The organism is Rubritalea marina DSM 17716 (assembly GCF_000378105.1).
In the GTDB taxonomy this organism is placed as follows: domain Bacteria; phylum Verrucomicrobiota; class Verrucomicrobiia; order Verrucomicrobiales; family Akkermansiaceae; genus Rubritalea; species Rubritalea marina.
In genome coordinates this window covers 1-57,671 of sequence record NZ_KB899258.1, presented here as the reverse complement: position 1 = coordinate 57,671, position 57,671 = coordinate 1, and the positions used below count along the sequence as shown (strand labels likewise).

Annotated in this window: 53 protein-coding genes, 1 tRNA gene and 1 rRNA gene (1 of these 55 running past the window's edge); 21 read left to right on the top strand and 34 right to left on the bottom strand. The window is 50.0% G+C overall.

Features of this window, described 5'->3' with window-relative positions; all coding sequences use genetic code 11:
* From F454_RS0110205 to F454_RS0110190, 4 genes are all read left to right on the top strand, one after another.
* Window positions 1–486: the end of a beta-ketoacyl synthase N-terminal-like domain-containing protein gene (locus F454_RS0110205; RefSeq protein WP_018970561.1), read on the top strand. It extends 666 nt beyond the left edge of the window; 486 of the gene's 1,152 nt are visible here — the last part of the coding sequence; the start codon falls outside the window, past its left edge; it ends in the stop codon at window positions 484–486.
* A gap of 11 nt (window positions 487–497) precedes the next feature.
* A complete protein-coding gene (locus tag F454_RS0110200) occupies window positions 498–956 on the top strand; it encodes a L,D-transpeptidase (RefSeq protein ID WP_018970560.1) in 459 nt (152 codons plus the stop codon).
* Window positions 957–1,005: 49 nt separating this feature from the next.
* Window positions 1,006–1,638 carry an HAD-IB family phosphatase gene (locus F454_RS0110195; protein WP_018970559.1) on the top strand — a complete coding sequence of 211 codons (633 nt, stop codon included), beginning with the start codon at window positions 1,006–1,008 and terminating at the stop codon, window positions 1,636–1,638.
* 103 nt (window positions 1,639–1,741) lie between these two features.
* Window positions 1,742–2,029, top strand: coding sequence for a hypothetical protein (locus F454_RS0110190; RefSeq protein ID WP_018970558.1), 288 nt, complete (start codon window positions 1,742–1,744; stop codon window positions 2,027–2,029).
* Window positions 2,030–2,040: 11 nt separating this feature from the next.
* Here the strand turns inward: F454_RS0110190 and F454_RS0110185 are convergent, their stop codons facing one another.
* A complete protein-coding gene (locus F454_RS0110185; protein WP_018970557.1) occupies window positions 2,041–2,805 on the bottom strand; it encodes a hypothetical protein in 765 nt (254 codons plus the stop codon).
* Between the two features lie 449 nt (window positions 2,806–3,254).
* Between F454_RS0110185 and F454_RS0110175 the strand changes: the two genes are divergently transcribed.
* Both F454_RS0110175 and F454_RS0110170 read left to right on the top strand, forming a co-directional pair.
* The gene (locus tag F454_RS0110175) at window positions 3,255–5,885 is read left to right on the top strand and encodes a DUF1592 domain-containing protein (protein WP_018970555.1); all 2,631 of its coding nucleotides are present in this window, start codon (window positions 3,255–3,257) and stop codon (window positions 5,883–5,885) included.
* Window positions 5,886–5,908: 23 nt separating this feature from the next.
* The gene (locus F454_RS0110170) at window positions 5,909–7,186 is read left to right on the top strand and encodes a DUF1552 domain-containing protein (protein WP_018970554.1); all 1,278 of its coding nucleotides are present in this window, start codon (window positions 5,909–5,911) and stop codon (window positions 7,184–7,186) included.
* Window positions 7,187–7,244: 58 nt separating this feature from the next.
* On the opposite strand, the gene F454_RS0110165 is transcribed toward F454_RS0110170, so the two are convergent.
* Window positions 7,245–8,090 (bottom strand): sirohydrochlorin chelatase, encoded by an 846-nt coding sequence (locus tag F454_RS0110165; RefSeq protein ID WP_026292841.1) that lies wholly within the window; start codon window positions 8,088–8,090, stop codon window positions 7,245–7,247.
* Window positions 8,091–8,212: 122 nt separating this feature from the next.
* Between F454_RS0110165 and F454_RS0110160 the strand changes: the two genes are divergently transcribed.
* Window positions 8,213–8,302, top strand: a tRNA-Ser gene (locus F454_RS0110160).
* A gap of 333 nt (window positions 8,303–8,635) precedes the next feature.
* Here the strand turns inward: F454_RS0110160 and F454_RS0110155 are convergent.
* From F454_RS0110155 to F454_RS0110145, 3 genes are all read right to left on the bottom strand, one after another.
* Window positions 8,636–9,466: a sulfite exporter TauE/SafE family protein gene (locus F454_RS0110155; RefSeq protein ID WP_018970552.1), complete on the bottom strand. Its 831-nt coding sequence runs from the start codon at window positions 9,464–9,466 to the stop codon at window positions 8,636–8,638.
* A 74-nt stretch (window positions 9,467–9,540) separates the two neighbouring features.
* Window positions 9,541–10,581, bottom strand: a complete 1,041-nt coding sequence (locus tag F454_RS0110150) for a methionine synthase (RefSeq protein ID WP_018970551.1) — start codon at window positions 10,579–10,581, stop codon at window positions 9,541–9,543.
* A 17-nt stretch (window positions 10,582–10,598) separates the two neighbouring features.
* Window positions 10,599–11,624, bottom strand: coding sequence for a DUF1852 domain-containing protein (locus F454_RS0110145; protein WP_051083298.1), 1,026 nt, complete (start codon window positions 11,622–11,624; stop codon window positions 10,599–10,601).
* Between the two features lie 82 nt (window positions 11,625–11,706).
* Between F454_RS0110145 and F454_RS0110140 the strand changes: the two genes are divergently transcribed.
* Together F454_RS0110140 and F454_RS15835 are read left to right on the top strand one after the other, a co-directional pair.
* Window positions 11,707–12,600, top strand: coding sequence for a LysR family transcriptional regulator (locus F454_RS0110140; RefSeq protein ID WP_018970549.1), 894 nt, complete (start codon window positions 11,707–11,709; stop codon window positions 12,598–12,600).
* Between the two features lie 87 nt (window positions 12,601–12,687).
* On the top strand, window positions 12,688–13,578 hold the full coding sequence (locus F454_RS15835) for a LysR family transcriptional regulator (RefSeq protein ID WP_018970548.1): 891 nt from the start codon (window positions 12,688–12,690) through the stop codon (window positions 13,576–13,578).
* A gap of 166 nt (window positions 13,579–13,744) precedes the next feature.
* Here the strand turns inward: F454_RS15835 and F454_RS0110130 are convergent, their stop codons facing one another.
* Complete coding sequence (locus tag F454_RS0110130) at window positions 13,745–15,547, bottom strand: hypothetical protein (protein WP_156817241.1); 1,803 nt, start codon at window positions 15,545–15,547, stop codon at window positions 13,745–13,747.
* A gap of 1,372 nt (window positions 15,548–16,919) precedes the next feature.
* Between F454_RS0110130 and F454_RS0110120 the strand changes: the two genes are divergently transcribed.
* The 6 genes from F454_RS0110120 to F454_RS0110095 all read left to right on the top strand — a co-directional run bounded on the left by F454_RS0110120 (window position 16,920) and on the right by F454_RS0110095 (window position 22,810).
* Window positions 16,920–17,375 carry a superoxide dismutase [Ni] gene (locus F454_RS0110120; protein WP_018970545.1) on the top strand — a complete coding sequence of 152 codons (456 nt, stop codon included), beginning with the start codon at window positions 16,920–16,922 and terminating at the stop codon, window positions 17,373–17,375.
* A gap of 125 nt (window positions 17,376–17,500) precedes the next feature.
* Window positions 17,501–18,691 carry a cation:proton antiporter domain-containing protein gene (locus F454_RS0110115; protein WP_018970544.1) on the top strand — a complete coding sequence of 397 codons (1,191 nt, stop codon included), beginning with the start codon at window positions 17,501–17,503 and terminating at the stop codon, window positions 18,689–18,691.
* A gap of 70 nt (window positions 18,692–18,761) precedes the next feature.
* Entirely contained in the window at window positions 18,762–20,615 is a 1,854-nt protein-coding gene (locus F454_RS0110110; protein ID WP_018970543.1) for a phosphoenolpyruvate carboxykinase (GTP), read from the top strand.
* An 82-nt stretch (window positions 20,616–20,697) separates the two neighbouring features.
* Window positions 20,698–21,654, top strand: a complete 957-nt coding sequence (locus tag F454_RS14870; RefSeq protein WP_018970542.1) for a L,D-transpeptidase family protein — start codon at window positions 20,698–20,700, stop codon at window positions 21,652–21,654.
* Between the two features lie 7 nt (window positions 21,655–21,661).
* Entirely contained in the window at window positions 21,662–22,123 is a 462-nt protein-coding gene (locus F454_RS0110100) for a cupin domain-containing protein (RefSeq protein WP_018970541.1), read from the top strand.
* 6 nt (window positions 22,124–22,129) lie between these two features.
* On the top strand, window positions 22,130–22,810 hold the full coding sequence (locus tag F454_RS0110095) for a DUF2293 domain-containing protein (RefSeq protein ID WP_018970540.1): 681 nt from the start codon (window positions 22,130–22,132) through the stop codon (window positions 22,808–22,810).
* A gap of 3 nt (window positions 22,811–22,813) precedes the next feature.
* On the opposite strand, the gene F454_RS0110090 is transcribed toward F454_RS0110095, so the two are convergent.
* The 10 genes from F454_RS0110090 to rplE form a co-directional block, all read right to left on the bottom strand.
* Window positions 22,814–25,009 (bottom strand): peptidoglycan D,D-transpeptidase FtsI family protein, encoded by a 2,196-nt coding sequence (locus F454_RS0110090; protein WP_083912959.1) that lies wholly within the window; start codon window positions 25,007–25,009, stop codon window positions 22,814–22,816.
* A gap of 45 nt (window positions 25,010–25,054) precedes the next feature.
* A complete protein-coding gene (gene map, locus F454_RS0110085; protein ID WP_018970538.1) occupies window positions 25,055–25,867 on the bottom strand; it encodes a type I methionyl aminopeptidase in 813 nt (270 codons plus the stop codon).
* 104 nt (window positions 25,868–25,971) lie between these two features.
* On the bottom strand, window positions 25,972–26,601 hold the full coding sequence (locus F454_RS0110080; RefSeq protein ID WP_026292839.1) for an adenylate kinase family protein: 630 nt from the start codon (window positions 26,599–26,601) through the stop codon (window positions 25,972–25,974).
* Window positions 26,602–26,671: 70 nt separating this feature from the next.
* Window positions 26,672–28,174 carry a preprotein translocase subunit SecY gene (gene secY / locus F454_RS0110075; RefSeq protein ID WP_018970536.1) on the bottom strand — a complete coding sequence of 501 codons (1,503 nt, stop codon included), beginning with the start codon at window positions 28,172–28,174 and terminating at the stop codon, window positions 26,672–26,674.
* A 110-nt stretch (window positions 28,175–28,284) separates the two neighbouring features.
* Window positions 28,285–28,725 carry a 50S ribosomal protein L15 gene (gene rplO / locus F454_RS0110070; RefSeq protein ID WP_018970535.1) on the bottom strand — a complete coding sequence of 147 codons (441 nt, stop codon included), beginning with the start codon at window positions 28,723–28,725 and terminating at the stop codon, window positions 28,285–28,287.
* A 66-nt stretch (window positions 28,726–28,791) separates the two neighbouring features.
* Complete coding sequence (rpsE, locus tag F454_RS0110065; RefSeq protein WP_018970534.1) at window positions 28,792–29,475, bottom strand: 30S ribosomal protein S5; 684 nt, start codon at window positions 29,473–29,475, stop codon at window positions 28,792–28,794.
* 12 nt (window positions 29,476–29,487) lie between these two features.
* Complete coding sequence (rplR, locus tag F454_RS0110060) at window positions 29,488–29,844, bottom strand: 50S ribosomal protein L18 (RefSeq protein WP_018970533.1); 357 nt, start codon at window positions 29,842–29,844, stop codon at window positions 29,488–29,490.
* 39 nt (window positions 29,845–29,883) lie between these two features.
* On the bottom strand, window positions 29,884–30,423 hold the full coding sequence (rplF, locus tag F454_RS0110055) for a 50S ribosomal protein L6 (protein WP_018970532.1): 540 nt from the start codon (window positions 30,421–30,423) through the stop codon (window positions 29,884–29,886).
* Window positions 30,424–30,447: 24 nt separating this feature from the next.
* Window positions 30,448–30,849, bottom strand: a complete 402-nt coding sequence (rpsH, locus tag F454_RS0110050; protein ID WP_018970531.1) for a 30S ribosomal protein S8 — start codon at window positions 30,847–30,849, stop codon at window positions 30,448–30,450.
* A 36-nt stretch (window positions 30,850–30,885) separates the two neighbouring features.
* Window positions 30,886–31,458 (bottom strand): 50S ribosomal protein L5, encoded by a 573-nt coding sequence (gene rplE, locus F454_RS0110045; RefSeq protein ID WP_026292838.1) that lies wholly within the window; start codon window positions 31,456–31,458, stop codon window positions 30,886–30,888.
* A gap of 268 nt (window positions 31,459–31,726) precedes the next feature.
* On the opposite strand from rplE, the gene modA reads away from it, so the two are divergent.
* The 3 genes from modA to F454_RS0110030 all read left to right on the top strand — a co-directional run bounded on the left by modA (window position 31,727) and on the right by F454_RS0110030 (window position 34,044).
* Window positions 31,727–32,473, top strand: coding sequence for a molybdate ABC transporter substrate-binding protein (gene modA / locus F454_RS0110040; RefSeq protein WP_018970529.1), 747 nt, complete (start codon window positions 31,727–31,729; stop codon window positions 32,471–32,473).
* A gap of 103 nt (window positions 32,474–32,576) precedes the next feature.
* Complete coding sequence (locus tag F454_RS0110035) at window positions 32,577–33,404, top strand: ABC transporter permease (RefSeq protein WP_018970528.1); 828 nt, start codon at window positions 32,577–32,579, stop codon at window positions 33,402–33,404.
* Window position 33,405: 1 nt separating this feature from the next.
* Window positions 33,406–34,044 (top strand): ATP-binding cassette domain-containing protein, encoded by a 639-nt coding sequence (locus F454_RS0110030; RefSeq protein ID WP_018970527.1) that lies wholly within the window; start codon window positions 33,406–33,408, stop codon window positions 34,042–34,044.
* Here F454_RS0110030 and F454_RS0110025 read toward each other — a convergent pair.
* Window positions 34,027–34,431 (bottom strand): DoxX family membrane protein, encoded by a 405-nt coding sequence (locus F454_RS0110025; RefSeq protein ID WP_018970526.1) that lies wholly within the window; start codon window positions 34,429–34,431, stop codon window positions 34,027–34,029. The genes F454_RS0110030 and F454_RS0110025 overlap by 18 nt on opposite strands.
* A gap of 235 nt (window positions 34,432–34,666) precedes the next feature.
* On the opposite strand from F454_RS0110025, the gene F454_RS0110020 reads away from it, so the two are divergent.
* Window positions 34,667–36,043, top strand: a complete 1,377-nt coding sequence (locus tag F454_RS0110020; RefSeq protein WP_018970525.1) for an O-antigen ligase family protein — start codon at window positions 34,667–34,669, stop codon at window positions 36,041–36,043.
* A gap of 73 nt (window positions 36,044–36,116) precedes the next feature.
* Here F454_RS0110020 and F454_RS0110015 read toward each other — a convergent pair whose 3' ends face one another.
* From F454_RS0110015 to F454_RS0109945, 15 genes are all read right to left on the bottom strand, one after another.
* Entirely contained in the window at window positions 36,117–37,244 is a 1,128-nt protein-coding gene (locus tag F454_RS0110015; protein ID WP_018970524.1) for a polysaccharide biosynthesis/export family protein, read from the bottom strand.
* Window positions 37,245–37,248: 4 nt separating this feature from the next.
* Window positions 37,249–38,331 (bottom strand): polysaccharide biosynthesis/export family protein, encoded by a 1,083-nt coding sequence (locus F454_RS0110010; protein WP_018970523.1) that lies wholly within the window; start codon window positions 38,329–38,331, stop codon window positions 37,249–37,251.
* Window positions 38,328–40,244 carry a GumC family protein gene (locus F454_RS0110005; protein ID WP_018970522.1) on the bottom strand — a complete coding sequence of 639 codons (1,917 nt, stop codon included), beginning with the start codon at window positions 40,242–40,244 and terminating at the stop codon, window positions 38,328–38,330. The genes F454_RS0110010 and F454_RS0110005 overlap by 4 nt, the downstream gene beginning before the upstream one ends.
* A 159-nt stretch (window positions 40,245–40,403) precedes the next feature.
* Window positions 40,404–41,276, bottom strand: coding sequence for a glycosyltransferase (locus tag F454_RS0110000; RefSeq protein WP_338049217.1), 873 nt, complete (start codon window positions 41,274–41,276; stop codon window positions 40,404–40,406).
* 260 nt (window positions 41,277–41,536) lie between these two features.
* The gene (locus F454_RS0109995) at window positions 41,537–42,763 is read right to left on the bottom strand and encodes a glycosyltransferase family 4 protein (RefSeq protein WP_018970520.1); all 1,227 of its coding nucleotides are present in this window, start codon (window positions 42,761–42,763) and stop codon (window positions 41,537–41,539) included.
* Complete coding sequence (locus F454_RS14865; RefSeq protein WP_018970519.1) at window positions 42,760–43,644, bottom strand: glycosyltransferase family 2 protein; 885 nt, start codon at window positions 43,642–43,644, stop codon at window positions 42,760–42,762. Before F454_RS14865 ends, F454_RS0109995 begins: the two co-directional genes overlap by 4 nt.
* A 1-nt stretch (window position 43,645) precedes the next feature.
* Complete coding sequence (locus tag F454_RS15830; RefSeq protein WP_018970518.1) at window positions 43,646–44,848, bottom strand: glycosyltransferase family 4 protein; 1,203 nt, start codon at window positions 44,846–44,848, stop codon at window positions 43,646–43,648.
* Complete coding sequence (locus F454_RS0109980) at window positions 44,845–45,369, bottom strand: serine O-acetyltransferase (protein WP_018970517.1); 525 nt, start codon at window positions 45,367–45,369, stop codon at window positions 44,845–44,847. The genes F454_RS15830 and F454_RS0109980 overlap by 4 nt, the downstream gene beginning before the upstream one ends.
* A gap of 5 nt (window positions 45,370–45,374) precedes the next feature.
* Window positions 45,375–46,511, bottom strand: a complete 1,137-nt coding sequence (locus F454_RS0109975) for a hypothetical protein (RefSeq protein WP_018970516.1) — start codon at window positions 46,509–46,511, stop codon at window positions 45,375–45,377.
* 1 nt (window position 46,512) lies between these two features.
* Window positions 46,513–47,775, bottom strand: a complete 1,263-nt coding sequence (locus tag F454_RS0109970; RefSeq protein ID WP_018970515.1) for a glycosyltransferase family 4 protein — start codon at window positions 47,773–47,775, stop codon at window positions 46,513–46,515.
* The gene (locus F454_RS14860; RefSeq protein ID WP_051083297.1) at window positions 47,772–48,932 is read right to left on the bottom strand and encodes an alkaline phosphatase family protein; all 1,161 of its coding nucleotides are present in this window, start codon (window positions 48,930–48,932) and stop codon (window positions 47,772–47,774) included. The genes F454_RS0109970 and F454_RS14860 overlap by 4 nt, the downstream gene beginning before the upstream one ends.
* Window positions 48,929–49,300 (bottom strand): response regulator, encoded by a 372-nt coding sequence (locus F454_RS0109960; RefSeq protein ID WP_018970513.1) that lies wholly within the window; start codon window positions 49,298–49,300, stop codon window positions 48,929–48,931. Before F454_RS0109960 ends, F454_RS14860 begins: the two co-directional genes overlap by 4 nt.
* Before the next feature lie 62 nt (window positions 49,301–49,362).
* A complete protein-coding gene (locus tag F454_RS0109955; RefSeq protein ID WP_018970512.1) occupies window positions 49,363–51,030 on the bottom strand; it encodes a SpoIIE family protein phosphatase in 1,668 nt (555 codons plus the stop codon).
* A gap of 18 nt (window positions 51,031–51,048) precedes the next feature.
* Entirely contained in the window at window positions 51,049–52,584 is a 1,536-nt protein-coding gene (locus tag F454_RS15825) for an STAS domain-containing protein (RefSeq protein WP_018970511.1), read from the bottom strand.
* A complete protein-coding gene (locus F454_RS0109945) occupies window positions 52,581–53,339 on the bottom strand; it encodes a sugar transferase (protein WP_026292836.1) in 759 nt (252 codons plus the stop codon). Before F454_RS0109945 ends, F454_RS15825 begins: the two co-directional genes overlap by 4 nt.
* 311 nt (window positions 53,340–53,650) lie before the next feature.
* On the opposite strand from F454_RS0109945, the gene F454_RS15820 reads away from it, so the two are divergent.
* Together F454_RS15820 and F454_RS14850 are read left to right on the top strand one after the other, a co-directional pair.
* Window positions 53,651–54,655, top strand: a complete 1,005-nt coding sequence (locus F454_RS15820; RefSeq protein WP_169334363.1) for a WecB/TagA/CpsF family glycosyltransferase — start codon at window positions 53,651–53,653, stop codon at window positions 54,653–54,655.
* Window positions 54,652–55,797, top strand: a complete 1,146-nt coding sequence (locus F454_RS14850) for a glycosyltransferase family 4 protein (RefSeq protein WP_018970508.1) — start codon at window positions 54,652–54,654, stop codon at window positions 55,795–55,797. Before F454_RS15820 ends, F454_RS14850 begins: the two co-directional genes overlap by 4 nt.
* A gap of 6 nt (window positions 55,798–55,803) precedes the next feature.
* On the opposite strand, the gene F454_RS0109930 is transcribed toward F454_RS14850, so the two are convergent.
* Together F454_RS0109930 and rrf are read right to left on the bottom strand one after the other, a co-directional pair.
* Window positions 55,804–57,303: a lipopolysaccharide biosynthesis protein gene (locus F454_RS0109930; protein ID WP_083912957.1), complete on the bottom strand. Its 1,500-nt coding sequence runs from the start codon at window positions 57,301–57,303 to the stop codon at window positions 55,804–55,806.
* Between the two features lie 121 nt (window positions 57,304–57,424).
* A 5S ribosomal RNA gene (rrf, locus tag F454_RS0109925) occupies window positions 57,425–57,540 on the bottom strand.
* Between the last annotated feature and the right edge of the window lie 131 nt (window positions 57,541–57,671).

Here is a 57,671-nt window from a genome sequence, read left to right as displayed (position 1 = left end):
AGTAACATCCCTGACACCCAGGCTCCGAGTATTGACGGGTTTTGGTGCAATTCAGATGCAGATTCTCCCATCGGCATGCCCAACGACGGCGCGGGGCTACGCCAGCTACTTGTCGAAGCCAGCAACGCGCTGGGAGGCGCGGACACGATCAGGGCAATCTGCCCGCATGCATCGGGCACGCGACTGCACTCGCTAGCCGAGGAGCGCGCACTCATCGACGCCCTTCAGCCCACATCTCCCATCTCACTTCACCCGCTCAAACCCTTTACCGGACATACAGTGGGGGCTAGCGGCGCCCTAGACACAGCAATACTCGCGCACCACCTCAGAGAGCAACAGCTGCCGCCAAACCTCCCACTCAGCCCCCCCCCCGCTCCTTTCACGCTCCCCACCACCCCGAGCCCAGCCACTGGCAGCATCCTCAAGATCGCCGTTGGCATGGGGGGGCACAACTCCGTCATTGCCCTACGCCCACCAGCTCAATAAACTCCCACAGCATGCCAGCTCGCATCTTCATTTCAGTCCACAAGCAACGCCTACGCCATTACGATGAGCGTGATGAGCTACTCGGCGAATACCCCATCTCCACCGCAGAAAATGGAGTGGGCTTTGAAGAGGGCTCATACCGCACACCCATCGGGCGCTTCCAAATAGCCGAGATGATCGGGCAAGGCGCAGCCCCGATGACAATCTTCAAAGGCCGCAAGCCAATAGGCACACACGACCCCGCACAGCCCAGCAGCGAAGACCTCATCACCTCACGCATCATCTGGCTCGACGGCATCCAAGAAATGAACGCCAACACCAAGCAACGCTACATTTACATCCATGGCACCAACCATGAGTCCCGCATCGGCCAGCCTTGCTCCATGGGCTGCGTCCGCATGCTCAACCAGGACATCATCGAACTCTATGACGCTTTGGCTCCAGACACTTTGATCATGATCACCCCATGATCGTTCAAAGCAGCTCAACCACCACTCAAACATACCACACCGACCCACTATGAAACTCATCATCTTTGACTGTGACTCCACCCTATCCTCAATCGAGGGTATCGATGAACTCGCACGCGCCAAGGGCCCAGAAGTCTTCGCTGAAGTAGAAGCATTGACCAATGCGGCCATGAATGGCGAAGTCCCGCTCGATCAGGTCTTCGCCCGCCGTCTCGACATCATTCGCCCAGACCAAGCGACCTGCAGCACCATCGGCCAACTCTACATCGACACGGTCGAACCCACCGCAGTGAGCACACTGAACACACTGCGCGAAAAAGGCTGGACGATCGCTATCTTATCCGGTGGGTTCAAGCGCCTCATCGAACCCCTCGCCGAGTTCCTCGGAATCGAGCGCATCGAAGCCGTCCCCCTAGAACTCGACTCCGAAGGCAAGTACCTACGCTTCGACAACAGCTACCCAACCACCTACAACGGAGGCAAGCCCGAGATCATCCAGCAACTCAAGCAAGAATTCTCTCCCGACACGGTGGTGATGGTCGGCGATGGAGTGTCCGATCTCGAAACAAAACCAGAAGTCGATTGCTTCATCGGCTACGGTGGATACACCCCGCGCCCGAAAGTCCAAGAAGGCTCAGACCACTTCATCTACAAGCTAGACGAATTGCTAGCACTCGTCTAAGCACGCCTCCAACGGTAGTGCCCTCATTCTATTAACGCACACTCCCACTACCACCATCCAACTCGACCCACAGCACATTCACCTTTTTCGAGGTCACCGCAGTTTGCTCAGCACCAGCGAGCAAGCCGCTTGGCGTAACCTCGAAGTCCAGCGTATGATCGCGCAGTGTGAGTTCCCCGCTGTGCGCGAGTTGTTCCAGACTCGCTGGATCGATCGCAGCCCAGAGATAGAAGCCCTCCTAAGCAGTGGTCCTGAACACTTCTTCAACACCACCTGCCAACGCCTAGAAAGCCAACTCAACCGCTGCCCGGCATGCGGCACACTCTGCCGCACAGCGCGTGCTAGACAATGCCCATCATGCCCCCACACTTGGTTTGATTCCGCCCGATAACGCGCGGACCATCACTCGCCAGAGCGAGTCGTGTGGATGTCAATTTCACCAAACAAGGTACCGAAAGGCACCTTCTCCCCAAAGGGGTGAAAAATATCGATAAGGATGTGTTTGGCGCGACACATCGGAGCTGGTGAGGTACTGCGCACACTTGACACCACCTGTGGGGATTCCGGCGATGGTGCTTGAGTCTGTACCGTCGTCAGCAAGCTCCATCCATTTGCCAACAACTCAGCATCGGACGCCACGGCATCACCAGAGGCTGGAGCCACCGGCGCGTCAGAATAATAGACCTTGAAGAACTGATTTGCTCGGATGTTGTCGTGCCACGTGTAGGTATTGATTTTAAACAGCGGCTGCACGGAATCCAATGAAATCAACACCCGATTAGGCCTCCCATCATTTGGTTGATTATCAAAGTAAATCGCACGTTCATAATCCTGCACTCCCGTCTTTTTATCGAGCCCATCACTGGTGGGCACAAGGCCATCAAAGAGTACCTGTACTTTGTCTTTCAGAGCCAGAGCTTTCGCGCCCTGCACCAAATTGGTGGTAGGAATGCTTACCGTCGCATGCCCCATGGATCGATCAGCATAGTCGTTCGAGCTAGGCCCCTTCACCCGTTGGAACATCCAGCCAGCATGACCCGGCGTGTTGTGCTCGTACACCACGGTTACCGAGCCCGGAGCACCCAGCAATACCGGACTTAAAAAAAGACTGAGACCGAGGGTGAGTGGCTTGAATCGCATGCTGAATTGCTTGAATTTAATGGGCATATTGTTCTCTAGAAGATCGCTGTAGCTAGGGATCAAATTTCATTCGTTTCTGCTGGCTACAACACATCAAAACCCTCCGATCTCCTAAACTACACCTAAACACAGCCCCTCAGCTTGGGGAATCATCATTTCTTAGGAAGGCTCAGAACCCCTCTACCCCATGAGTGGTCAATCACCCAAGCAAACAAGTCCCATGCAGCACCCCAAAGCAAAGCCTCACACCAAGCACAAAACCAACATCTTCAAAAAGATACACAAAGCAGGACCCCCACAACAACTCATCGCGTGGACTTTCAACTCGCTCGGCCAATCTGTGACTAGGCACTATTCCCCAAATGCTTCTGTAAATTTTATTCTAGCCAGCCCGATGAAACATATCATACAGGTACTTCGTATATACAACGCTGATACCCCCAGTATTAGCGACCCGATTTCTTCGACCTACCTATATGAGTAAACTCATCGCCATCATTCTGTTTTGTATCATGCTGCCATTTGCTATTGGCTACAAAGCGCCCGAGCTAAGCGAAGCTCTCGAATACGACCTAGAGACCATCGCAGAGCATGAACAAGTGGTCGCTGTCCGCTCCACCGTCTACCAAAGACTGCGCCTCATCGAAAAAGATCACAAAAAAGTGATCAAGTACAAGCCACGAATCGAAGAAGCCGACATCAAGACCGCCAGGGTCTTCATGGATCGCTACTGCATCGACTGCCATGGCCCAGACAAACAAAAAGGCCAAGTGCGCTTGGATACCATCGACTGGTCCATCGCCGACAATGACACCGCTCAACGCTGGCAAGATGTGCTAGACCAACTCCACAGTGGAGACATGCCGCCCTGGGATGAAGACCAACCGAGCGAGCCCGAGCTCGTGAAGATGCTCGACACCCTTAGCATCCACATTGAGGACGCTCGTATCCAACTGGCCAACCACAAGGGTGAGATCAAGATGCGCCGCCTCAACCAACGCGAATACAACAATAGCGTCAAGGCCCTCCTTGGCTTCGTGCCACCGCGCGACATGGTCCCAGAGGACATCGAATCGGAAAACTTCGACACCGTAGGGAACGACCAATTCTTCACCTCCAATGACTTCGAGGACTACCTCGAGGCCGGCAAATTCACCGCCAAGCAAGCGCTGGAATGGCTTCCAAAACCACACCAAGAAGCGAAAGCGACACGCCAAGATAAAGCCGAGGAAAAGCTCAAAAGATACCTAGAGATCGTGAAAAAAGGCGATGCCCAGATGGCGATGAAAAAGAAAGGCAAAAGCTGGAAAGAAATGGGCTTCAAAGACGCAGGTGATGCCTCCATCCTCTTCAGCCAGTTCCTCTGGCGTGTCGACCTACCTCGCCGCTACACCGAGCTTCCTCAAGCCAAGGATGGCATCTATCTCACCGGCCTCAGCAATGGCTTTGACGCCCACATTGCACGACACATCGACCCACGTGGCAACTACAAGCTTCGCGTCCACGGCGGCTACGTAGGCAACCCACCGGAGAACCGTAAGGTCTTCCGAGTCCAGCACACATTCAAGGACGTCATTGGCACCTACAAATTCACCCAACCCTCCACCGACCCGCAGACCATCGAGGTCGACATCCCATTGATGCCAGGTCAAAGACACCGCCACGCCATCGACGTGCGCCACGACTACGTGGGCGGCAGTCACCAGCGCAACATGAAGGCCGGCAAAGGTGAGGCACCGTTACTGGGAGACGATCCTTGGGCCTCCATGTGGATTGATTGGATGGAAATCGATGGCCCATACTACAACAAAGAGCAATCTTTGCTCGAAAACCTCATGTTCCCAGATGGCCGTGGTCCCGGAATAAAAGCCAAGAGGATCACTGACCGCGAACTCATCGAGACCTTCGCTTACCATGCCTTCCGCCGCCAGAAACCAAACCCAGAATACATCGAGCAGCTCTACCAATACGCCCGCGAGATTCAACTGAAGGGCGCGAGCTACAACGACGCCATGGCTGACGCGCTTAGCATCATTCTCAGCTCACCGAAGTTCCTCTACATCGTCGAACCGAGTGATGCTCCAACTGGCCAGCAGAAGCTCAACAACCGCGAGCTCGCCATCCGCCTTTCGTACTTCCTCTGGAGCTCCCCCCCAGATGATGAACTCTACGAAGCGAATCTCCAAGACCCTGAGGTCTTCTCAGCACAGCTTGACCGCATGATCCAAGACCCACGCGTCAATGCATTCCGAGACGGATTCATCACCCAATGGGCCGACCTCTTTAGGTTCGATGCCATCACCATCGACCAAAATAAATACCAAGGCTACAGCCAAGGCCTTCGCTATGCTGCAAAAGAAGAAGTAAAACAATTCTTCGGCACCCTCATCCAAGAGAACCTACCAGCCAAAAACTTCATCCACTCAGATTTCGTGGTCGTCGATCACACACTGGCCAACCACTACGGCATCGAAGATGTCGAGCAGATCAACCAAGCCTTCACCAAGGTCAAGCTCCCAGAAGACTCACCGCGTGGAGGCCTCACCACACAAGCCGCCTTCCTCATGCTGGGCTCGAATGGTGAACGTTCTTCCCCCGTCATCCGAGGCGCCTTCCTCCAAGAAAAATTACTCCACGACAAACCACTCCCACCACCACCAAACGTCCCAGAGCTCGGCACCCAGACCAACGAACCACTCACCAACCGCCAGTTGGTTAAACTGCACCAACGCCAAAAAGTTTGCTCTTCCTGCCACAAACAAATGGACGCCATCGGCTACGGGTTGGAAAACTTTGACGCCATCGGCGGATGGAGAGACTTCGAATTCGTCAAAGGCAAAGAATTGCCAGTCGACCCAACGAGCTCCCTACCAGACGGATCCAAATTCACCAACATCCACGAGCTCAAAGACTTGCTCCTCGAGAAAGATGATCTTGTCGCTCGCGAACTCGTCGTATCGATGCTATCGTACGCCCTCGGCCGCACCGTACAATTCTCAGACCAAAATGAGGTTGACGCTATTATGGAACAACTCAAAGCCGATGACTACCCGATCGGCAGCATGATCAAAGAAGTCGCACTCAGCCAGCTCTTCAAACGCAAATAATTCACGCCCAACACACAAAAACCATGGAAGAAATCATCACCAACTCGACCACGCGACGTTCCTTTTTGCGCACGGGCGGCGCAGTGCTCGCCTTGCCATTTATGGAAACCGTTGCTGGCCCCATCAGCTCGACCCCAAAAGCACCCAAGCGCGTCGTCTTTCTCGGCGGTGGTTTCGGCTTCACCAAACAAACCTTCTACCCAAAACGAGCCGGTCGTTTCTCTGAAATCGGCCTCACCCAGGGCCTCGCTCCCCTCAAGCGCCACATCAACGACTTCACCATGGTGTCCAACCTCACCAACGTGGGAGCCACCAACCCACACGGGGGCAGTGCCGTCTACCTCACAGGCGCCGCAAATGCACCATCTGTCGACCAATTGATTGCAGAAGAACTCTGTAAAGACACACGCTACAACTCTCTCGTACTCTCGGCTAAGGAACCCGATGGCAGCCAAAATTCAGGCCACGGCGGCGGACTCTCGCTGTCATACGATGTTCGAGGCAATACCATGCCAGGCATCGAAAAACCGATCGAGCTCTACCAAACACTCTTCCGCACCGCCGATGACTCACGAGAAGCACTCGATGCCCGACTCAAGAAAAAGCAATCAGTACTCGATATCGTGCGCGTCAATGGTAGCAAAATCAAACGTACCCTCTCCAGCGGTGATCAAGAAAAGCTCGATGAATACTTCACTGGCATTCGCCAAGTAGAAAAGAAACTCGAGCGCCAAGCCAAATGGGCTGACATCCCCAAATCAGAAGCGCCCTTCGGTCTCCCCAACCCTGGGCTCACTGGAGAAGACGAGATTCACATCATGTATGACATGATCATCGTGGCACTCCAGACCGACGCCACCCGTGTCGTGTCCTACCGCCAGCCAGTCTGCTCAGTACTTGCCGGGATGGGAATCTCACTCAAAGCGCACGCCCTCAGTCACTACGGATTCTCCAAACCTCGCACCCTCGCATCCGAGGAACGCGATCAGAAATGCTCCCAGCTCTTTGCCCACTTCCTCGATCGCCTCAAGGAAGCCAAAGACGTCGACGGCAGCAGCCTCTTCGACAACACGATCGTTAGCTACGGCACCAACCTACGTTCTGGCCACGAATTGCGGAACTTGCCAGCCATCCTCTCCGGTGGTGGTGCAAAGCAAATCCAACACGGCAACCACATCGTGCTACCCAAGCAAGACACACCGCTCTCCAATTACTGGCTCACCATCATGCAACAAGCCGGCATCCATACCGACACTTTCAGCAACAGCACTGGAAACATTCCAGAATTGCTCAGCACCTAGTCGCTGCCGCCACATGCTCAACCATTCAAACAAAGCCGCGTGAACACACGCGGCTTTTTCATGCCTGCGTCGCACACCCTTGGGCACGCCGCGCCAGAAGCTCACAAAACGGCTCAAACGCATCGCCCAAAAGCCCCGACATCTGAGCATCCAGGCTAGGCCACTTCTTCTGCGCTTCCCCACAGATTTCCGCCACATCGCCCCCCTCACCAGCGTGGCGCCCTGGGCCAGCAAACAACATCGAAACCATCACCTTGCCAGCAAAGCCATCTGTCCCAAGCAAGTTCTCTAGCAGAGGTTCGTTAAAATCATATTCCGCGCCCTCACGGCGCTCCATCGAGCACGCCTTCAAAACACGCACCTGATCACCTAGGATCTCCCCCACCTGATCAGCCACCAGCTCCCTAATCGTATTCACCGCCTTCGCTGGCGTACCGTGATCGCAAAGCGCCACTGCGAAGCCCTCCTGCCAACCGAGCTCAGCCGCTTTATCCAAGACAAGCTGCGCCATCATCTCGGCCACAGCCGGATCCTTTTCGTGCACCAGACAAGGCAGAACATCCACCTCCAGCTCCGCCCACCCTTCCGCACGCAAGTCTTCGACCCGCTTCGGCAAATAATCCACGAGCGCACTACTTGGCCCAAAAAATTGAGGTAAAATCGTGAAACGATGCACTCCCAAGTCGCGCTGAGCACGCATGAATGGCACCAGGGTCTGAGCCTTCTCCCCGCCCAGCATCGCCGGATCCACCTTGCTCGAGTGCAATAAGGAAACTGGGTGGACCTGAGTCCCCAGCAATTCCGAAACTCGCCCAGCCACGCGCCTCAATTGCAAACTCGCCTCAGGCCTCAAGGAGCCGTTATCCATCAAAACCAAACAAGATCCATCCGCTAACATGCTCATGTTTTAGGGAGCGCAGACCATGCGGTCAAAAGCCTTTTGATTTTTTACAAAAAAAGCATTGCACCAAGGCGGTTCTGCCAGTAGCTTCCGCCCACCTCGAAAGAGGTGACCACAGGATATCAGGACAGGTGCCAGAGTGGTCGAATGGGCTCGCCTGGAAAGCGTGTGTGCGCGAAAGCGTACCGAGGGTTCGAATCCCTCCCTGTCCGCCATCTTGAACAAAAAACGACTCCAGCTTGCTGGGGTCTTTTTTGTTTAATAGGTAGATCTGGTACGATTACGTCCCCTCCTTGAGCAACGCGAAATCCAATGAGGGTTCGACTGCATAGAGTTCTGAGGCGAAGCCCAGAACGGTAGAAATCCTGGCTGCTTCAGCAGCCCATTCCGCAGAGCCTGCAGTGCGCCATGCGAACAAAGGATCATCCCTCCGCGTGTGAGCTCCCTCCGGGCTAGACTGCAACGTGACTCATCGGACGGATAAGGATAGTCGACCCTACCTGCGCACCGATTTGACTTATCTCGCACGTGAGTTGTCTTTAGGAAACTCAGAGAAACACCTGAGCGAGCATCCTCACCCCAGTGATCAAGAGCACCACAGCAAAGACTCGCTTCAGTTTGGTAGCGTCCAACTTCTGAGCAATGGCCACTCCCACCGGAGCAAAGAGCACCGTGAGGGGCATGATGCACAATAGGCCCACGACATTGACTAAACCGTAGGTGCCAGCCGGCGCATCGCTCGGCGTCACGCCGAACAACATCATCGTCAGTGCCCCAGGCAGGGAAATGATCAAACCAATAGCCGCCGCTGTGCCGACTGCCCGATGTGCAGGGTAATGGCACATCGTGAGCATCGGTACTGAAAGAGTGCCGCCACCAATGCCTACCATCGAGCTAAAAAATCCAATGGTGCTTGCCATGGTCGCCTGGCCAAAAGCGCCAGGTAATTCCTGAAATAATGCCGCCTTGCCAGTTCGGAATAACAGGTTCAATGCGGATAGACTAGCGATCACTCCGAACATGACGGTGAGCCAGGTACCGTCAACACGGGTCACTAGCCAACTACCGATCACCACACCAACAAAAATCCATAAGGCCCAGCGCTTCAATAGCACCACATCCACATTGCCCTTGCGCCTGTGTGAGCGGATCGAGCTAATCGATGTGGGCACAATCGTTGCGAGTGAAGTGGCCGTTGCCACGAGCATCGCAGACTCCGCTGAGACTCCTAGGCTTTGAAAAAGAAAGAATAAGACCGGCACGATCACGATACCTCCGCCCACGCCCAATAACCCAGCGAGCGTGCCGGCAAACACACCGGTCGCTGCTAGCCCCAGCAAAGTCGTTAGATTGCTGCTGATGATTTCAATGATTCCCATGGGTACTCGATCTTCTTGAGGTAGCTGCCATCGCAGGCCTCTCTTATAATCGCCCAGTCGTGTTAGGCAAATGCTTAACCGACACATTGGGCCGTAAGCTCAGCCCTCACGATAGACGCACCGGCACTCAGTGCCTCCATCTTCCCTCGAGCCACCTCGCGCGAGAGCGGCGTCATCCCACAATTGGTCGATGGGTAGAGCTTGTCCGCGTCCACATACTGAAGTGCTTGACGCAGAGTGGCGGCCACTTCTTCTGGGGTTTCAATTTGCTTTGTGGCCACATCGATCGCTCCCACCATCACCTTTTTACCTCGGATCAACTCGATCAATTCCATCGGCACGTGCGAGTGATGACACTCGAGTGACACGATATCGATGTTCGATGCCTGGATCGCAGGAAATATCTCCTCGTACTGCCGCCACTCCGAGCCCAAGGTCTTCTTCCAATCAGTGTTCGCCTTAATTCCGTAGCCATAACAAATGTGCACCGCCGTCTCACATTGGAGCCCTTGAATCGCACGCTCAAGGCAAGCAATCCCCCATTCCTGCACTTCCTCAAAGAACACATTGAATGCGGGCTCATCAAATTGGATGATATCCACTCCCACTGCTTCTAACTCTTTTGCTTCATCATTCAGTAACTTGGCAAACTCCCAAGCGAGCTTCTCCCGGCTCTGGTAATGCGCATCGTACAGCGTGTCCACCATCGTCATCGGCCCGGGCAAGGCCCACTTGATCGCTTGGTCGGTTTGCTGACGCAAAAATTTAGCATCTTCAACAAAGACAGAACGCGGTCGGCTCACTGGCCCCACCACGGTCGGCACACTAGCGTCGTAGCGGTTGCGAATCTTCACCGTCTCACGTATCTCAAAATCCACACCATCGAGATGCTCGATGAAGGTGGTCACGAAGTGCTGACGGGTTTGCTCGCCATCGCCGACGATATCGATTCCAGCGAGACTTTGCTCCTGCAGTGAGATGCGAAGAGCATCTTTCTTACCGTCGACCAATTGCTGATCCTCGAGCTTCCAGGGTGACCATAGCGTCTCGGGCTCGGCGATCCACGATGGTTTTGGCAGACTTCCTGCGGTCGATGTTGGTAGTAGAGTGTTCATAATATTGCTAGTTTAGATTAGACGGCGCAGCGCTGTGACCATTGCTGCAGGATGGATTGATAGGGTTTGATAAAGTTCTCCTCGGCGAAGGCTCCTTGCCTCACCGCCAGCTGGCTTCGTTCCTCTCGGTCGTACACAATCTGAGTGAGGGAATGATCGCCGTTTTTTAGGTTTGGCTGGTAGATATTCCCCGCCACCGCATTGGCATTGTAAATCTCGGGGCGGTAGATCTTCTGGAAGGTCTCCATCGTGCTGATAGTAGCGATGAGTTCGAGGTTACTGTAGTCGCTCAGCAGGTCTCCGAAGTAATAAAATGCTAGAGGAGCTACGCTATTGGGCGGCATGAAGTAGCGCACCGCAAAGCCCATTTTCTTGAAGTATTGCTCAGTGAGTGAGGGCTCGTTCGGCTGGTACTCTACCCCTAATACTGGATGCTGGTTTTCGGTACGTTGGTAGACTTTGTTATCCGAGACACTAAGGCAGATCACGGGAGCCTTGCTAAAGTTCTCCTTGTAGGTGCTAGAGCCCAAGAAGTCCCTGAAGAGCTTACCGTGCAAGTCGCCAAAATCATCGGGTACACTGAATTGCTTCGCTCCTTCATTATGCTCACGCAGTCGGATACTAAAGTCGTAATCACGGACGTAAGAGGAAAAATTGTTCCCAACTATCCCATCGATATCCTGATTGTTTTTGTGATCATGGACCTTGGTCTTCAGAATCTCAATGGATGGGAAGGTCTCACCCTTGCCCTCGATGTCGACGTCCACTGAGATGATGTCGAGCTCAAGCGAGTAGCGGTCGCCTTTCGGGTTATCCCAGCAGGCGAGAGCATTGAAACGGCTATCAACCATGCGCAGCGCATTACGCAAGTTCTCCTGGCGGCTCTCACCGCGCGCAAGGTTGGCAAAGTTGGTGGTGACGCGCGTGCTGTCTGCTGGCTTATAGTTTTCATCAAAGCGGATACGCTTGATGCTGTAGCTGAATGCCTGCTCTGACTCTGGACTCACCACTATTCTCTGGGATACGATCTCTTTTGTTTTCATGCGGCGCAGCATATCAAGATTGATCTATGAATAAAAATGGTCATTAATCATGAGTCCATGAGCTAAGCTCATCGAAGAACACATGAACTATCTCGAACGCATCCATTTGGAAATCATTCTAGCAGTCGAAACCGAGGGCAGCATGACCGCCGCGGCAGAGTCGCTGCACCTCAGTCAATCGGCCTTGAGCCACAGCATGAGCAAGCTTGAGGATCAACTCGGGGTGAAACTCTGGCAGCGCAAAGGGAGACAGCTGATCCCGACACAAGCTGGACAACATCTGCTCAACACAGCGAGACGCTTGATCCCTCAGTTTGTCCGCACCGAACACCAACTCATCCAGTTCAGTAAAGGAGAGCGCGGTGTCCTTAAAATCGGCATGGAATGCCACCCCTGCTACCAATGGCTTCAGCGCGTCACCAACCCCTACCTCCAAGACTGGCCCTCAGTAGACTTAGACATCATCCAGAAATTTCAATTCGCAGGGATCGAGGCACTCCTCGCCCACGAAATCGACATCATCGTCACCCCGGATCCAGTACTCAAGCCTGAGCTCACTTTCATCCCTTGCTTTGACTACGAACAAGTTCTCGTGGTTTGCGGCGATCATCCATTCAAAGGCAGCCCCTTCGTGAGCCCAGAAGATCTAGCCGAGGAAACCTTATTCACTTACCCAGTTTGCTCAGACCGGCTCGACATTTTTTCGCATTTCCTCACCCCACTAGGCAGGACGGTAAAGCACCAAAAACTCATCGAAACCACCGAAATCATGATCCAAATGGTAGCCTGCGGCCGCGGTGTCACAGCACTCCCACGTTGGCTAGTCAATGAGTACAGCGAGCGCTACGACATCTTCCCCATCAAGCTAGGAAAAGATGGCCTGCACAAACAAATCCACCTCGGCATCCGACAGGAAGATGCTCAGGTAGACTACATCCAAGCCTTCCTTGAAAAAGCTCAGACGACAGGCAGCTAAACCAAGAAACTCTCATTCCCCCAAGGTCTTTCTGGCTCCAGGTGTTTCGAGATTGTGTTCCACGCACCACAGAATAACGTACTAACAATGAACCTGCATCACCTAGAGCTTTTCTATTATGTAGCGAAATATGAAGGCATCACCTCAGCTGTAGGAAAAATGCCATACAGCGTGCAGCAACCAGCCATCTCAAGTCAGCTTCAAACCTTGGAGAAAGAACTGAGTGTGAAACTCTTCAACAGACGTCCTTTTCAGCTAACTACTGAAGGGGAAAAACTCTACGACTATATCTATCCATTCTTCTCAAGATTGGGGGAGCTCAAAGACTATCTATCTGGAGAAGGGGGCAATCATCTACGTATCGCAGCATCAGATGGGATCATTAGACATCATTTACCCTCTATTCTTGATAACTTCAGATCTATAAAACCTGATCTAAAACTCACTCTGGATGAAGTAGACTCCACTGAAATCGCTCAGCTTCTTTGTGATGAAATGATCGATGTGGCTATTAGTGTGTTACTAGACGAATATCCAAGAGGAACTCAGGTCATCAAACTCATCACCCTCCCTATGGCTCTACTCGTCCCGAAAGAATGGAAGTTGGGTTCTCTCAATGATCTGTTTGACGAACATTTATGGAATAAGCACAAAGTCGGAAATCGACCATTGGTATCGGGGCAGGCAAACGAACTGCTGGTCCAAAAATTTAATCACGAACTCAGTAAGCGAAACCTAGTGTGGCCACCCTCTCTTCAACTTTCTACTCAAGAATTCATTCGCTCCTATGTAGAGCGTGGATTCGGAGCCGGCCTAACAGTGGTTACTCCAGGTGTTCCCATTCCAGAAGGTTACAAATACTTTATCTTGGAGGATTTCCCAGCACTCGAGATCGGAATCTTGCACCGCAAAAACCTTAAGCCTATCGGCAACGATTTCATCCAGATTGTTGAGATGGTAACCCAGCAGCTTCTTTAAGTTCGCTGAACGATCTTGGAATCATCCTGCATGTGCAGGTGCCCATCCTCTGAGGGCCAATAAACACCGCCTGATTAGTTCATTGCAAAATCGATCACTCACACAGAATTATTGGTGAAATCAATAAGTACGCCGTCGGGATTACCATCCCGACGGCTTTCTTTATCTAGTTGAGATCAGCCTCGCTGTATTGGCGAGTGTCAGCATATCCTAACAAGCCTATGTGCTCGGTATTCCGTTGGTATGGTTTGTTATTGGTATGCTTGTAGGGGTCATAGGTTGGAATATAATCCCCGTCATACTGAATCAAGAACACTGGTTTGTAGTGAGCATTCACTGGGCGGTCTCGGAGCTCTAAGTGAACGGGCGCATTCCCTGATAGGGTGGGCATGCCCCCTGCAGCCGAACGCCGCCACGCATACAGCGGCCCATTGCTGAATGATGAAACGACCTCCACAGTCGTCTTCTCCTCGAGATCATACTGGGCAATCGCTTGCTTCACCTCTGCCACTGTACCAAAAACGTAATAGTACCGTGCGAAGAGGGAGCTTCCTTCATCCACATTCTGATAGCGGATGACTTCAGTCACATTATAGTTGCGCCACTCCGTTTCAGGCGCAGAAGCATCGCCTCCTGCAGTGCCAAATCGTAGCACATCACCTCGATGGCTGGCGAAGTTTTTAGCTCCGAATACCAAAGCCATCGCCTCTGCATTGTCGTTTCTGTCTGCCGCGTACAACAGCCACCCACCCGTATTAAGAGGGCCAACAGTTGACGCTGCATTGGTAAAACCAGGCATACTCTCAAAGAACTCACCAGTCACGGAGCCATCTGCATTCTTGTCTCCTAACATCACTTCTGGATAGGTACTCAATCGCACGCCACCCCAAGGAATATTGAAGAAGTCCAAGCGATCCGCTCCGAAGTTGTGAGCCAAATGGCTTACTTCGAGAACCCCATCAGCAACGACGCGGTACTTGGTGTACACAATCGACTCTGACTTGTGCATCGTTAGCCCAGTGGTTTTATCCAAGTGACCCTGCTGTACCCAATTTGCCATGACATAGGTGTTAGAATCAATCCTTCCAGCCATCAGTACCGGGGAGTAGAACGGCTGCTCCATGTGATCGATATAATGGTAGGTTCCCGCTTGGTGGATGAAATACTTCTCTCCACTTTGGTAGTGCTTATTGATATTCTGCTGAACCAACTGGAACACTTCGTCGATCCAAGGAGCCATTTTCTTGTACCCCTCCCCTCGGTTCTGCGGTGGAATCGCTTCTTCCCCTGAGGCGGTACGTATGGAGTAGATTTGGCCACCTTCACCAATCCCAACTCGGAACCCCGCTTCTGACGATTGACTCGATGCATGATCAATGACCGTGTATGCCACGTCGGCTTCATCGTGCAGCGTGGATTCATCAAACGCTGTCTCTGGTAGATCGCGGTAACTTGTCCAAGGGGATCTCGATAGCTCGACGCTATCAGATTCGAACAAACCTGAAATGTCCACGCTCCCTTGAGCTGCCAAAGGGGCTTGCCCATAAGTCGGCATGATTTCAAGGAACGCTTGGGGGTACTCCAACACCTCGGTGAGGTTCAAAAGCCAACTATTGCCCTCTTTACTGAAGGTGGCTTGCAAACCGGGAAATGTTCCAGTCACTTGAGCATCTCCGATGTGGGTCAGATTACTCGACTTGAATAACTCGAATGTTCCTGGCCCTCCAGCATAGGCGCTACCGTCTACCTCGAGCTTGGCATGTGACAAGGTCATCCATTGGTTCGTCATGATTGGGCTCACCCCGTCTTGATCAAAGATAAAGCGGAAGGTTGCCGCCTCACTCGGGGAGTTCACATTCAGTCGATCCATAGTGATCGTAGCGGCATCACCGATGATGCTAATCACTGGCGAGTTCGTGCACTTGACCTGCCCTCCAGACATGTCCACCACGCCTCCCTGAATAGTCATGGTCTTGGTTCCTAGCCAGAGGAGATCATAGGGCGAGGTACCTTGCGCCCGAAACGTGCCACCAGAAACGGAAAATTCACCCTCACCCATAGTGACGTCACCATTTCCAGGCAATCTAGTGAGTAGCCCTCCAGAAACCTGTAACCGCGACTTGGGACTGAAGAGATGGAAGACATCAGCGCTCAGTGACCCTCCTCCTTGGATGGTTAGCTGCGCACGGTGTGTCGTTCTTTTTCCTAGCCGTACCTCACCGGCCTGCTGAGCGATAACACTATTTACTGACACTTCCGGATGAGGCTTGAGCAATGCCGTCTGGCTTACTGTTGGCAGCATATTTCTAGACCAGTTTGAGACAGTGTCCCAGTAACCAGAATCTCGATAAACATTGTTCTCAGCTGCTAGTGTTGGCGCCAACAAGCAAATACCAACTGGCACGAGCTGAAGCCTAGGTCGAAACCAATTTGTTACAACCTTGTAACGTTCGATGTTTGAGGAGACTTTCACTCCTCTGCGGGGTGTTTCATTTATCATATTTTATATTATTTCATAACAAACCTGAAATATAAATTATCAGGATAGCGAATGGAGCAACAATATGCTTACTACATGACTCTTCAACCTATCAAGAATATTTGAACCACTCGAAAATAATGATACATCGTCAAATTATTATCATATTAAATCAAAACAAAACCCAAGTAATGAAGATTTTCATCAAATCAATTTATATCATTCATTTTCAGTGAATAACACGGGAAATGCCCGATTACACAAGAGTTGCAGATCATATCAATTCAGACTTAACAAAGATATATTTTGTTAGTTTTCATCAATCACTATCTACCACCTACTCAGCGAGGAATCCGAACTCTCAAGATGAACTAAGACAAGTGATTGATTAGATAAGCTAACAATGAAACTAACAAACGCACTCACTGCATTTAAACTCCCTACAGATTTGAATGGCATCGTCCTCAATTTAGATCAAGCACTTGGCTATTTTTCACCACCAAGCCGATCACTCCGTGGCGCTCAAGAGATTCAACAACTAGAGGTTCTCACATCCTTCCTTATGAGGAATTTCACCGGCCAGCCCCCCCTGAATTTCTAGCCGAACAAGAACAAAGAAACGGCTTTGAATGAGCTCATGCACTCGGTCGGCCTATCAAAAGCAGCACACAAACCGGAGAGCTGCATGTAAGCTAGGCTCATACGCTCTTGGCAATTTACTTTATTTAGCTGATAGAATCCATTGAGTCTATTAGCCGCTATGATACTTCTTATTACAGAAATATGGTGGCATTGAGGAAATCTCTGACTATGCTAGGGACTGCCTTCCGGCAAAAACCTAACAATAAAACCAACTAGTCCGATGAAACACCTCTATTCCGGCGCCGCCGCGCTCGCACTCACCTTCGCTCTCTTTTCCCCTCAGGCAGCCATGGCTCACTGCCAGGTTCCTTGCGGAATCTACGCCGATGATAATGTCTTCGAAGATCTAAAAAAGGATCACGAGACGATTCTCAAAGCAATGACTGAGATCGAGAAGCTGTCCGCGGATCCAGCCAAGAACATCCACCAAATCACGCGCTGGGTCGCCAATAAAGAATCACACGCTCAATCGATCCAAGATACGGTAGGCCAGTACTTCCTCGCTCAGCGAGTCAAGCTCGGTGAAGAGAACAAAGGAAGCTACTTGCAGAAGCTCGAACTGCTACATGAGGTGATCGTCTACGCTATGAAATGTAAGCAGAAACTTGACGTGGAAAACGCAGACAAGCTACTGGCATCAATCGAAGCGTTCGAGAAGCTGTATAAAGCAAAGTAAAGCCCACGTTCTAACCATTCCACCAAGTGCTCACCTTGACCGGTGAGCACTTTTTTATTGATGGCCTATCCATAAGCCTACAGTTAAGACTCGATCTTACGAGCCTCGCGCCCTAAGAATAGGGTATGTATCTGGGCTTCACCTTGGTAGCGTTATGCGCCCTCTTCTACTGCCTATTTGCCAAACGTATGAGCTCATGGCCAGTCTCCAGTGCGATGATTTTCATCCTCGCAGGAGTGGTGTTCGGCCCCCAAGGTCTGGGTGTTCTCGAGCTTGAACACGCCAGTGCCGAGGTTCGTATCCTCGCCGACCTCACCTTGGCTCTGTTGCTCTTTGCTGATGCCTCTAGCATCAAGGCTAAAACGCTCGCGCGGGTGAAGTATTTGGCCATACGCATGCTTCTCATTGGCCTACCTCTGTCGATTTTCTGTGGCTATCTGCTGGCTCGCTTCATGTTCCCAGAGCTCGGCATGTGGGATTGCGCCCTATTAGCCACTGCATTGGCTGCGACAGATGCCGCCCTCGGGAAGCCTGTGGTCACAAACCCAAGCGTATCAGAACCCTTGCGTACCACAGTCAATCTCGAAAGTGGTCTCAATGACGGGCTCTGCGTCCCGCTCCTTTTGCTATTCATCGCGCTAAGCAAAGAACTGATGATGGATGAAGCTTCTGACTTAGCAATGGGCTTGTTCCTATCAGAAATTGGCATTGGAGCTGTACTAGGCGTACTGATTACTTGGCTTGGCAGCAAAGCGGTGCGATTGGCCACTGAGAAACAATGGGCTTCCATCAAATGGGTACCGATGTCGATCAGCGTGATTGCCCTCCTTTGCTTTCTAATCACCCAGAATTTACATGGCAGCGGCTATATTGCCTCCTTTGTTGGGGGCCTCACCTTCTCTCTGGTAAACAAGAATATAGATCACGATTTAGTCGATGATACGGAGACCTCTGGAGAACTGTTAGGGATGCTCACTTGGATACTCTTTGGCACATTACTCTACCATACTGTGAGTCTCGATCCATCGTGGAAGGACTGGGCCTATGGCATCCTCAGCCTCACCGTTGTACGCATGCTACCCACCCTCCTTGTTCTCACCGGTACTGGTTTAAATTTACCGAGCAAGGTATTCCTCGCATGGTTTGGGCCACGGGGGCTCGCCAGTGTGGCATTCGCCTTCATCATCATCAATAGCCAGATCCCCAATGCTGCAGAAATCGTACCAGTTATCTGTTGCACCATCGTCCTCAGTGTGGCTCTACACGGCATCAGCGCGCTCCCGTATATCAAAAGATTTGCACACTCGTTAGGCTAACAAAACAATTTCGCAAAGATATGTTAGTTTAGTTTGCGGAGGAGTACTTTTCGTGTTCATATGCTAGGTGATGAATACGGATTTACCCACCCGCCACAAAGCCCTGACTAAATGGGTCAAGAAGATGATCAACTTATGCGAGCCGAAAGATGTACATTGGTGCGACGGCTCCCAAGAAGAATGGGATCAACTCACACAGGAACTCGTAGATAAAGGAACCCTCATTCAACTCAACCCAGAGAAGAGGCCCAACAGCTTCCTAGCGCGCTCGGCCCCATCTGACGTGGCCCGCGTGGAAGAAAGAACCTTTATAGCGACCAAGCACAAGGATGAGGCAGGGCCTACCAACAATTGGTGTGAAGAAGGTGAAATGAAGAAGCAAATCCTCGAGCTCTTCCAGGGCTCCATGAAAGGTCGCACCATGTATGTCATTCCATTCTGCATGGGGCCTTTAGAGTCACCTCTCGCGAAGATTGGTGTGCAAGTCACAGACTCAGCTTACGCAGTGCTCAACATGCGCATCATGGCTCATATGGGCTCTCATGTGCTGGAGCGATTGGAGAAAGAAGCTTTCGGTGAAATCGAATCTCGTCGCACCAAACCAGGCTTTTTCATCCCATGCCTCCACTCAGTAGGCGCCCCACTCGAAGATGGGCAGGAAGACGTGCCGTGGCCGTGCAATGACGAAAAGTACATTGTCCACTTCGTGCGCTCCCGCGAAATCGCCTCTTATGGCTCCGGTTATGGTGGTAACGCCTTGTTAGGAAAAAAATGTTTGGCTCTCCGCGTCGCTTCTAACATCGCACGTGAACACGACTGGATGGCCGAGCACATGCTCATTTTAGGGCTTGAGTCACCCAGTGGTGAAAAGACCTACGTCACGGGAGCCTTCCCGTCGGCCTGTGGCAAGACCAACCTCTCGATGTTAGTACCACCCGAAAAGTACCGTAAAGAGGGCTGGAAGACCAGCATTGTTGGTGACGACATAGCCTGGCTATGGCCACATGAGGATGGCCGTTTGCATGCGATCAACCCGGAGACCGGCTACTTTGGAGTTGCACCTGGCACCTCGTATGAATCCAACCCTACCGCCATGGATTCGATGAAGGAGAATTGTATCTTTACCAATGTCGCGCTCACTGATGATGGCGATGTGTGGTGGGAAGGCATGACAGATGATGTGCCAGCACACCTTATCGACTGGCAAGGCAATGACTGGACGCCGGAAGACGGCAAGAATGGAGTCAAAGCGGCGCATCCAAATGCACGCTTCACTGCCCCAGCGGGTCAATGCCCGACCATCGATCCCGAATGGCAGAACCCTGAGGGAGTGCCAGTCTCGGCCATCGTCTTTGGTGGTCGTCGGAAGACAACCATGCCACTCGTCTATCAAAGCTTCAACTGGTCGCACGGTGTCTACGTAGGCGCTACGATGGGTTCTGAAACCACTGCTGCGGCTGCCGGAGCCATGGGAGTGGTTCGCCGTGACCCGATGGCCATGCTTCCCTTCTGTGGCTACAATATGGGGCATTACTTTAGGCACTGGATCAATATGGGCCGCAAGGTCGACCACCTACCTAAAATGTTCCACGTAAACTGGTTCAGACTCGACCAAGACGGCAAGTTCCTTTGGCCTGGATTTGGCGAGAACATGCGAGTCCTCGAGTGGATTGTCGATCGCTGTAAAGGACGTGCTCTCGGGCATGAATCATCGATCGGATGGGTCCCCACCATTGATGAAATCGATCTCGAAGGGCTGGACGGCTTCGGCGAAGTAGAATTCGACAAGGTCATGGCAATCGACCAAAATGAATGGAAGCATGAAATATTGAGCCAAGGTGAGCTTTTCATCAACCTCCACCAACACATGCCGCGTGAATTAGTCTACCAAAGAGAGTTGTTAGCATCGCGTATTATTGATTAATCCATTACCAATCCTGAGCCAGGTAGGAAGTGCGCGTGCGCCTCACCTGCCTGGCTTTTTTATTCATCCAGAACCCTCGACCATGAAAGTAAAGAACCTACTCTTCTGCAGCCTCATCATAGGGCTGCTTTGCTCCAGCCCCGCCCTGCGTGCCGAAGACCGACAGCACAACCCGGATTCATTCACCTGGAACCCTGAACTCTCGACCCACGGACCCGTGCTCATCACTGTGAGTCTGAAAAACCAAATTGCGGCCGTTTACCGCAATGGCATCCAGATCGGATCCAGTGAGGTCAGCACCGGCTTTGATGGGCATGAAACGCCAACCGGAGTCTTCCACATCCTCAATAAAGATGCCGACCACCACTCTAAGACCTACGGCAACGCCTCAATGCCGTATTCTGAGCGCCTTACTTGGGGAGGTGTCGCACTCCATGCTGGCGCAGTCCCTGGCTACCGTTCTTCGCACGGCTGCATTCACTTGCCCTACGCATTCTCTAAGAAGCTGTTCGGTGTCACCCATCGGGGCACGACTGTCGTAGTCAGCAACGAAAGCCCAGACGTGCACGTAAGCAATGGCCACAAAGTGCTGCTGAGCAATGGTGAGGCTAGCAAGTTTATCTGGCAACCTGAGCTGGCACCGAGTGGTCCGGTTTCCTTGATTTTTAGCCGCAAAGACAAAAAGCTCTATCTCGTCCGTAATGGGGTCACGATTGGAGAATGTAAGGTGAAGACCAGCCTCTTCGGCAAACACACTAAAGGAACAGCTGCATTCATCTTCTCAGGCTGGAGCGCCGACCATGATGGCGGCAGGCATTCGATGTGGACTCAAGTGAGTGGCAGCCGCGAACAACACACAGAAGCACTGGACGAGTGGTTCAAACTTGACCCCAACTTCCAGCACATTTTACAAGGAGCCCTCACTCCTGGCACCAACCTTGTGGTCACTGAAGGCTCAGTGAAAAAACCTACTGGTAAAGGCTTTCCTCTGCTACAGGGAGCCAAAGAAGAAGCGGAAGCCAAGAGCGACGCCAAGTAATAAAAACATGCAACCAAACAATCTCCTCGATCACCCAGAGGGCGGGAAGTACACCGAAGTCTTCCGCTCGATTCATAAAGTACAGTCCGCATCACTCGGTCAGCGCAGCTCGCTCACCCACATCTACTTTCAGCTAGCCGAGGGAGAAGTCTCACAATTTCATAAAGTCAGTAGCGAGGAAGTTTGGAACCTCTACAAAGGCCAAGGGCTTCGCCTGTACCAATGGGATGGCGAAAGCGATACCATTGATGTGATTACTCTATCTGCGGAGACCAACACCTTTTGCCACGTGGTTCCTGCGCATTATTGGCAAGCGGCCGAACCCATCGGAAAAGACGAGGTCCTCGTCGGCTGCAGTGTGGCTCCCGGCTTCGAATTTGAAGACTTCACCCTCATCCGCGATTGTTCTGGCCTAGCTCAGAAACTCATTACTCTGGAGCCCAGCCTCTCACACCTCGCACAGATCTAGCGAAGCATGGCATCCACTTTGACACTAGAAGTGCGTCCATCCTCACGCAGCGGCTACGTCACTAGCTTGGATGGCGAAGCACTCGCCATTCCCGATGGCTGGGCATTGCTCAAACCGGGAGACGCCGCTCTCTCACGTCGGATCAAACTCGATGGTCCCTCCTGGACCGTCAAAGAACCCAAAGGGCGTAAGCTTTTTTCTCGTGGAATCTGGGCACCTGCTGAGCGTATTGAAGTGCTCAGAAAACAACTCGAAGCAGAGAGGAAAGATCCAAACTACCAAAAGAAGTTAGACGCTGGTAGAGCTCGCCGAGCGGCTGAGCAAGAACGCTACGTGGAAGAATTTAAAGTAGCCGTCCAGCACTTCCTCAACTTCTCATTCACCTATGATGCGTTCGAAGACAAGCTAGCCGACGCAGTCACAGCCCATGCGATCCCAGTAGGCAGTGGCACAGTAGCACGTACCCAACGGATCCCCATCGAGCAACGAGCAGAATCCGCGGTGATCGCATGGATGCGCCACCAGACAAGCGCCTATGATCAGATGACCATTCCTCGTGAAAAAGGCAAACGTCGCGAAGTCCGCCGCATGCTGGCTAAACGCTCTCGCGTCATCTTGGATCAGTATCGCTTAGACAAACCTTTCGATTTAGCGAGCTGCCCCTTGGCTCAGGCTCTGCAGAGCTGAGCGCTATTCCTCAATGATCAATGCGCGCAATGGCGGCGGCTCAGAGTCATCAATGCGCGGTGGTTCGCCTTGGTAACTTTGCCTTTGCTCAGGCTCGACAATGCGTGCGCGTGGAGGTGCTTCTCCGAAGTCTGGCTCTTCAACCTCCTCCACCACCGGCACGGCACGGGCTGGTGCCACAGGCGAATTACCCGGGATGTAGGGTTGCGGGTCTTCCTCCACCAACAAGGCTCGCGGCACATAGAACGCTTCGTCTGATTCTTCGTCCACCACGGTGGCTCTCCCAGGCACGCCTATGGCCACGCTATCATCAGCCACAGCGGTTTCTTCTTCTACCACAATGAGAGCGCGAACGGCAGGATTCAAGGTCTGCTCTACTTCATCTTTAATCGGCTCAAAAAAACTTTTTACCATCGGTGCAGCCTTGCTACCGCCACCCACTTTTTCCCCTGGGCGCCCTTCGTAGACCATAGCGAATGCGTACTTCGGACGATCGAGTGGAAAGAAGCCCGCAAACCAGCCGAGCTTTTGCTCCTTCTCTTCTGGGCCCCACTGGGCGGTTCCCGTCTTACCGCATACCACCGTGTAGCTGAGCTTTGCACGCCAGCCGGTGCCACCGCCGCCATTCACCACGCGCATCAAGCCTTCTTGGACAAGGCTCACGCTCTCTGGGTCAATCGTGTTCACCATATGAGGTTCGGGGCGGTTGTACGATACAATCCGGCCATTAGAATCTTGAACTTGTCTCACCAACTGCAGCTTAGACATGCGGCCACTATTGGCAATGACTGCCATCCCTTGCGCCACTTGAAGCGGAGTGGCAAGAATCACACCCTGACCGATCGACAGGTTTGCCGTATCCCCATCAGTCATCCTCCTTTTGTGGTACTTCAACATGTATTCATCGCTCGGCAAGAGGCCCTTCTTCTCCCCAACGAGTGGTAATCCTGTCTTCTGACCGTAGCCAAGAGCACGGGCTGTATTCAAAATATTTTGAGAACGTGTGGAGATTCCGACCTTGATGAAAAACGGGTTATTCGAACGATACAGAGCCTTCACCACGCCCATCGAACCTTCCGGCTTTTTATTCCAGTTCCACATCTCGTGTTTCCCCAGCTTGACGAACGCGGGGGTGTCAATCTGGCTCCAGCGATCGATCGCCCCAGTCTGCAACGCTGCCAGCGCCACTACGGCCTTGAAGGTTGAAGCTGGTGGGTATTCTGCCTGATAAGAACGCGCAAACAACGGTGCATCAGGATTCTCACGAAGATCGCTGTAGTCCTTGGTCGTGATGAATGGAACAAAACTATTGAGATCATAGGACGGCCGCGAGGCCATCGCCACAATTTCTCCATTGGTCACATCCAAGATCACCAATGCTCCCTTGTGAGCATGCTCCGCAAGAACTTCTTCGGCACGGATTTGCCAATCCAGGTCAAGCGTTGTAACCACCGAGCCACCCTGGCGAGGTGCACGCTTTTCCTCACGCAACACTTCATTACCAGCTGAGTCGTATTCGAGGTGCAACAGGCCATTCTGTCCCGTCAGCTCACGGTCATAAATTTTTTCAAAGCCAGAACGTCCCTCGGTGAATTCGAAGATTGGGTCGCCGTAATTGATCGGCCCCTTCTCCAACTTACCCTTAGACCCGACATAGCCGATCAAGTGTGCTGCAAGATCTCCCTGAGGGTAGTAACGTTGGTAAATTGGGTGCAGGATCAAGCCGTCGATGAGCTGGGGCTCTAGCTCCTTTTTGCGATCAGCTGTGACCACATGCGTGATGGGCATCGCCAACCAGCGGCGGTGGCGATAATGCTGCCAGAGGTCTTCATCTTTGACCATCCATTCCAAGCCAAAGACTTCGTTGGCTTTCTTCACCCGTTCTTGACCCCACTCGATGACAAAGTCACGGGTCGGGTTGTTGAAATGCGGGAACATCAGGGCCGGGTACCAAACCACCTTATTCTGCGCCAGCGACTTGCCATTACGATCCAGAATCTGACCGCGTGGACCAGGGATCGATAGCGTCATCGTACGCGCATTTGGGCGCGTGCTTACCGCCGCTCTGTTGGATTCACCCGTGAGATTTAGATCCAAAGACGCATCGAGCTCGTCCGCCGCCGAGACTAAGCCCGCATGACTCCCCCACATTGCTGAAGCAACAATCGATGATCGAAGAATGGATCTGAACAAACGCATTACCTTCACAATTATCACAACTTTGCTTCTAGCCCAATGGTGGAGTTACAGCTTAATGCCCAAGATTTCCTCGGTAGCTTCGCGTGGGCGCGCCGTGAGAATGTCTGGGCCGTCCTTGCCCACACATACCGTGTGCTCAAAATGAGCAGAGTATTTCTTATCACCAGTAATGACTGTCCAGCCGTCATCGAGCACCCGCACCCGTGGGGTACCGGCATTGATCATTGGCTCCACAGCGAGCACCATGCCCTCACGCAGGCGAGGGGTTCTGCCGAGAGGTCGGTAGTTGGGTACTTGAGGTTCTTCGTGAAGCTCCTGCCCGACTCCGTGGCCGACAAATTCCTTCACCACTCCCATCTTGAATGGCTTCACATACTCCGCCACAGCGCCACAGAGGTCGGCGAGGTACTCACCATCTTTAGCAAAGGAAAGCGCTTCGTAGAGTGATTGTTCGGTGACTGCAAGAAGGCGCTTCACTTCATCATCAATGTTGCCGACCGGTACGGTGGTGGCATTGTCACCAATCCAGCCATTCTTCACCACACCAATGTCGATGCTAATCACATCACCATCTTGGATCACGCGGTCAGAGCCGATGCCGTGCACCACTTCTTCGTTCGGTGAGATACAAATATTCCCAGGGAAGCCGCGGTATCCGAGAAAGGCTGAGACACACTCCCTCTCTTTGATCAATTCAGCTGCATATTCATCCACCTCTTTGGTGGTTTTGCCGGCTTCAATGAACTTCGCGGTAAGCTGGAGAATCTCGCTGGATGTCTCACAAGCCACACGCATTTGCTTGATGTCCTCTGGGGACTTGATCGGGATCTTGTTCTTATTTGGTTTACGTTTAGCCATGATAAAAAAGCATGTTGGTACGCCGAGTCGATGACCATTCGGTCAGCGATGTGGGTCACTGTACTAGATTAGTTAATGAACACAAGGAGAGTATCGAGGTCCGATCAAGCTCCGGGAAGCTTCAGCGATGAAGCGACTCGTTCGAAAACTTGCTCGGGAGGCAAGGTGCCATCGACTCGCACCAAAGATCCCTGCGCCTCGTAGTATGCATAGAGAGGTTTGGTGAGTTCGTTAAAATTTGCATATCGCTTGCGGAAACTCTCAATGCCATCGTCGTCACGCACCACCAATACGCCACCACAGTCAGGGCATGGGCCGTCTCCCACGACCTTGCGTGAATGCGTGGCTGAGCAACTACTGCAGATCAAGCGTGACAGGATCCTCTCCTCGAGCACGTCTTGGGAAACCTCTATACCAATCACCACATCAGGCCGGAAGCCTTCAGCATTCAGTGCTTCAGCTTGGACGAGAGTGCGCGGAAAGCCATCGAGCAACCACGGCTTCTCCCCGACGCCATTGAGCCACTTGAAGACCATACGCATAATCAACGCATCTGGCACATAGGCGCCATGGTTGATGAAGCTGTCGATCTCTTTGCCGAGCTCTGAACCCGAGCTCACCTCGTCGCGCAATAGCTGTCCGGTGCCGAGGCACTCCATCGCAAGCTGTTTGAGAATCAGCTGACACTGAGTTCCTTTACCACATGCTGGAGGTCCTAATAAAATAACATTCATGATAAAAAAATTGGCTGCTAGATACACTAGCAGCCAAGAGAGAGATGATGTTTGCTAGTGCGTGCTCGAATTAATTTTCGAGGATAAGAGCTACCACACCGAGCAAGAAGAACACTGCTACCACCAAGAGAAGGTAGATCATGTTGTTGCTTGAACGTGCTGCGAGCTGCTTATTGCGGCGATCCACCGCGCCCTTGAGCTTACCTTGACGGAGGAAACCGTCGTAGTTGCGCTGCAGGAGCTGAGTTTCTACCTGGCGCATGATATCGAGAATCACGCCGACCATGATGAGGAGTGAAGTGCCACCAAAGAACTGAGTGATCGCTTGGTCTAGCGGATTTTCACCGAAGAGCAATGGCATCTGCGACACCACAAACGGCAAGGCAAAGATGATGGTGAGGAACACAGCACCCGCGAAAGTGAGGCGTGTCATGGTAAAGTCGAGGAACTTGGCAGTAGGCTCACCAGGGCGCACACCTGGGATATAGCCGCCACTGCGCTTAAGGTTTTCTGCAATCTCTGAAGGCTGGAACATCGTGGCCACCCAGAAGTAGGAGAAGAAGAAGATCATCACACCTGCAATGACGTAGAACCAAGGGCTATTGCCCGCGAGGATTGAACTCAGAGTGAGACCCCAACTCGCCGTTGGGAACAGCTGGCTGATGATCACGGTTGGGATGCCGAGGATCGCAGTAGCGAAGATGATTGGCATCACGTTTGCGTAATTAAGCTTCAGCGGAAGGTACTGTGTCTGACCGCCGTATTGCTTGCGACCAACCACGCGCTTGGCGTACTGGATCGCGATGCGGCGCTGGGCTTGGGTGATTGAAATAGTAGCCGCGATCACGAAGATCAAGAAGGCGAATAGGAACACAACGAAAGCGGCCCCTGCAGGTGTGCCACCGCTAATGAGTGACTTCCACAGAAGTGCGAGTGATGCTGGGAGAGCAGAGATGATGTTCACCGTGATGATCATTGATGTGCCATTACCAATGCCGTTTTCAGTCATCTGGTCACCAATCCACATAAGAAGCAAGGTGCCAGTTACCACCGTGAGGGTGAAGATCGCGATGAACGAGAAACCTGGGTTGGGAACCACAGCGCCAACAGCCTCGATACCATTGAAGAATGGAAGCGATCCTGGATTGGTTGAAAGTTGGTTCGCAAGGAGTCCACCCTGAACCAGTGCGATGATGATCGTAATGAAGCGGGTGTATTGATTGATTTTCTGACGCCCGCCATCTTCACGTGAAAGCTTCGCAAGCTTAGGCATGACTGCTGACATGAGCTGCATCAAGATCGATGCGGAAATGTAAGGCATGATCCCGAGTGCAAACAAACCAAGTTGTTGGAGGCCACCACCAGAGAAGATCGTCGCCATGGTATCGAGCATGCCATTGTCGCTCCCACCTTTAGCGGCCTGTTCTTTCATGTATTGGTCAACCACGCTGGCATCAATGCCCGGAAGGGTGATGTGTACACCAAGGCGCACGATGACGATCATCACAAGCATGTAGATGATCCGTTCGCGTAGCTCTGCTACTTTCCATGTATTCGCAAATGCGGAAATCATAATTTAGGTAATTTGTGGGGGCGCTTGTATAAAGAAGTGAGGAAGCGCGCAAGCGCTTCCTCACTAAAAGTTAAAATAAGTGGGAAACCACTTAAATGTGATCGAAAAAGTTAGGCTACAGTGCCGCCAGCCTTTTCAATCTTCTCCTTAGCGGAGGCAGAGAGCGCGTCTACAGAAACAGTGAGTTTCTTGCTGAGCTCACCGTTGCCGAGTACTTTGATTTGATCAAATGCACCCTTAACGAGGCCCTTTGCGCGAAGTGATTCTTCGTTCACAGTGTCACCTTCTTCGAAGAATTTCTGAAGGTGTGCAGTGTTCACGACAACCACTTTGTCTGCGAAGCGTACGTTATTGAAACCACGCTTAGGTAGACGACGGTGGATCGGCATCTGGCCACCTTCGAAACCAACGCGAACGCCGGAACCTGAACGTGCCTTCTGACCTTTGTGACCCTTACCTGATGTTTTACCGAGGCCTGAGCTTTCACCCTTACCAAGACGCTTGATGCGGTGCTTGGATCCTGGGTTAGTTTTGAGATTGTGAAGATTCATTATCTTAAATTTCTATGGATGAGAGGGAGCCGCTAGAGAAACCCAGCGGCTTTACCTCTGGTTAACTTAGAGAGACTCAGCCTTGAGCTTACCACGTGAGCTAAGCACGTCTTCGCGAGTGCGAAGCTGAGCAAGAGCCGCCACAGTAGCTTTCACTACGTTTGCGTGGTTGTTTGAGCCGAGTGACTTACCGAGAACGTTGTGGATACCAACTGCTTCGCATACCGCACGCACACCACCACCGGCAATAATACCGGTACCAGGGCATGCTGGCTTAAGAAGCACCTTACCACCGCCGAATTCAGCGTATGTTTCGTGTGGGATTGTACCGTCTACGATTGCGTAGCGCTTGACGTCACGCTTAGCGTCCTGAGAAGCCTTACGAATACATTCGGTAACTTCGTTCGCCTTACCAAAACCTACACCTACGCGGCCTTCGAGAGTACCGGATACCATAAGCGCGGAGAAGGAGAAACGACGACCACCTTTTACCACCTTAGCACAGCGGTTGATGAATACTACTTTCTCTACAAGCTCAACACCGTCTTCGGTAGTTGGCTTTGCTGGGGCTTGACGCTGTGGACGCTCACGACGGCCACCTTTGCCACCACGACCACCAGGGCCGCCTTGACCACGACCACCACGACCTCCGCGACCACCTTGCTCCTGCTTAGGCGCTTCGGTAGTTGCTGGTGTTTCAGACTTTGCTTCCGCAGGCTTTGCTTCTGCGTTTTCTTTATTTTCAGACATGTTCGTGGATGATTAGAATTTGAGACCAGCTTCGCGTGCTGCTTCAGCAAGCGCTTTGACTTTTCCGTGGAAGAGGTGACCACCGCGGTCGAAAACGACTGCTTCGATGTTCTTTTCTTTCGCACGCTCTGCGAGGAGAGCACCAACTTTGGCAGCTGTTGCTACGTTAGAAGCAGCGCCTTCAATGGACTTATCAAGTGATGATGCTGCTGTGATTGTGTTGCCTGCAACGTCATCGATCACCTGCACGTAGATGTGCTGGTTTGAGTAGTTGATAGCGAGACGCGGACGCTCAGCAGTACCGGAAACCTTCTTACGGATACGGTTGTGAATGCGCTGGCGTACTGATTTACGATTGAGTTTGCTCATGTTGTGAAATTCAGTTTGAGATTAATGAAGTTGCTAAAATTACTTACCAACTGACTTACCAGCCTTACGACGAACGTATTCACCAACGTAGCGAATACCCTTACCCTTGTACGGCTCAGGCTTGTAGTATGCGCGAACTTCTGCCGCGAATTGACCTACTGCCTGCTTATCGACACCTTCAACCTTCACCTTAGTGGTTCCATCAACAGTAACTTTGAGGCCTTCTGGGATTGGGTGGAGGATTGGGTGAGATTTACCAAGGCTGAGATCGAGGGCTTTGCCTGCGACCTTAGCACGGAAACCAACACCAATGATTTCAAGATCTTTAACGTAACCTGTGGAAACGCCAATGATCATGTTGTTCACGAGGCTGCGAGCTGTGCCGTGAAGGGCACGAACTTGGCGAGACTCGTTTGCACGAGTGATCGTAACTTCGTTACCTTCAGCTGAGAAGCCGATGCCCTCAGGAAGTTGGAAGTCGAGCTTACCCTTTGGGCCTTCAACAACAACAAGGCCGTTAGCCTCTGTTACTATGACCTTCTCAGGAAGCGTGATTGATTTGAGTCCTACTCTTGACATAATAGTATATTCCTTAAGTTAGGGTTACCAAATGTTAGCGAGATGCTCGCCACCTACGTTTTGCTTCTTCGCAGCTGAACCAGTCAACAATCCCTTGGATGTTGAAAGGATGGAGATGCCAAGACCGTTGAGAACGCGTGGGACTTCACCAGCACCGACGTATTGACGGAGACCTGGCTTGGACACGCGCTTCACGTTGGTGAGGACTGCTTTGCCTGCGTCTGAGTACTTCACAGTCACAGTGATGGTCTTTTGCACACCTTCACCGGAAACTTCGAACTTCCAGACGTAACCTTCTTCTGCAAGAATGTTAGCAATTGCTTCCTTCATCTTACTGTAAGGAGCGGAGAATGATTCGTTACCCGCAGCTGAAGCGTTCTTCAGGCGTGTAAGGAAATCGGAAACTGGGTCACTAAGAACTGCCATGATTTTTTCCTATCTATAAATATTTAGTTAATTGAATTAAGCTGTAGCAGCTTCTTCTTTCTTGGCGTTCTCGCGGAACGGCATACCGAGTGCACGAAGGAGTGCACGACCTGCATCGTCAGTGTCAGCAGATGTTACGAAAATCAAATCGAAACCAATTTGGCGTTTGATCTGGTCAAGCTCTACTTCAGGGAAGATGGACTGATCAGCGATACCTACTGCGTAGTTACCTTGGCCGTCGAAGCTCTTTGGTGAAATACCGCGGAAGTCACGGATGTTTGGAGCAGTGATGTGGATGAAGCGATCGAGGAATTCCCACATGCGAGCACCGCGAAGTGTCACACGAGCACCTACTGCTTCACCGGCACGAACTTTGAAGTTCGCCACGGACTTGCGTGCGTAGGATACGGATGGCTTTTGGCCAGTGATTTTTGAGATCTCTTCTACAGAGTCCTCTACAGCCTGCTTGCGATCATTTGCGCGACCACAGTGAGTGGTGACAACGATCTTTTCCAAACGAGGCACCTGGTGAGGGTTAGCGCACTCGAGCTCTTTAGTGAGAGCGGGCACTACCTTCTCCTGATAGTATGTTTGCATTGTTGGTTTCATAATATTGCGGGTCAGCTTTTTAGTTCTGAATGCTTAGCTTAAGCGCTACCAGCCAATCGCTCCGAATACTCGGACACAATGGCGGGGCGGAGGCTTTAACCCAGCCCCCGCCGTTCCGCAAGCGTAAAGTATTCATTCCTCAACTTTTTTAGATTACCAAGAAGTGCCGTCACCCGCTTCCCTGAGAATCAAGAGTCAGGTGAGAGCGAAAACAGAGTTGCAGCACATCAACAGCTAGCTAAGCTACACTCGCCCTGCAATCTCCACCATGCGACAAATCAAAATCACGCTCATCTGCATTTTTGTCACCCTCACCTTGAGTGGATTCTTGTTGATCCGTGGAGCACAGTCTGCGTCGCACCATGAAGGCCTAGTCCTCTATTGTGCCGCAGGCCTGCGCGTACCAGTCAGCGAATTCGTGGAGCACTTTGAGCGAGAAACATCAATTCCGGTTCACGTTACCTACAATGGATCGGGAGCCCTGCTCACACAGCTACAGCTTAAAGGTGGTGACCTCTATCTCCCAGCCGATGAAGAATACATCCGCGAGGCGCAAGCCATGGGGCTGGCTTTAGCTGCCACGCCACTCTTCCCCCTCACCGCCAAAATTGTGGTGCATCGAGACAATACCAAGATCCACTCCTACGAGGATTTGAGCCGTCCAAACCTACGTATTTCGTTTGCCGATGAATCATCAGCCATTGGCCGCTTTAGCAAAGAATTGCTTACTAAACACCAACTATTCGAGCACATCCGTCCCAACATCGTAGTCACCAAGCCCACGGTAAACAGCGTGCTTGAAGATGTGGCTCTGGGGGCAGCCGATGCTACCATTGCCTGGAGTTCGGTAGCCGACAACTTCAAGGAGCTACGATGCATCGAAATGCCACTACTAGAGAGCAACCCACGTCACGCCAGCATTGCCATTCTGAAAAACTCTAACAATCGCAACCAAGCCCAACAGTTCATTGATCTACTTCGCAGCTCTTCTGGGGAGAATCCATCGACCAGATGAAAAGCGTGAATTCTGACCTTTAGGACCTCAGAATAACCAGAAGCACTTCAAGCTTGGCAAAACTTTGGGTTTACATGTGCAGCTGAAAGCCCAAGCATCGGCCATGGCCAAACGCTCCGGACAATGGCGGCTTCCCATTCATGATCGACTTTTCCATTCGACGATCATTGGGTTCACCTGTGCCTACGTCGGGTTTATCGTGTTATTAGTTATTGCTAGTACCCTTCATGTGACATGGGAGGATCTTCTTTCTGCGATCCAAAGCGCAGAAATCCAAAGCTCGCTCAGGCTTACCTTCCTAACCTGCAGTTTTTCATCAGCTCTTGCCCTCATTGTAGCCATCCCCACAGCCTACCTTCTCTCTCGTTACCGCTTCCGAGGTCGCTCCCTACTCAATACCATCATCGACATCCCGATCATGCTGCCCCCACTGGTAGTCGGCCTGAGTCTCCTGATCCTTTTCAACACCTTTCCTAGCCCTGAGACCTCGATCGAGAACTGGCTCAACCAACATGGCCTCCAAGTCACGTTCGACGTGGCCGCAATCATCTTGGCTCAGTTCACCATTTCAGCAGCCTTTGCTATCCGAAATCTCAAAAGCACCTTTGACCTGATACCAAATCGCTTTGAACAGATCGCCCTGACTCTGGGTTGCAGCCAAAGCCAAGCCTTCTGGCGCGTCGCGCTGCCATTAGCTCAGCGTGGCATTCTTGCGGCAGGGATCGTCGCTTGGGCAAGAGCCCTCGGTGAGTTTGGGCCCATTTTGATTTTTGCAGGTGCCACCCGAGGTAAAACCGAAGTACTCTCAAGCTCTGTGTACTTGGAGCTCAACACAGGGAACCTCGCAGCATCCGCGGCGATTTCACTCTTGTTAATCACCCTGGCTGTTGCCTCAATTCTCACCATTCGAACCCTCGGGGAAAGAAACTAAGATGCTCGCAATTGACCAGCTCACGATTCATTCAGGAGAATTCTCATTGGAGGCAATTTCTCTCCAGCTAGAAAAAGGCAGGACACTCTCGGTGATGGGGCCCAGTGGATCAGGTAAAACAACCTTGATGGAAGCACTTGCTGGACTCCGCCCGATTGATGAAGGGTCGATTCATCTCGCGGGCCGAGAAATCACCCACTTACCACCTCGCACGCGCGGTATCGCCATCGTGCCTCAAGACAATGCCCTCTTCCCCCACCTAAATGTGCTGGAAAATATTAGCTTCGGCATCTGTAAACGCCAACACAAGCGCGATGAGATCCTGGACATTGTTGAGCAACTCGCCCAACAACTCAATATCGAAAAGCTTTTGAAAAGAAACATTCAAAAGCTCTCTGGTGGCGAGGCTAAACGCGTTGCAATTGGCCGCGCTCTAGCAGCTAAGCCCATGCTCCTTTGCCTAGATGAAGCCTTTTCGGGCTTAGACTCTGAAAACTACGAAGAGTCCTTGAATCTCGTGCAGAATGTCATTGCGACGAACGCGCTGACTACGATCCATGTCACCCACTCCCTGAAGGAAGCTCAGCGCCTGGGTGACATGATATTCAAGCTCACCACGCGGTCACTTGAGAAAGCGTAGCACCGAATCACGTGTTGCCCACATGCAATAGAGGCTTCCTAACAAAGCTAGAAGAGCAACACCAAAGAGAGCCCCACCGTCTTCTTTAAACACGATGCCAATCACCAATACGTGTGTCATGATCGCGCCCATCATCGTTCCTGCGGTTAATAAAGCTCCAACAAATACCGTCCTCGGAATAAGGAGCATCACTCCAGCAATCAATTCAATGGCACCTGTCCCCACACGTAAAAGCCCCTCTTTGCTAGCATCGCCAAAGGCAAAGTTCGAAACTTCGGAGAACAGGTCCACAGAGTCAGGGTGACCAGTAAATTTAAAACGCAAAGTCTGTAGAATAATCACAGCGACAATAACGCGGACGGCTAATAGGGATTTGGGTAATTTCATAGAGATATCAGTAGGAATTCCTAAACGTTCGTTTATTCCCAGATCATCTGAACTTCTCTCATCCCTCCCGTTCAATTGCAGCTCAAACAGAAGCCATGCTATTAAATTGAAAGAGGCTGGATTCGCCTATTCATTTCACAATCAGCAACTTTCGATCTAGTGAAGGCCTCAATACTTCTGGATTTATCTTTCTAGTGCGAGCTCCACAACGTAGTCTAACGAAAAGGTTGGTTAAATGGAAATTGTCGTACTGATAATCAAGGTCGCTATTATTCTCACAGTGTACTTCGTTGGTGGTCCTGTCTTAGGATTCTTAATGAAAGGCAATGACCTGTTACGCCGCCTATTCTTGGGCTTCACTGCATGGTGGTTGGTTCGCCCTCCATCAGATTTCACGCTCATGCTCTACTCGATTGAAACCTATCGAGGACACGCAAAAGGGTTCGAATTCAATTTTATCGAAGGGATTGCGATCGGTTTTGCTCTAGCGGCCATTCTAGAGAAACGTCACGATTTCAAGCTTTTCCCACCAGGGCTCATCCTTTGGCTCAGCTGGATCATGGTTTCGTTATTTTCCGTGGTGAACGCCATTGAACCACTCTACGTTTTCATGCCTGCCTTCAAGTTTCTGAAGATGAGCTTTGTCATCGTTGGAGTGTTTGCAGCTATCCGAGGGGAAAAAGACATTCTCGCCATCATGCGAGGATTTGCCATTGCGTTAATCGTTCAAGTCATCATCTGCTTGTGGGGACGTTATATCCAAGGCGGCTTTCGCGTTACAGGCTGGTTCGAACACCAAAACCCCATGTCCATGTGGTGCTACATGGTCGGTATGCCCATCTTTGGGCTCGCTCTCGCGAAAGAAACGAGCAAGAAAGACATGTGGCTTTACTTCATCGCTTTTGGAGCTGCAGGCCTCACGGTGGTACTGACTGTTTCCAGAGCCTCACTCGCTGCTTTTGGAGCTGGAGCTGCAATCATGTTGATGGGTTCCTTCCTGAACGGCTTCACCTTCCGCCGCATAGCCATTGGCGTTGCTGGGGGGCTCGGTGGGGTCTTTGTCATCGCGATGGCAGCAGACACATTCATGGCGAGAATGGGCGAAGACGACACCCCTGAAAACGATCTTCGCTTCGCACTCAACAACCAATCTAAAGCCATGCTCGCGGATCACCCTGTAGCTGGGATTGGCTGGAATAATTATGGACTCGCCAATAGCAGGCCGCGGGGAAACAAATACTCTGCGGTCCTTGAAAAATGGGAAGAAAATCGTGGACGAAGAATCCGACCCGAGCAATTCATGGCAAACCCGCTCACTGAAAGCTTGTACTGGCTACTGCTCGCGGAAAATGGCTATATAGGATTCTTCTTCTTTTTGCTCTTTGTGATTCAGACGTCTTGGTTCGGCATCCGCAATACCTTCTATTTTTGGAAAACTCCTCTAGGTCTCTTGTTCTACGGAATCGCTGTTTCACTTCTGATCACGTACTTCCATGGCCAAGTCGAGCGCGTTCTTACACAGACCAAAAACCTGACGACCTGGATTATTTTATGCACCATTGTTTCCAAAGCCGAATGGTGGAGACGCCAAGATAAAAAGCGCCTCAAATAACAAAACCTCTCCAGCCATACCTAGCGATGGCCACTAGGAGACGATCTCAAGGTCGCGCGCCAAACACCTCAGGCTACTCGTCATCGCTACTTCTAGAGTTATTCGAGTTACTGCTAGAGGTACTGGGTGACCCGAGAGGGAGCGCCACGCCCACTTGGCCAACACCACCCGCTAGACGATCCCCCTCATTCGCTGCAATCGTTCTAGCAGCGTCTTGGAAGATAATTTGTACCACGGCTTCCACATAGCGGTATGGCCTCTTTGGAATCCATACAATATCGCCCGGCTGCAGCAAGACATCCGTATCCTCACCCACTAGTATATCTTTCAGGTTCACTATCGCAGCCTGTGGATCATTGAGCGTCCCTCGCACCACCACAACTTCCTTGAGGTAGGCCTCCTTGGAGGGGCCTCGACATTGTGCAAGGCTGTCAATCAAGGTCAGTTTCTCATTGTAAGGGATCGCCTGAGGTCGCCCAACCGCACCAAGAACCAACACTGTGGATGAGGTCGTCGAGGGGATGTAAATATAATCGTTATGCTGAAGATAGATGTTCTGCTTAGAATCCCCCTCTTTAATCAGCGATTTGAAATCGACAGGTAGAATCTCTCCATTGCGAATAATCACACTGTTGGACAAGTCTGCGAGTTCTTCAGTAAAACCGGAAAACGCAGAAGTGAATAAGCCTCCAGCAAGGGAAACCCCCTCTAATAGAGTAGTGGGTTGGCGTAGTGGGTACAGGCCAGGTTTGAAAACACGGCCAAGAATCCAGAAACGTCTAGAACGCACCTCCACCAGAGACACATTCACCAGTGGGTTAGTATAGTCTCTGCGGAGCGCATCAGTTAACCTCGACGCAAATTGGTCTTGAGTTAAACCCTCCGCACGAACTCCCCCCGCTAAATTATAATAGACCTTTCCATCAGGCATCACAAAAGTGCGAGCCAGAGTTCCGGGAACCTCAGACACCTCAATCTCCACAATATCTCCAGGTCCCAAGACATAGGGGTCACTGGGCGGCTTTAGCAAGCTTTGGCTAGGCTTGCGATTGACTTTCACATTCTTGAAATTGAGGTTGCGCACCGTCTGATCCACACGCCGCGCATCAAAGTCTTGATCGGGGATGCGCTCAGTGCACGAGCTGAGCAACACCGTGGCTGCAATCAACAGTTTAAGAAAATGGATGGAGCACCTGAACATCAGATTATTCAGAAGTTTGTGTCGTGTTGTTGTTAATCCAAGTTGAAGCCAGTGAGGTGGCAAAGGCGGAAACGGCAAGCTTCATCACGTCCTCAGCAATAATCCAAGGACGCTCGGCTACAAAAACAATATCGTCAGGCAACAATTTAAAATCTCGTTCGTCAGCCGCGAGGATATTTTTTAGACTGATCACATGGGTCTCTGGGTTGCTAAAGCTTCCCCTAACGATGAGCACCTTGTCCGTGTAGGCTCGATCAGTCACTCCTCCACGTCGCGACAAAGCAGAAATCAATGTTGCATCCGGCGTGTACCCCTGTACTCCAGGGTTATTCACAGCACCCAAAACATAATAGTCATTCGCAACTGCAGAAGCGATATAGATGAAATCATTAGGTTCCAAACCCACATTCTGCGAAAGATCACCTTCATTGAAGAGCTTCCTGAAGTCCACGGGCAGATGAACGTCCCCCCTCGCAATGAAGGATCGGTCCATGTCCGCAATTTCGACGGTTTTTCGCTCAAACAATCCTGTCTCTAGTCCACCCGCTTGGGCAACCGCTTCCACCAAGGTCATCGGACTATCTAAGGTGTAAACTCCCTTCTTGAGCACCTTCCCCAAAATACTAAAACGCTTCGAACCGATCTCCTCGGGGGTGATAATCACGCGAGGCGACTTGAAGTGGCTTTTTAAGCCCTCTTCAATTTTCATCCTAGCCTCGTCAATGGTCAGTCCATTCACCATAATGTTCTGCGCCTGAAGATAACTGATCCTCCCGTCTGGCGAGATCCGAAAACCTTCTCGGTCCAACTCAGGTCGACCAAAAAGAGAGAAATTGATCACATCACCAGGCCCCAATTCATAACGATCTCGCCATGATTCCTCTTGAGGGTTCTGAGCTTCTGCCTCACGCACTAGATCCCTAGGCGGAGTTAGATCTACAGCTGGCACCTCACTCTCTTGAAGATCACTCTCAGCCACCGAGACCTCAGGGTTCGATGATTCCACACTGCCTGCTGGCGCAGGCTCTGACCATGCATTGCCAGTCGCCATAACCATGATGAATAGTATGATAAATCTCATTTTCATGAAAGTTGCTTAGTGATTAGCATGGAAAGCTGATCAGCGTGCACACGAAACTTACCTATCGCAGGAGTATACGTTGTTAAGGTGCCGTAACACGGAGGTAAATATATTTCAAATAGCTCACGAGTTTTCCTAAAGGCTTTGATAGAAGCTTTCTCAGTTTTAATCAATGCATAGCAGTCTTCAACGCTTTTCAACAGTTCCCGCTGATCACGATGAGGTAAGGTATGTGCCCGCCATATCCTAGATTCCGTGTCTTTCGTTACCCAGTCCGCCAGTGAATTTTTCTTTTGATCACCATCCAGCGAGCATTCGGGGGTCAAATCATACACCTTAAGCCGCTTCCCAGTGTCTTCTTCTGACGACTTTGACAAGCCAGCCCAAAACACTTCTTCGTCCTCAGGAGTCAGCGCAGCCGTCCAAAATAAAACTGGTGGATGCCCGAAGGGTTTGGTTGCCATTCGCTTAATCCAGAAATCTTCATACATAGGAGCTTCGGAATCACCCTCAGGAAAATCCGCCACAAAACGAGCTCCCGTGGTAGCACAACATTCCAATACAGAACGTCGTGAAGTCCGTTGAGTCATCAACATCGTAATCACCATGGCTATGCCAGCCCCCATGAAGAGCCCCGCCACACCAAGCAACAAAGGCTTGGTAGTCAAGGAAGAGGGCATCACTTTTCGGATATCTGGTTCCTCAAAGATCTGAAAGTAACCGGGAGAGCTCGAAGCAAAGATCTCGGTTTCCTTGAGGCGTTTGCTGAGAAGGGATGCCTCAGAGAGTAGCGACTCTTTCTTAGACACCAGCGCATTGTGCTGCGCGATGATACCAGGAAATTTATTCAACCTCTCTTGCTCTATCTTACGCTGAGCCCTGAGAGAAATGATTCGATTTTCCGCGTCCGTTAGATTGTTGTGCGTCCCAATAATATTCAAATAAAGTGTGTTCCCGAGGTCTGTACCTGTGAATTGCTCCAGAGCACTATCATCGACATTGGCAAGATCATTAATCTGATTCTCAAAATAGGAAATACTCTCTAACTTACTCATCACTAGAGGATTTAGATCCGTGTATGTTGAACGAAGGTTCGCCAATTCCTGCTCAGCTTCACGTAAGCGAATCTCCAAGGGACTGTGATGCTGAATTTTTTTGCGGTAGGCCGCGATTTGCTCCAACAAAGATGTTTTCTGGGCTTCAGCATCTTGAAGGTTCAAATCAATTTGTGAAATTTTTCCCAAAATCGCAGCTACTTGAGAATCACCTCCAATGAAATTATTTTTCTTAGCGAAGTCGATAATGCGCTGGTCTAGTTGATCGATACGGAACTCTAACTGTCGGACCTCTTTTTCTAAAATATCTCGAATGATTCGAGCCTCAGACTGCTGCAGTCTTTGAGTGTACTCGAGGATTTCTTCTGACCACACGCCAATAAACTTTACCGCATCCTCTCCGCTGAATGGCGAATGGTAGGTGATGTAATAGATATCAGTATTCTCTAACTGACTGGCTTCTACCTTGCTCGTGATGTCCACGCCAGTCAGCCCGTTCTCTATCCTCTTAGTTGCCCAGTCTAATGGCTCTGTGGCCAACAAGGTTGATAGCAGTGTCGCGTCATTGAAGTCTGCAGGGCGAAATGGCTGACCGATCTCTGAAGTTTGTACTGTTTGAGGTACCTTCCGCTTAATCAATGCAGTCGAAAGACTGAAGGTTTGCTTGTTCAGCTTTGACCCCACTAAGGCCCCGATAGCTCCAAAAATTAAGCCTCCCAGTACCAGCCAGTACCACCGCGTCAAAATACCTCCCAATATTCTAACCGGATCAACCGCGATGGGGATCGGAAAGCTGTATGAGCTTTTTTTCTCTTTCGTCACATCTGATTCTTGCGGATCAGTCTGGGAGTTAAACTGCGACATAATTTAAAAGAATAATAGGCACGGCAAATTTTTTGAAAAGTGTAGAATTTAATTTCTCTAAACTATAATAGCTTCAAGACTATCTGCACCAAACCATCTAACCACAAAAAACTGTGGATAACTAACAAATTTTTAAAGAATGAAGCGAGAAATCACCTATCATTTTTTAAATTCAGATAGAATAGCTTCAGTGAACGACCTCCCAAATTGCTCTAGAGACATTTCTTTACGGACACGCTGCACCAAGTATTCTTCAGGTTTGGGGCAGCCTACTTGAATCCATGCTCGTAGAGCTTCTGAAAGAGCGAATGTGTCATCAGCTCTGAACCTGCGCGACTCTGGCAGAATATCTCGCATTCCGTCACGGTCACTGCCAAACACCGTAGTCTCTGACGATAAGGACTCAAGCATCACCAGAGGAAGCCCCTCATAACGCGAAGGGATGACCAATGCATCTAAGGCTTTGTAAAGCGGAGCTGTATCACACCACTCGAAGATCGTATGTGAAACACCCTTCTCGTTAAGTAAATTTGCTAGATTTTCAGAATCTGGTCCTTCACCAGCAAATACAAGATGACATTTATCCTTAAGCTCAGGGTCTGCACTGACAGCATCCACCAACAAATGCTGTTGTTTTTGTCTAAATTCAATTCTCCCGACAAGCCCAAGAAGTATCTTGTCTAAAGGGAGTTTGAGATCCCTTCTAGCACCCTCCTTATCGCCACCTTCGAAACGATCTATGTCGATTCCATTGTACACGATTTGCACAGGTGCAACCGCTCCTCGTTCTCTGAGTAAACGCTCCATCTCTTCAGAAATCGTCACATAGACATCTGGCCATTTGAAGATAGGTGAACTAAAGACATCTCTGCACGCTCCAAGCTTCGCCCCCATGACATGGTTGGAGTGAGGCACAGGGATATAGCTCAAGCACTTGATCTTTGCTATTCTGCAAGCCTTCAAAGACAGTGATGAATGCTCAATATTCCCCTGCACAGCAACCACCAAACTAGCCGTATCCTCACGAAACATTTCGAGGAGGCCTCTCGCTCGCGATGGTTTCAGAAGATTGCGCAGTGACTCAAACTTCGATGAATTCCAGGGCACATGACGCACTACCAGATGAGGATGCTTCTGCCCCAACATACTGAGCCGATCACATAAAGTCGTATTCGCCGCAGTGGCGTAAAAAATGACAGGAGCAGAGTACGTCTCTAGTAGAGCACTCAATCCCGCCAGGCACATCACCTCATGCCCACCAAATATAGGGCTATCGTCATAAAATATCAGACTCATGAATCCCCCAAGGATGCTTTCAAATATTGCTCAATTTGATCCGTGATCACCTCAATGTCAAATTCTCGCTCAGCTTGATTCAGTCCAGTTTGAGCGACCTGAGCTCGTAGCTCTGGATCATCTCGATACTCCATGATTTTCTTCGCATAGGTTTGCGGGTTCGCAGCCTCTGCCACCAAACTATTCACTCGATCATTGGCCAACTCTCTCTGACCACCATCCAAGGAACTAACGACAGGCAGCCCTGAAGACATCGCCTCCAGAGGGGTCAAGGCAAACGGCTCCCCCCAGTTCGAAGTAAACAACAGACAGTCATACTTAGCATACAAGGACTTCATCTCAGATTGAGATACAGCACCTATCTGAACTCTAGCTGATAGATTCAAACTCTCAATCTCGCTCTCTAACTGAGAAACATAATCAGGATCACCATTACCAAAGAGATCCAAGGTTAAACTTTGATCCTCACATGCCGCGAGGGCGCGCACCGCAGTGAGTGGGTCTTTGTCTTCAGCCAATCGTCCCACCCAGAGTAGCTTCGAGAAACTTGAATAGTCGGACTTCACCGTAAATTCCTGCGTTTCAATACCGCAATGGATAACGTCACCATGATTCACGGACCATCCTTTTTCCATCGTTAGAGTTTTGAGGAAACCACTACAAAAATAGATTCTAGGATACTTCAGTGTGTCCCATGAATCCGTAGGTACCTCCTTGGAAATTTTTGCTCGCACACCCAACACCTTGAGTATCGATCGCATAATAGCATTGCTTGTGCCTTTCGATTCATTCCACCACCTAAGCCACACATCTGCACGCATACTACGCGCGATCCAATGGTCTGAAATATCATAGACTAGCGGGATATCCATCGCTTCTAAACGCAGCAAAAGCGACTTTGAAATCCCTCCCATGTTCCACACGTGAATCAGGTCAGGCTGGAATGAATCAATTTCTTCGACCAATGCTCGATGATTCTTTTTCTCCAAGTCATAGAGCTGTGGCATGGATAGCCAGGGGTGGCCATACATCCCATGGATGTGAAGCTGCCTCGCGACATGGCTATCATCCACCTGTGCCCGCCCGTCTACCTGGTGATTGGAAGTGAGTACTCTGATGTTGTGCCCCCTGTCCATCAATCGATTGCAAACATCGGCGCACCGGAGTTCGTACCCCCCAATTTCGTGAGGTGGGTATAAATTTGAAATGACCAGAATCTTCATATCTCTCTTTGGTAATGTTTCCAGCCTGCATGGTGGCCAGCTCGGCGCCCCAGGCGTTGGGCTAAACGAACCATTGCTGCGTAAAAAATGCCCATTAGACGTCCATGTTTGAGACACCACTGGAGATCCCTCATCGCGTCTTTTACCCATCCCAAAAGCACGTAATAGTGAAGATTCACGTTTTTGGGATGCACTTCACTCGTGGCGGCCATCGCTTTGGCATCGCCAAATGAGCGCTTGTAGCTCTCACGCAAGCTATAGTTGTGAGAGTGAATCGCTACCGAAGCGATTGCATAATGGACTTGGTAACCTTCCCTGATGAGGCGTCTCGTCCATTCATCATCCTCTGCATACTGTAAGTCTTCACGGATTGGTACAGCCTCCAACACACTGCGATGAGTCGCACAACTCACCATGCTAAAGAAATGATCCCAATTCACCGACTCTCTCTCCGGCCCAAAACAGCGGTCATAATCATGAGCGTACACAGCTTTACAATCAGATCTAGGGACTTGTCTTGAGAACGCCACTCCATGTTTCGGATCTACTAGACAGGGTCCCAAGAGCTCTTTGAGCCAAGAACTATCCTGAGGCTGAGCGTCCGCATTTAAATACACAATCCAGTCATGACTCGCTTCGCGCGCTCCCATATTCAAGACTGGTCCGGGAACGTATGTTCCTAACGGGATTTGAATAAGCTTGGCGCGACCATCCCGTTGGATGATTTGAATCGAGTCATCACTAGATCCTGAGTCTATAATGATCAATTCAATATCGCCCTCGAAGTCCTGCTGGAACACTCCATCAATACTACCTTGGATCGCCCAGCCTTCATTAAAGCTGCGCATGATGATAGAGACTGCTTGGGGATTTGAATGCATCTTAAATTAATGTTTCGTAATGTGTTGCTAGGCGATCACCGATGGCCGGCCATCCAAATCTCTCATTCGCCACCTTCAAGCCCTCTAACTCAAGGGTGTTCCTCAATGCCCCATCTTCCAGGGCCTTGACTGTTTCGTCGACAAATGCTGTGGCGTCGTCCGCAAGTAGGATTTGCCTACCATGCTCTAGGTCTAGACCTTGGGCCCCAATACTCGTGGACACCACTGGGGTCCCAATGGCCAAAGATTCCACAATTTTCAAGCGAGTCCCCCCTCCTATTCTGAGCGGAACGATCTGCAGCCAAGCACGACGATAGTACGGTCTCACATCTGGCACCCCACCAGTTACTGTGACCCCCTTTAAACTACCATATGCTTGAATCTCTGGGATAGGACTGCGACCTACGATCAGAATGTTCAACGAGGGGACTCTCTTGATAAGTTGGGCATACACATCTTCAAAAAACCACTTTAACGCATCCACGTTTGGACTGTAGTCCATAGCGCCACAAAACATGATGCTTGGGTCTTCACCTCTTTGGTCATCGACCGTATCGGGATGGAAATACTCTAAATCCACTCCATTGGCCACAACCAGCACCGGAGCATTTCGGTCGACACGATTATGGATGAACGTTTTATCGTCAGGCCCACACACGATCTCCTGGAGTGTGGCTTTAGCGAGTTTACGCTCATAGAACCATAGCTTGGCGTAACTCTCATAGCGCAACAATTTCTGTCGAGTACTGAACTCGATATTCTGATGCTCCATGAGCTGAAACTGTAAATCCACTCTACTACGATCCACAACGAAGGGCACCTTGTCTCGGTGTTTATAGATGTAGGGCATCAACACTAAGTCACATAAGTGGACCATGTCATAGCTGCCGCTCTCTACTTTTTCGTCTATGAACTCAGCAATCTCATCTTGCTGCCAATGTTGGACATTACTTGGCAATGGGTTGAGCAAACGATTCGGAAATAACTTTTGCCACTCGGGATGCTGAAATGGAAGAAATTCAACACTACTGCAGAATTCTTCAAAAACTGATTTCTTAGCATCTTCACTCTGGTCAGGTTCTGAAAATGCGACGAAATCCACATCGTGCCGAGTCGCGATCCTTTTCAACAAATGGAAGGTGCGTTGGAAAGTCCCACGATCAAGTGGCCATGGCACATAAGGGTAAATGACTAAAATCTTCATACTGGCTCAGGCTTTTTTATGTTGATTACTTTCGCTGGTATCCCAACGGCTGTGCCGTACTCTGGCACGTCTTTAGTCACCACTGCCGACACACCAATAATGGAATGGGCGCCCAGCGTTACCATGCCGACGGCCTTCGCTCCATCCCCCATGAAAACCCCCTCTTCTAAAGTAGGGCCTTTGGGATTCCCATGCGACAAGACGAGCTTTACGTCTGCGTATAGATCACAGTTAGGACCAATCGTGACATTCGGCGCGATGATGATGCCCGTCGGGTGGGGCAACCGTAAGCCTGGGCCAATGGTTGCATGTTTACTAATCTCGATACTGAAGAACCAAAAGAGTAACTTGGCCACGGGAAAGGTAGGCAAACGCTTCTCCGCACACCACTGTTGAAGCCTGATAAGAAACAAGGCATGAATACTATTGAGAATCAGGCAAAGCGCCAAAAGCTTCAATGAACTGCATGGCTCGTAATCTCGTAAATTACGCTTAATGTCGGCTTTTAGGTCAGTGAGCATGGGTCTTAGTTATATCGTTCCCAGAGTTCTTTATACGCCTTGAGGGCTTCGTCAGTAGAGCCAATCTCAGTGCAGAATTGTCCAGACAACCAATTCAAGTCAGCAGCGTTTGGTTGCCACAGCAGCACGGCCAGCACATTGAGTAGGATTTCGCGAGGATAACGAAACATCCTTTCACCTATGCAGGCCTTGGGGCCGAATGAGCGAAGCCGCAGCAAGATATTCTTGAGCGCAAATGTTTCCGGGCACTTGTCCCCTCCCAACGCATAGCTTTTAGCATCTAGAATTTGATAGCTCAGCCGCAAGCTCTCGATATGGCGCCATACTTGCCAAGCCAATTGACTCACTTCTTCATGGCGAGCTACCAGCTCCTCAGCTGAAACACTAGTGAGTTTGGGATGCAGCTTAAAATCTACAGCCACCAAATGATGGCTCAGGATCTCCTGCATCGGTAGGTCCTCGGCAGCAAGGGCTTTGAGATTTTCATGACGCTGAACACAACTCCAATGGTATTGTCCGTGAGCACACAACAAAGCATCCCCTATCGCTAACTCCGCTTTGGCAATGTTGCGCGTGATAAAATCAGTATCTTCCTTGCTGAGTTCGCTTTGTTGGAGCAGTTCTTTGGCGAACAACAACCCGCTGAAACGGTTCATCATTAAGCGTGTCGCTTCATGCATTGGAATTTTACTAGCATCTTGATGGTGAGAAAACTCCACACCCGCCAGTACATCCTTGGCACCTACCGTCACTTCATGTCCGCAAAGCAGGTCGTAGTAGAACATGTTTACCTCGCTGGAAGCCAAAGACTGTAACGATGAAATTTTAAATTCTACCTCAATTCCCACCTCCTCGCTCATCTCATGCTCGAGGCGATGGATCGCATCATGATATTTTCTCTCGTTGAGACGCGGGGAACCTTTGATGTAGAGAAAAAACTCCAGATCATTGTAGGGTAAATCCTGGTCACCATCCTTGAAGCCCCCCCCCTCACCACGACCATATCCTCCAGCCAAGATCAATGCCTCAAGCTGTGAATCAGGAACGATCGCCTTCACCTTCTCACCTATCCTTTCACAGGACAATGCGAGCATGTTCTCTAAAGCTTCAGATCCATCACGGGTATAGCGTTGATTCGACATATTATTTGTGGGGTGTTCGGTGGTGTTCTTCGGCGAGCTGGTAGATCTCTTCGAGGCGAGCATTGATTACAGACCAATCGTAATTCGACTGCGCATTGCGCTTACCTGCCTCACCAATTCCATTGGCCAATGATCGATTCGCGTGAAGCCTTGAAATTTGAGCTGCTAGTTCCTGCTCCGGCTGCTCCGAGGCTAGGTCAAAGAGCAAGCCATCTTCCTCGTCGGTGATGAGAGTCTTTAAACCTCCCACCCGACTGGCAACCACTGGGCAACCCGCGCACCAAGCCTCCAAAACGACGATCCCAAACGGTTCATGACGCGACGCCAAGGCAAACACATCTGCTGCGTGGTAGGCGTTTACTAACAATGGATCATCGTTCTCCAAGGAGAGGAAATGAACACTCTCACTGAGCTCATGCTCTTCAATATAGCTCTGCAATGTTGCCAAACAATCTGGCTGAGTCACAGGGCCAACCAGAACAAGCTTCGCGTCTGAATGTTCTTGATGAATGAGCCTGAACGCTTTGAGCAGACACAGTTGATTCTTTTGAGTGTCAATTCTGCCAATACTTAAAACTAGAAAATCAGATTCTGCGATCCCCAGTCGCTCCCGCAACTGATCTTTATCCCCCATAGAGAAACGTTTAAAATCTACTCCGTTAGGCAAGTACGAGATTCGGTCATGAGGAAGTTCTTTGCGCGCTGTGTCAGCCTCGTTTTGACCAACGCAAATGACATGATTCGCTTCAGTCAAAACCTGTCGCGAACCTAACAACGCACCAAAAGGTTTTCCCCATTCAAACTTTCCTTTGATCGGGTCAATCAAAGTTTGCAGTTCATCACTCGGCACATCGAATGTCCCTCCGTGAAGCGACACCACATAAGGTTTTTTCTTAATCCTAGCCGCTGTACGTACCGTCCCCCCAAGACGCTTCAATGCATGAGCATGAAATATCCTTGTATTCTCAACTTGGCAGAGGCCCCGTAATAATGGCAGAGAAAGCAAATTACCACCTTTCTTATCCAGAGCCATCTTCTGTTTCTGACTAAGCCCAAAGAATGGATAAATGTGAGAAAACCGTGAGACCGGGATCCCTTGAATCAATTCCTTTGATTGATCTGCAAGTGCCATGGAAGTGATAATTTGAGGATCGTAGCCACTTGCTTTCTGCTGCTTCGAGGTCTCTAAGATCACCGTCTCGGTACCTCCCCATTCATGGGAGACAAAGCGTCTAGGTACATGGATAATGCGATCGGGCTTCATTTATTTTTTGCATGTTCGCTCACAGCGTTCTCCATCAACTTGCAAATATGAGGAATGTGGGTGACCTCGTCGGGCACTTGGTCCGTATTGCTAAATAGCGTGGCATAACTCTGTGGGTCCGTTGGGTGATAGCCGTGCATCGCGCGTATTGGCCTCTCTCCCATATGACTTGGAACAATCAGCGTCCCTTCTTCTGCCAGCCAGATTAACTCCCCAAATTCACCACCATCGAAGTATGCCCTGTACTGCTGTAACTCTTCCTTAGGCATTGTTCTCCCCTCAGGAACCGAATCGAGCAACGCTTCAATCTTCTCTCGAGCGCCCGGCTTCAAAAACCAAAAGCGCGCCATGGTGCTGTCGTACACGACCGCGTAGTCGACACCAAATTTTAAGCCGAGCTCATCGACCTTAGCTCGCAAATCGAGCAGCACATCACAGTTGGCCATACCATGGTCACTAAAGACATGAAGATCCACGTGCTTGTAGTGCTTCTTCGCCAGGTCCATGACTTCTCCGATCCACTTCTCATAATGGTCTAACTTCAGAGGAATCTCAGGCGAATCATTCCCAACCATGTGCAATAGACCGTCCAAACCAGCCCAATACTGAAAGGCAAAGTCGATGCGTTCGCTCTCAATGTCTGCCTTCAATGCACGCAAGTGCTCCTCTTCCGGCTGCAGAGTATCAGTCACATAGTATGGCACATTGGCAGCTTCTAAAGTGTCGAAGATATTCGTGCCGCGATTCATCCCCTCTGGCTTCAATGGGCTTTTCTTCTCCGTAAAGTCGAACAAATGGATGTATTTAAATGGGATATTGTAGAGATCAAAATACCCCCTGAACCCTAAACTCCGCTTCACAAACTTCGTGAGCACCCGTCGCGCAATGCGTCGACTCGTAATGAACGTAGGCAACCAACGCAGCATCCGTAACGGGCGGAATGGGGAATTTTTAGGGTCATAGACGAAATAACACCAGTTGTAGTGCTCGTCTGGCCAATGCCCTGATAGAATCGATGGCACACAGGTGGAGCTGTATCCAAAGACACTCTCGAGCTTGCGTCTATGAGGGGCTAGTTCAGATAAAAACGGGCGATCTCTGACAATTTCCCATCCACAGGCATCGATCATAATGAATAATGAGAGGCGGTCTTTCATGAGGCTTTGGTGGTAATTTCGTTAATGGTTGAGAGAAGCGCCGTCGGGCTGAAAGGCTTCGTCAAGAAAGCAGCTGCTCCACTTTCCAATGCTTCCTTTTTCGTCAAGGCGTGGCTCGTTGCTGTTAAAATAATCACTGGAACCCCTGCAGTCGCTGGGTCGGCCTTCAGGACATCTAAGACTTCGAGCCCGTTCATCCCGGGCATGTTCACATCCAGAATGGCCACGTCAGGTTGCTCTTTTCTAACTTCTGATAGAGCTTTTTCGCCATCCACTGCGAATTTCGCGGAGTGCCCGCCTCTCTTCAAGATGAGTTCGACTAACCTAACAAAGTGAGGTGAGTCTTCTGCGATTAGGATTTTTGCCATTGTAATAGTAGGGGAGGTTAGGGGTTGGGAGGTTAGGGAGTAGGGAGTAAGGAGTAAGAACTTTAAGTTGTCATGATAACATATGTTTGGTCATCTGCGCGATTCTTTGATTCGTCTTGATTCTGTCCGAGTCGGGATTGGATCGTCGCCTTCAATTCTTCGAGCCCCTGACACTCTGGGGCTATAGAGTGGAACCATTCAGTTACCGCATCCTCGCTTTCGAAGCTCGAAGGCCCATTTCTAGAATCGGTAAAGCCATCAGTGTAGGCAAGAAGCTTACTATTTTCAGTCAGCTGTATCACATGTTCGAGATAGTCAGGTTCATCCTCAATCCCGAGTGGTGGGTTGCTCGGAGTAGCTTCACTGACCTCATCGGTCACCACCACCACCGGGCAATGCCCAGCATTGGCAATTCTCACCTTATGATGATTCATATCAATCACCCCCACTGCAATAGTCACAAACATCTCTAAGCGATCGAGATCTTCATACATCAGGCGCGCAACCTTTCCTAAAAGTTGGGCTGGTTGGAGAAAGTCATCGGATACTGAGCGTATCACCGAGCGCGTCACAGCAGCAATCAAACTTGCAGCAACACCTTTGCCCATAACATCTGCGATTACAAAGAAGTAACCCACCCCAGGCAAAGCAATGATGTCATAGAAGTCTCCGCCAACGGACAAGGCACTCTGACACTCACCGTCGATCTTTGCGCCCATGACAGGTTGGGGCTTCGTCGGCATCAGGGAGTTTTGAATATTCGCAGCTAGCTGGACTTCGTGTCGGGCCACACTGGATTGAATCGCCTCTTCCTCGTGCTTACGGCTCAAAATATGTTGGATAAAGAACTCTGCGAAGGTGTGGATCATATTAACCTCACCCGCATTAAGAGCTCCACAGCCTGCAGTCCGTGCGAGCATGATCGAACCAATAAGCTCTCCATCAGAGTAAAACGGATGCACCATCCCCACCATCTCTTCACTAGCATCAAACTCAGGAATAGCTTCTTCAATCCATTGATCTGCACGATCTTGTATCGCTTTACCTTCGATACCTACGCAAGGAATATCGTCTATGCCATAGTGAGCTAATGTCTCCATGGTGCCATCGCTGTGACAGATACGTAAAAAACCAATCGAGGTCGCAGTACTCTTACTCAAGTGCTCCAATAAGCTCGAAGCAAATGTCTGAAGCGACTCCGTTTCGCGCGCTTCCACAATAAAATGAAAAATCGAAGCCAGACTCTCATAGCAAAATGAGAGCTCTTCTGTCATGGCGATCAAGGTCGATTCTAAGTCTTCTTCAGGAGCTGCTTCAAATTGATAGTTTCGCTCTAACTCGAGAATATTATACTTGTCACTCTTACAATACGTCCTGGAGTCAGTGAGTTCCTGAATCAAAAATAAGCCTCTACCACTCTCATCATCTTCAGGGGGAAGAGAAACATCACCGGGCCAGTCAAAGCCAGGAGAGTCATCTTTTATCCTGATGATCGTCTTAGATGGCGTTAGCGTGGTGAGTATATCCACACTGCCACCGACAGAATGAATAGCCACATTGTTGCCTGCCTCGCTTACTGCCAACTCCCAAGCACATGCCTCTGCCTCATCTGCGCCCGCCTCAATCAGAAAATTGCGAATACCTAACGAGGCTTCACGGATCGACTCTAAAGTGGCCGTGCCTGTCCAATGCCAGGATTGGGCTTGGTGCTGTGTACTTGGGAGGTTCATGAAGGAGGTTTGTCTATGCTAGGATACGATCTCTAAAATACGATGAAGGTGGGTGAGTTCAATAATCTGGACGATGGAGTTACTGGGAGAAAGGATGCGCAGCTTCCCGCCGCGTTCCTTGGTTAATTTCTGTAAGGAAATCAATGCCCCTAGACCGCTTGAGTCGATAAAGTTCAACGCACTCGCATCGAGATCGATATTCTTAATATCTGGGGTGATACGATTTTTGGTTTCCTTTTTGAAGGCTCCTGCTGAGCTTGCTGTCAGCTCATCCAGCTGAGAAATCAGCAATGTATCGTTAGTTTGTTCAATATTCATGATGTTATTTCGTAATGTTAGCATACGTTTGATGCCTGACATAAGAATTCTTTTCTTCCACTTACGCGATGGCTTCGCTGCAAACAGAGCAGCATGCGCCCTAGCTTGATCTCCCCATGGGCTTCTACAGCCTTCAGCTTCTGGAGCAGTAAACAACGCTGGAGGCGCCTCAAACCAGAGACGGTCAAATTCAGACGTAAATGAACCTGACTCTTCTGGGCTCAATGGAGGATTACCAATCCATGCAAAGTGCCCCGATACAATACGCAACATACGCGGCCAGTACTGCCACCCAGAGGATAAAGCCGGGAACTCTAAGTAGTGAACCCCTGCTGTGTGTGATGGCCTGTTGGGGTTCAACACCGCATGATGAACTTCATAGAATGGAAGGTCTCGAAACATGGACGCTAAATACGCAACCACGGCCACCGGCCATGTCACTACAATCACACCAAGAGCGACAAATCGAGCTAACAAAGTAGAACGATACACCGTTTCAGCCTTCAGGGTAGATAGTAGAAAATTGTCTACTACCTTCACGAAAGAATTATTTTGATAGTTGAGAATACCCGATCCAGAAGCGATCGAATTCTCCAAATTCGTCATTTTCCCCAAATAGGTATCAGAACAAACAATCGAGTTCTTGATAGATGCGTGGTCATCAATGATCACATTGTTTTCAATGAATGAGTTGGGCAAGACTTTGGCTTGAGACCCAATTTGAGAATAATGGCCAATCCAACATGGGCCTTCGATCACAGCATCCTTTGCTATATTCACCTGCCTTCCAACCCAAACACCTGGCTTGAGCTCTCGAACGTTGAGCTGATGCTTTAACAGACGTGTGAATAACTCTACGTGCGATTGATACCAAGTCTCCGCATTCTCAAATACATTGATCGATGCACTAAGTGGAAAGGCATCAGGTGGTAAAATTTTATCATATTCACCCAGTTCCACACTCGATTGAATCTCCTCCAGCGTGGGCTCAGACGGCACACTGCGCACTTCAACTTCAACCCCCCATGTAGACCCCAAGCCCACAAAATTTCGAATTTCATTGGGATTCGAAGCCACTAATAGAACAATGCGCTTAAAATCACCTTCGGCTATGGCGTGAATGGCATGCTCAATATACGTCTTTCCCAGGAAACCAAATAAGACAATAGGGTACCCATCATTAAGCTCGGAGAGGCCAGGACGACTATCAGGACAAATGAGGTAACACGTCTTCATACGCCTCCTTTCCCTAATAGAACAGCTGGCACTGTCTTGACTAAGATCAGTAGATCCCGGATGAGACTTTGACTTTCAATGTACTTCACATCCAATCCTACCTGCTCATCAAACTCGATCTGGTTACGATCTCCGACCTCAAAAAGTTTTCCTTCTCGCTCCCCAATTTGCCACAAGCAAGTCATCCCCGGTGTGGCTAACAAGCGCCTTCTATCCTCTAATGAATACTTCTCAACCTCTTTGGGGAGTGGTGGCCTAGGCCCGACCAAGGACATTTCCCCCTTCCAAACATTGATCAATTGGGGGATTTCATCAATCGATGTCTTGCGGATAAAGCGCCCAATAGATGTCACCCGGGGGTCATTTTCCATTTTAAAAGTAATACCGTCCTTCTTTTCATTTTGAGCCATAAGATCGGCGAGTCGAGCCTCGGCATCCACACACATACTTCTAAACTTCAGCATGCCGAATTCTCTACCACGATACCCCACTCGAGATTGCTTGAAGAACACGGGTCCTCCGTCTTTACGAATGATGAGGGCTATTAGAATCAGGATAGGCGACAAAATCAGAATCAACACACCCGAACTAATTAAATCGATTAGACGCTTGATGCTCTTCGCCGTCTGAATTGTCACTTTCCAGAGTAGACCCTTTATCTTCACATAGCGTGATAGCCACCACCTTCTTAGGGGGTTGCTAGAATATACAAGCTGTCTAGACAGCCGTAATGCCAACTCTTCTTCGCTCATCATAATTTAACGACTAATACCAACAATACTGTTAGTTCCATCAGAAGAGCAACAAATAAATGACTAAGTCTGTAATTTAATAATTTTACAGATCATATTGTAACTACGGGCATTCTGTGTTATTCGGTTAGAAAATTAACTCCAATATTTTGGCTGAAAAAAAATTACTCCCACCCGAAGTCTCGGCATCAGAACGCACATGGAATCATGAGCTTGCCCCCCCTCTCTTAATGATGGGCGTCCCCATTGATCAGGTCACATGTGAACAAACGATATCGATTGTAGACCAGATGGTTCAGAGCAAGAGATCCCATATGATAGCTACTGCTAATTTGGACTTCTTAGCCCTAGTTCAAGAGGATGATCAGCTCCAACAAGCTCTCATCGAGTCAGATCTCGTGCTAGCAGACGGGATGCCACTCATCTGGATGTCAAAACTCCTCGGAGACCCATTACCTGAGCGAGTCGCGGGGAGCGACATGGTCCCTAGAATGCTAGGCCTAGCAGAGGCAAAGGGCTACAGAATCTTCTTCCTTGGAGGCAAAGAAGAAGTCATCCATGCAGCTGAACAAAACATTCGTAAAAAATGGCCAGAACTACAAATCGCCGGCATGTATTCCCCCCCATTCGCTCCATTAGAGCAAATGGACCACGCCAGTATTTGTCAGAGAATTAAAGAAAGCCAAACTGATCTGCTTTTTGTCTCCTTCGGTTGTCCTAAGCAGGAAAAATGGATGGCTATGAATTTCAGAGAATTAGGAGTCCCCGTTTCTATCGGAGTCGGTGCAACAATCGACTTTCTTGCGGGCACTGTGAAACGTGCACCAGTCTGGATGCGCAAGACTGGCCTAGAGTGGGTATACAGAACTTGCCAAGAACCCAAGCGACTCGCGAAGCGCTACTGGAAAGATATATGCGTCGTACTTCCAGGGTTATTTAAGCAATATAAGAATTATAAGGAACCTTCACCTAACAGCATAAATCAACCTTCTACGACATCAAAAATAGATGTCACCTCGACTCATCAAGTGATCACATTACCATCGCGTATGGATGCTCTGGCCGCCAGAGATGAGAGCCTATGGACACAGTCTAGCTCGAAGCATGTGATCATTGATGCTCAGTCTACGGAGTTCATCGATAGTACAGGCACTGGTAAAATCATTCGATTTGCCAGAGGTGCTCAAGAATTGGGCGGCACCTGCTTTCTCGTTGGAGCTCAACAGAGTGTCCTCAAGTCTTTAGAGATGATGCGCCTTAGAAGTAAGTTTGTAGAAGCCAACTCGCTACAAGAAGCGCTAAACCAAATTAATTCATGAAAGTAGGACTCAGTGCGACGGTCATTCAAGGGGGGCGTTCAGGCGTCGGCCAATACATTTTTGCTATTGTTAGGGAGCTTATTCACCTACCCAATATTAATTTGCATATCTTCGCCCTAGAGCATGAGACACATTTGTTTGATTTCGCGAAAGGCCATTGCAAAATCATTCCTGTGGCAGCATGGGCAAGTTCACCCATAAAGAATATCTGGTGGCACCACCGTGTAGCTCCCCAAATTGCCGCAGAGCTCCAGCTCGATGTATTTCATGTTCCCAGCTATCGCCGATTAATGTCTTCCAATCAATTTGCGACAGTCGGCACCATCCACGATCTTGCCCCGTTTCACGTGAAGGGAAAGTATGACATCGCTAGAATGTTCTACGGTAAGGTCGTTGTGAAGCACTTAGCTTCCAGACAAACTCAAATCGTTGCAGTTAGCCACGACACAGCCAAAGACATCGAACATTTTTTCAACATTCCAAAAGAAGAGGTCACAGTCATTCACAATGGCATTGATCACGACCGATTTCATCCGAGTGATCAACAAACCGCACGAACTTGGGTACGGCAGACTCACGGCATTGATACTCCATTTTTCGTCTACATCTCAAGGTTGGAGCATCCAGCAAAGAACCATGTTCGATTGATCGAAGCATTCACTCAGTTTAAAAAGGAGACGAGGTCAGAATGGAAGCTCGTCATCGGTGGAGGAGACTGGCACGGCAGTGAAGAGATCTATAAGGCAGCTCAATCCAGTGCATATGAAGATCAAATACATTTCCTAGGTTTCATACCTGACGAGGATCTAGCTACTATTTACCAAGCTGCTTCATGCCTAGTATACCCAAGCTTATTTGAAGGGTTTGGATTGCCACCGATCGAAGCCATGGCATGCGGACTTCCTGTCATTAGCAGTCACCGAGGAGCCCTCAAAGAAGTTGTGGCAGACTCAGGTCTCATCATTGACCCGGAAAGTGTGGAAGAGATTAAACAGGCCCTCATTTCAGTAGAAGGTAACCCAGACATAGTGTCTGAACTCATCACGAAAGCGAAAACTAACGCTGATCGCTTTCACTGGAAAAAAGCAGCACTTGAGCTGGTAAATATCTACGAAAGAGCCCAGGCGATATTTCACAAGTAACGTCGATCACTTACCTTTGACTAACTGAAGAATCTCCCGACGGCTTAAGAAAAGAAACGGGAGCATACAAGCAAGACCGCGCCATCCTAGGCCAACAAGTCCACAATCAATACTAGCAGGGAATGCAATCTGGATCCCACCAAGCACCACTACAAATGCCACCATTGGCATCACAAAACCTTTGATGTGTGTTCCTATGAGCTCTCGAAGCGGAATATTTAATTTACGCATCGTGACCGGAATAACCCACAGCCATCCTACCAATACAGTAGGTATGAAAGTACCCAGAGCAACACCTAGCACACCAATTTGAAGCGCTAGGAAGATCGATAATGATAAATTTAGGGCTGCGTCGATTAAGGATATTTTCAATAATTTCTTTTGCTCATCGCACATCATTAAAATTCTCTTAGATGCACCATTAGTGATCTGAGAACTGTACGTTGCAAATAACAAGGCCTGTCCAACCCAAAATGTCTCTTTAGGTACGGGGTCAGATCCTGTAAGCAAATTAATCAACGGTTCGAGGTACGCTGCAGCTAACAGATAACATGGAGTCAGCATCAAGAAAGTGATACGCGAGCTATCTAAAAATAGCTGCCTCAAACCAGAATGGTCTCCCAGCGCGTGCATCGAGGCAGCTGCTGGAGAGAGGATCTGGTGAACCTGTGAGCCGAACAAACCTAGCATTTCACTAGCCTTAAATCCTGTTTGGTAGATAGCTACTATTGCCACCCCCAAGGTCATCGAGATAACAAGTTGATCACTCTTCCCCATGATCATATTTCCAAAGGTGATCAAGTACGCAGCCACGGAAAACCCTAATTGAGATTTTACAGCCGACCAATTAAACCACCGAGGAGACAAGGATAGCTCTGGCAGCTTGCGCATTGAAACCACTGCAGCAACGACACTCGGCAAAGCCGTAGTCAACACACTAACAAACATCAAATGTGCCATTTCCCAGCCAGCTTCTAATCCCCAGTATAAACAGGCAAAGTTTAACAGAATCGATACCGTTTGAATCCAATTCACAATATCTATCCGCTTCAAACCACGTAGGATTTCAGGGAAAAGTCCTAATGGAAACATCAAAGCTAAACCACCGAAGAACACCAGATAGGTCGCTTTGAATGAATCAAAGTCAGTAGAACTCACTTTGATCGATGATAAAAACTGCCCCTGTATCACAAAAAACACACTAAAGAGTCCGACAGCTAAACCTATGAACGTCCAAAAAATGGTCGCTAGTAGCTTATTTAATTCCCCGGTCTCACCTGTAGCCGTTTTAGAAGCCACTGCTTTTTGTGCGGTAAATCCAAAACCAAAATCCAACAAAACTCCATAACCAAACAATGACCAGAGCATCATCCAAAAACCAAACTCAGCTTCGGAAAAATGAGTGAACATCAATCGAAACATCACCAACCCGGTGATCATACGACTCAATAAGGCAACGTACCCACTGAGGGTTGTTGATAAAAAACGCTCACGTCTTAAAGACATAGCTAACAATATACGTCCTCTGATCTATCAAGGAAAGAAGTAAAAGCTAAGGATTTGTTAGATTTCTAAACCTCAGACACAAAAAAGCCCGATCTCAGCGTTAGCTAAGACCGGGCATATAACCTGGCGACGACCTACTCTCACAGGGCCTATCGCCCAACTACCATCGGCGCTAAAGTGTTTCACTTCCGGGTTCGGAACGGGACCGGGTGGTTCCACTTTGCTATGGTCACCAGAGACCGCACTTCGTGCGGAGTGATCAGTGTGAAGTAAGAAGTGTGAAGTTCTTAGTCACATCACTTTTTGATGGCTCAAAAAGCGGTCTCTATTGGCCTTAGCTTTCGCTTTGGTTTAAGTAAGTTTTCGAT

Bases quoted from the DNA above. Each gene is read 5' to 3' on its own strand.
- F454_RS0110200 (WP_018970560.1), top strand. From the start codon at position 498: ATGCCAGCTCGCATCTTCATTTCAGTCCACAAGCAACGCCTACGCCAT.
- F454_RS0110195 (WP_018970559.1), top strand. From the start codon at position 1,006: ATGAAACTCATCATCTTTGACTGTGACTCCACCCTATCCTCAATCGAG.
- F454_RS0110185 (WP_018970557.1), bottom strand. From the start codon at position 2,805: ATGCCCATTAAATTCAAGCAATTCAGCATGCGATTCAAGCCACTCACC.
- F454_RS0110175 (WP_018970555.1), top strand. From the start codon at position 3,255: ATGAGTAAACTCATCGCCATCATTCTGTTTTGTATCATGCTGCCATTT.
- F454_RS0110170 (WP_018970554.1), top strand. From the start codon at position 5,909: ATGGAAGAAATCATCACCAACTCGACCACGCGACGTTCCTTTTTGCGC.
- F454_RS0110165 (WP_026292841.1), bottom strand. From the start codon at position 8,090: ATGAGCATGTTAGCGGATGGATCTTGTTTGGTTTTGATGGATAACGGC.
- F454_RS0110155 (WP_018970552.1), bottom strand. From the start codon at position 9,466: ATGGGAATCATTGAAATCATCAGCAGCAATCTAACGACTTTGCTGGGG.
- F454_RS0110150 (WP_018970551.1), bottom strand. From the start codon at position 10,581: ATGAACACTCTACTACCAACATCGACCGCAGGAAGTCTGCCAAAACCA.
- F454_RS0110145 (WP_051083298.1), bottom strand. From the start codon at position 11,624: ATGAAAACAAAAGAGATCGTATCCCAGAGAATAGTGGTGAGTCCAGAG.
- F454_RS0110140 (WP_018970549.1), top strand. From the start codon at position 11,707: ATGAACTATCTCGAACGCATCCATTTGGAAATCATTCTAGCAGTCGAA.
- F454_RS15835 (WP_018970548.1), top strand. From the start codon at position 12,688: ATGAACCTGCATCACCTAGAGCTTTTCTATTATGTAGCGAAATATGAA.
- F454_RS0110130 (WP_156817241.1), bottom strand. From the start codon at position 15,547: ATGACTATTCAGGGAGGCGTGGTGGACATGTCTGGAGGGCAGGTCAAG.
- F454_RS0110120 (WP_018970545.1), top strand. From the start codon at position 16,920: ATGAAACACCTCTATTCCGGCGCCGCCGCGCTCGCACTCACCTTCGCT.
- F454_RS0110115 (WP_018970544.1), top strand. From the start codon at position 17,501: ATGTATCTGGGCTTCACCTTGGTAGCGTTATGCGCCCTCTTCTACTGC.
- F454_RS0110110 (WP_018970543.1), top strand. From the start codon at position 18,762: ATGAATACGGATTTACCCACCCGCCACAAAGCCCTGACTAAATGGGTC.
- F454_RS14870 (WP_018970542.1), top strand. From the start codon at position 20,698: ATGAAAGTAAAGAACCTACTCTTCTGCAGCCTCATCATAGGGCTGCTT.
- F454_RS0110100 (WP_018970541.1), top strand. From the start codon at position 21,662: ATGCAACCAAACAATCTCCTCGATCACCCAGAGGGCGGGAAGTACACC.
- F454_RS0110095 (WP_018970540.1), top strand. From the start codon at position 22,130: ATGGCATCCACTTTGACACTAGAAGTGCGTCCATCCTCACGCAGCGGC.
- F454_RS0110090 (WP_083912959.1), bottom strand. From the start codon at position 25,009: ATGCGTTTGTTCAGATCCATTCTTCGATCATCGATTGTTGCTTCAGCA.
- map (WP_018970538.1), bottom strand. From the start codon at position 25,867: ATGGCTAAACGTAAACCAAATAAGAACAAGATCCCGATCAAGTCCCCA.
- F454_RS0110080 (WP_026292839.1), bottom strand. From the start codon at position 26,601: ATGAATGTTATTTTATTAGGACCTCCAGCATGTGGTAAAGGAACTCAG.
- secY (WP_018970536.1), bottom strand. From the start codon at position 28,174: ATGATTTCCGCATTTGCGAATACATGGAAAGTAGCAGAGCTACGCGAA.
- rplO (WP_018970535.1), bottom strand. From the start codon at position 28,725: ATGAATCTTCACAATCTCAAAACTAACCCAGGATCCAAGCACCGCATC.
- rpsE (WP_018970534.1), bottom strand. From the start codon at position 29,475: ATGTCTGAAAATAAAGAAAACGCAGAAGCAAAGCCTGCGGAAGCAAAG.
- rplR (WP_018970533.1), bottom strand. From the start codon at position 29,844: ATGAGCAAACTCAATCGTAAATCAGTACGCCAGCGCATTCACAACCGT.
- rplF (WP_018970532.1), bottom strand. From the start codon at position 30,423: ATGTCAAGAGTAGGACTCAAATCAATCACGCTTCCTGAGAAGGTCATA.
- rpsH (WP_018970531.1), bottom strand. From the start codon at position 30,849: ATGGCAGTTCTTAGTGACCCAGTTTCCGATTTCCTTACACGCCTGAAG.
- rplE (WP_026292838.1), bottom strand. From the start codon at position 31,458: ATGAAACCAACAATGCAAACATACTATCAGGAGAAGGTAGTGCCCGCT.
- modA (WP_018970529.1), top strand. From the start codon at position 31,727: ATGCGACAAATCAAAATCACGCTCATCTGCATTTTTGTCACCCTCACC.
- F454_RS0110035 (WP_018970528.1), top strand. From the start codon at position 32,577: ATGGCCAAACGCTCCGGACAATGGCGGCTTCCCATTCATGATCGACTT.
- F454_RS0110030 (WP_018970527.1), top strand. From the start codon at position 33,406: ATGCTCGCAATTGACCAGCTCACGATTCATTCAGGAGAATTCTCATTG.
- F454_RS0110025 (WP_018970526.1), bottom strand. From the start codon at position 34,431: ATGAAATTACCCAAATCCCTATTAGCCGTCCGCGTTATTGTCGCTGTG.
- F454_RS0110020 (WP_018970525.1), top strand. From the start codon at position 34,667: ATGGAAATTGTCGTACTGATAATCAAGGTCGCTATTATTCTCACAGTG.
- F454_RS0110015 (WP_018970524.1), bottom strand. From the start codon at position 37,244: ATGTTCAGGTGCTCCATCCATTTTCTTAAACTGTTGATTGCAGCCACG.
- F454_RS0110010 (WP_018970523.1), bottom strand. From the start codon at position 38,331: ATGAAAATGAGATTTATCATACTATTCATCATGGTTATGGCGACTGGC.
- F454_RS0110005 (WP_018970522.1), bottom strand. From the start codon at position 40,244: ATGTCGCAGTTTAACTCCCAGACTGATCCGCAAGAATCAGATGTGACG.
- F454_RS0110000 (WP_338049217.1), bottom strand. From the start codon at position 41,276: ATGTTTCGTGAGGATACGGCTAGTTTGGTGGTTGCTGTGCAGGGGAAT.
- F454_RS0109995 (WP_018970520.1), bottom strand. From the start codon at position 42,763: ATGAAGATTCTGGTCATTTCAAATTTATACCCACCTCACGAAATTGGG.
- F454_RS14865 (WP_018970519.1), bottom strand. From the start codon at position 43,644: ATGCATTCAAATCCCCAAGCAGTCTCTATCATCATGCGCAGCTTTAAT.
- F454_RS15830 (WP_018970518.1), bottom strand. From the start codon at position 44,848: ATGAAGATTTTAGTCATTTACCCTTATGTGCCATGGCCACTTGATCGT.
- F454_RS0109980 (WP_018970517.1), bottom strand. From the start codon at position 45,369: ATGCTCACTGACCTAAAAGCCGACATTAAGCGTAATTTACGAGATTAC.
- F454_RS0109975 (WP_018970516.1), bottom strand. From the start codon at position 46,511: ATGTCGAATCAACGCTATACCCGTGATGGATCTGAAGCTTTAGAGAAC.
- F454_RS0109970 (WP_018970515.1), bottom strand. From the start codon at position 47,775: ATGAAGCCCGATCGCATTATCCATGTACCTAGACGCTTTGTCTCCCAT.
- F454_RS14860 (WP_051083297.1), bottom strand. From the start codon at position 48,932: ATGAAAGACCGCCTCTCATTATTCATTATGATCGATGCCTGTGGATGG.
- F454_RS0109960 (WP_018970513.1), bottom strand. From the start codon at position 49,300: ATGGCAAAAATCCTAATCGCAGAAGACTCACCTCACTTTGTTAGGTTA.
- F454_RS0109955 (WP_018970512.1), bottom strand. From the start codon at position 51,030: ATGAACCTCCCAAGTACACAGCACCAAGCCCAATCCTGGCATTGGACA.
- F454_RS15825 (WP_018970511.1), bottom strand. From the start codon at position 52,584: ATGAAGACGTGTTACCTCATTTGTCCTGATAGTCGTCCTGGCCTCTCC.
- F454_RS0109945 (WP_026292836.1), bottom strand. From the start codon at position 53,339: ATGATGAGCGAAGAAGAGTTGGCATTACGGCTGTCTAGACAGCTTGTA.
- F454_RS15820 (WP_169334363.1), top strand. From the start codon at position 53,651: ATGATAGCTACTGCTAATTTGGACTTCTTAGCCCTAGTTCAAGAGGAT.
- F454_RS14850 (WP_018970508.1), top strand. From the start codon at position 54,652: ATGAAAGTAGGACTCAGTGCGACGGTCATTCAAGGGGGGCGTTCAGGC.
- F454_RS0109930 (WP_083912957.1), bottom strand. From the start codon at position 57,303: ATGTCTTTAAGACGTGAGCGTTTTTTATCAACAACCCTCAGTGGGTAC.